Origin of the sequence: Pseudomonas sp., from assembly GCF_046581935.1 — a bacterium.
Classification (GTDB): domain Bacteria; phylum Pseudomonadota; class Gammaproteobacteria; order Pseudomonadales; family Pseudomonadaceae; genus Aquipseudomonas.
Genome location: NZ_JAYGFK010000012.1, coordinates 115343 through 172213 on the forward strand (window position 1 = coordinate 115343; position 56871 = coordinate 172213).

The 56871-nt window shown below is 58.5% G+C and carries 60 protein-coding genes, 1 tRNA gene and 2 riboswitches (2 of these 63 only partly in view); of the genes, 29 read left to right on the plus strand and 32 right to left on the minus strand.

The features are described from left to right. From fliF to VCA57_RS08395, 10 genes are all read right to left on the minus strand, one after another. On the minus strand, window positions 1-465 hold the 5' portion of the coding sequence (gene fliF, locus VCA57_RS08350) for a flagellar basal-body MS-ring/collar protein FliF (protein ID WP_411184510.1). The gene continues 1329 nt to the left of window position 1, outside the view; only the first 465 of its 1794 coding nucleotides appear in the window; the start codon lies at window positions 463-465; the stop codon falls past the left edge of the window. 15 nt (window positions 466-480) lie between these two features. After that, entirely contained in the window at window positions 481-810 is a 330-nt protein-coding gene (gene fliE / locus VCA57_RS08355) for a flagellar hook-basal body complex protein FliE (RefSeq protein WP_411184511.1), read from the minus strand. 109 nt (window positions 811-919) lie between these two features. Then, the gene (locus VCA57_RS08360; protein ID WP_411184512.1) at window positions 920-1138 is read right to left on the minus strand and encodes a VF530 family DNA-binding protein; all 219 of its coding nucleotides are present in this window, start codon (window positions 1136-1138) and stop codon (window positions 920-922) included. Between the two features lie 288 nt (window positions 1139-1426). Beyond that, window positions 1427-2914, minus strand: a complete 1488-nt coding sequence (gene putP, locus VCA57_RS08365; protein WP_411184513.1) for a sodium/proline symporter PutP — start codon at window positions 2912-2914, stop codon at window positions 1427-1429. A gap of 169 nt (window positions 2915-3083) precedes the next feature. Further along, window positions 3084-3233, minus strand: a complete 150-nt coding sequence (locus VCA57_RS08370) for a hypothetical protein (protein WP_411184514.1) — start codon at window positions 3231-3233, stop codon at window positions 3084-3086. 382 nt (window positions 3234-3615) lie between these two features. Next, window positions 3616-4035 (minus strand): group I truncated hemoglobin, encoded by a 420-nt coding sequence (locus VCA57_RS08375; RefSeq protein WP_411184515.1) that lies wholly within the window; start codon window positions 4033-4035, stop codon window positions 3616-3618. 2 nt (window positions 4036-4037) lie between these two features. Next, the gene (locus VCA57_RS08380; RefSeq protein WP_411184516.1) at window positions 4038-4895 is read right to left on the minus strand and encodes a DUF3034 family protein; all 858 of its coding nucleotides are present in this window, start codon (window positions 4893-4895) and stop codon (window positions 4038-4040) included. A 2-nt stretch (window positions 4896-4897) separates the two neighbouring features. Further along, entirely contained in the window at window positions 4898-7237 is a 2340-nt protein-coding gene (locus VCA57_RS08385) for a putative bifunctional diguanylate cyclase/phosphodiesterase (RefSeq protein ID WP_411184517.1), read from the minus strand. Continuing rightward, window positions 7221-7907 (minus strand): methylamine utilization protein, encoded by a 687-nt coding sequence (locus VCA57_RS08390; protein ID WP_411184518.1) that lies wholly within the window; start codon window positions 7905-7907, stop codon window positions 7221-7223. The genes VCA57_RS08385 and VCA57_RS08390 overlap by 17 nt, the downstream gene beginning before the upstream one ends. Before the next feature lie 173 nt (window positions 7908-8080). After that, window positions 8081-8833 carry a helix-turn-helix domain-containing protein gene (locus VCA57_RS08395; RefSeq protein ID WP_411184519.1) on the minus strand — a complete coding sequence of 251 codons (753 nt, stop codon included), beginning with the start codon at window positions 8831-8833 and terminating at the stop codon, window positions 8081-8083. Window positions 8834-9064: 231 nt separating this feature from the next. Between VCA57_RS08395 and VCA57_RS08400 the strand changes: the two genes are divergently transcribed. The 3 genes from VCA57_RS08400 (at window position 9065) to cmoB (ending at window position 11413) form a co-directional block, all read left to right on the plus strand. Then, on the plus strand, window positions 9065-9460 hold the full coding sequence (locus VCA57_RS08400; RefSeq protein WP_411184520.1) for a protease inhibitor I42 family protein: 396 nt from the start codon (window positions 9065-9067) through the stop codon (window positions 9458-9460). Window positions 9461-9671: 211 nt separating this feature from the next. Further along, window positions 9672-10448 carry a carboxy-S-adenosyl-L-methionine synthase CmoA gene (gene cmoA, locus VCA57_RS08405; protein ID WP_411184940.1) on the plus strand — a complete coding sequence of 259 codons (777 nt, stop codon included), beginning with the start codon at window positions 9672-9674 and terminating at the stop codon, window positions 10446-10448. After that, window positions 10445-11413, plus strand: a complete 969-nt coding sequence (gene cmoB, locus VCA57_RS08410) for a tRNA 5-methoxyuridine(34)/uridine 5-oxyacetic acid(34) synthase CmoB (RefSeq protein WP_411184521.1) — start codon at window positions 10445-10447, stop codon at window positions 11411-11413. Before cmoA ends, cmoB begins: the two co-directional genes overlap by 4 nt. Window positions 11414-11500: 87 nt before the next feature. Here the strand turns inward: cmoB and pdxJ are convergent, their stop codons facing one another. The 12 genes from pdxJ to rpoE form a co-directional block, all read right to left on the minus strand. Beyond that, window positions 11501-12247, minus strand: coding sequence for a pyridoxine 5'-phosphate synthase (gene pdxJ / locus VCA57_RS08415; protein ID WP_411184522.1), 747 nt, complete (start codon window positions 12245-12247; stop codon window positions 11501-11503). Further along, entirely contained in the window at window positions 12240-12938 is a 699-nt protein-coding gene (gene recO, locus VCA57_RS08420) for a DNA repair protein RecO (protein ID WP_411184523.1), read from the minus strand. The genes pdxJ and recO overlap by 8 nt, the downstream gene beginning before the upstream one ends. 47 nt (window positions 12939-12985) lie before the next feature. After that, complete coding sequence (gene era / locus VCA57_RS08425; RefSeq protein WP_411184524.1) at window positions 12986-13888, minus strand: GTPase Era; 903 nt, start codon at window positions 13886-13888, stop codon at window positions 12986-12988. Further along, on the minus strand, window positions 13881-14570 hold the full coding sequence (gene rnc / locus VCA57_RS08430; RefSeq protein WP_411184525.1) for a ribonuclease III: 690 nt from the start codon (window positions 14568-14570) through the stop codon (window positions 13881-13883). Before rnc ends, era begins: the two co-directional genes overlap by 8 nt. After that, the gene (locus VCA57_RS08435) at window positions 14567-14944 is read right to left on the minus strand and encodes a DUF4845 domain-containing protein (protein WP_411184526.1); all 378 of its coding nucleotides are present in this window, start codon (window positions 14942-14944) and stop codon (window positions 14567-14569) included. The genes rnc and VCA57_RS08435 overlap by 4 nt, the downstream gene beginning before the upstream one ends. 104 nt (window positions 14945-15048) lie before the next feature. Beyond that, complete coding sequence (gene lepB / locus VCA57_RS08440; RefSeq protein WP_411184527.1) at window positions 15049-15903, minus strand: signal peptidase I; 855 nt, start codon at window positions 15901-15903, stop codon at window positions 15049-15051. A gap of 5 nt (window positions 15904-15908) precedes the next feature. Continuing rightward, window positions 15909-17708: a translation elongation factor 4 gene (gene lepA, locus VCA57_RS08445; RefSeq protein ID WP_411184528.1), complete on the minus strand. Its 1800-nt coding sequence runs from the start codon at window positions 17706-17708 to the stop codon at window positions 15909-15911. 146 nt (window positions 17709-17854) lie between these two features. Next, a complete protein-coding gene (locus VCA57_RS08450; protein WP_411184529.1) occupies window positions 17855-19288 on the minus strand; it encodes a DegQ family serine endoprotease in 1434 nt (477 codons plus the stop codon). A gap of 28 nt (window positions 19289-19316) precedes the next feature. Then, on the minus strand, window positions 19317-19772 hold the full coding sequence (locus VCA57_RS08455; RefSeq protein ID WP_411184530.1) for a SoxR reducing system RseC family protein: 456 nt from the start codon (window positions 19770-19772) through the stop codon (window positions 19317-19319). Beyond that, the gene (locus VCA57_RS08460; protein ID WP_411184531.1) at window positions 19769-20716 is read right to left on the minus strand and encodes a MucB/RseB C-terminal domain-containing protein; all 948 of its coding nucleotides are present in this window, start codon (window positions 20714-20716) and stop codon (window positions 19769-19771) included. The genes VCA57_RS08455 and VCA57_RS08460 overlap by 4 nt, the downstream gene beginning before the upstream one ends. Window positions 20717-20724: 8 nt before the next feature. Beyond that, the gene (locus tag VCA57_RS08465; protein WP_411184532.1) at window positions 20725-21318 is read right to left on the minus strand and encodes a sigma-E factor negative regulatory protein; all 594 of its coding nucleotides are present in this window, start codon (window positions 21316-21318) and stop codon (window positions 20725-20727) included. A 36-nt stretch (window positions 21319-21354) separates the two neighbouring features. Continuing rightward, complete coding sequence (gene rpoE / locus VCA57_RS08470) at window positions 21355-21930, minus strand: RNA polymerase sigma factor RpoE (protein WP_233686203.1); 576 nt, start codon at window positions 21928-21930, stop codon at window positions 21355-21357. Window positions 21931-22298: 368 nt separating this feature from the next. On the opposite strand from rpoE, the gene nadB reads away from it, so the two are divergent. After that, window positions 22299-23915: an L-aspartate oxidase gene (gene nadB, locus VCA57_RS08475; RefSeq protein ID WP_411184533.1), complete on the plus strand. Its 1617-nt coding sequence runs from the start codon at window positions 22299-22301 to the stop codon at window positions 23913-23915. Here the strand turns inward: nadB and VCA57_RS08480 are convergent. Both VCA57_RS08480 and VCA57_RS08485 read right to left on the minus strand, forming a co-directional pair. Continuing rightward, window positions 23884-24336: a protein YgfX gene (locus VCA57_RS08480; protein WP_411184534.1), complete on the minus strand. Its 453-nt coding sequence runs from the start codon at window positions 24334-24336 to the stop codon at window positions 23884-23886. The two genes, nadB and VCA57_RS08480, sit on opposite strands and share 32 nt — an antisense overlap. Further along, window positions 24320-24574, minus strand: a complete 255-nt coding sequence (locus VCA57_RS08485; protein WP_411184535.1) for a succinate dehydrogenase assembly factor 2 — start codon at window positions 24572-24574, stop codon at window positions 24320-24322. Before VCA57_RS08485 ends, VCA57_RS08480 begins: the two co-directional genes overlap by 17 nt. A gap of 172 nt (window positions 24575-24746) precedes the next feature. On the opposite strand from VCA57_RS08485, the gene VCA57_RS08490 reads away from it, so the two are divergent. From VCA57_RS08490 to VCA57_RS08500, 3 genes are all read left to right on the plus strand, one after another. Continuing rightward, on the plus strand, window positions 24747-25688 hold the full coding sequence (locus VCA57_RS08490) for a YgfZ/GcvT domain-containing protein (protein WP_411184536.1): 942 nt from the start codon (window positions 24747-24749) through the stop codon (window positions 25686-25688). Window positions 25689-25742: 54 nt separating this feature from the next. After that, a complete protein-coding gene (locus tag VCA57_RS08495) occupies window positions 25743-26579 on the plus strand; it encodes an HDOD domain-containing protein (protein ID WP_411184537.1) in 837 nt (278 codons plus the stop codon). Between the two features lie 62 nt (window positions 26580-26641). Next, the gene (locus VCA57_RS08500) at window positions 26642-27403 is read left to right on the plus strand and encodes a substrate-binding periplasmic protein (RefSeq protein ID WP_411184538.1); all 762 of its coding nucleotides are present in this window, start codon (window positions 26642-26644) and stop codon (window positions 27401-27403) included. Between the two features lies 1 nt (window position 27404). On the opposite strand, the gene VCA57_RS08505 is transcribed toward VCA57_RS08500, so the two are convergent. Both VCA57_RS08505 and VCA57_RS08510 read right to left on the minus strand, forming a co-directional pair. Next, window positions 27405-28814 (minus strand): sensor histidine kinase, encoded by a 1410-nt coding sequence (locus VCA57_RS08505; RefSeq protein ID WP_411184539.1) that lies wholly within the window; start codon window positions 28812-28814, stop codon window positions 27405-27407. Further along, entirely contained in the window at window positions 28807-29478 is a 672-nt protein-coding gene (locus tag VCA57_RS08510; RefSeq protein ID WP_411184540.1) for a response regulator, read from the minus strand. Before VCA57_RS08510 ends, VCA57_RS08505 begins: the two co-directional genes overlap by 8 nt. Before the next feature lie 267 nt (window positions 29479-29745). Between VCA57_RS08510 and VCA57_RS08515 the strand changes: the two genes are divergently transcribed. From VCA57_RS08515 to VCA57_RS08540, 6 genes are all read left to right on the plus strand, one after another. After that, window positions 29746-31005, plus strand: coding sequence for an OprD family porin (locus VCA57_RS08515; protein WP_411184541.1), 1260 nt, complete (start codon window positions 29746-29748; stop codon window positions 31003-31005). A gap of 29 nt (window positions 31006-31034) precedes the next feature. After that, on the plus strand, window positions 31035-32012 hold the full coding sequence (locus tag VCA57_RS08520; RefSeq protein WP_411184542.1) for a Bug family tripartite tricarboxylate transporter substrate binding protein: 978 nt from the start codon (window positions 31035-31037) through the stop codon (window positions 32010-32012). Between the two features lie 84 nt (window positions 32013-32096). After that, window positions 32097-32540, plus strand: coding sequence for a tripartite tricarboxylate transporter TctB family protein (locus tag VCA57_RS08525; protein ID WP_411184543.1), 444 nt, complete (start codon window positions 32097-32099; stop codon window positions 32538-32540). Window position 32541: 1 nt separating this feature from the next. Beyond that, window positions 32542-34050: a tripartite tricarboxylate transporter permease gene (locus VCA57_RS08530; RefSeq protein WP_411184544.1), complete on the plus strand. Its 1509-nt coding sequence runs from the start codon at window positions 32542-32544 to the stop codon at window positions 34048-34050. After that, a complete protein-coding gene (locus tag VCA57_RS08535; RefSeq protein WP_411184545.1) occupies window positions 34043-35080 on the plus strand; it encodes an AbrB family transcriptional regulator in 1038 nt (345 codons plus the stop codon). The genes VCA57_RS08530 and VCA57_RS08535 overlap by 8 nt, the downstream gene beginning before the upstream one ends. Before the next feature lie 135 nt (window positions 35081-35215). After that, window positions 35216-36082, plus strand: coding sequence for a DUF6279 family lipoprotein (locus VCA57_RS08540; protein ID WP_411184546.1), 867 nt, complete (start codon window positions 35216-35218; stop codon window positions 36080-36082). Here the strand turns inward: VCA57_RS08540 and ung are convergent. Further along, a complete protein-coding gene (ung, locus tag VCA57_RS08545) occupies window positions 36079-36771 on the minus strand; it encodes a uracil-DNA glycosylase (protein WP_411184547.1) in 693 nt (230 codons plus the stop codon). The two genes, VCA57_RS08540 and ung, sit on opposite strands and share 4 nt — an antisense overlap. Before the next feature lie 426 nt (window positions 36772-37197). Between ung and VCA57_RS08550 the strand changes: the two genes are divergently transcribed. From VCA57_RS08550 to VCA57_RS08570, 5 genes are all read left to right on the plus strand, one after another. Continuing rightward, the gene (locus tag VCA57_RS08550) at window positions 37198-38445 is read left to right on the plus strand and encodes a substrate-binding protein (RefSeq protein ID WP_411184548.1); all 1248 of its coding nucleotides are present in this window, start codon (window positions 37198-37200) and stop codon (window positions 38443-38445) included. Window positions 38446-38575: 130 nt separating this feature from the next. After that, on the plus strand, window positions 38576-39394 hold the full coding sequence (locus tag VCA57_RS08555) for an enoyl-CoA hydratase (RefSeq protein ID WP_411184549.1): 819 nt from the start codon (window positions 38576-38578) through the stop codon (window positions 39392-39394). A gap of 149 nt (window positions 39395-39543) precedes the next feature. After that, window positions 39544-40647 (plus strand): enoyl-CoA hydratase/isomerase family protein, encoded by a 1104-nt coding sequence (locus VCA57_RS08560; protein WP_411184550.1) that lies wholly within the window; start codon window positions 39544-39546, stop codon window positions 40645-40647. A gap of 15 nt (window positions 40648-40662) precedes the next feature. After that, window positions 40663-41499 (plus strand): oxaloacetate decarboxylase, encoded by an 837-nt coding sequence (locus VCA57_RS08565; RefSeq protein WP_411184551.1) that lies wholly within the window; start codon window positions 40663-40665, stop codon window positions 41497-41499. A 174-nt stretch (window positions 41500-41673) separates the two neighbouring features. Further along, window positions 41674-42012, plus strand: coding sequence for a tryptophan synthase subunit beta (locus tag VCA57_RS08570; protein WP_411184552.1), 339 nt, complete (start codon window positions 41674-41676; stop codon window positions 42010-42012). Window positions 42013-42084: 72 nt separating this feature from the next. Here the strand turns inward: VCA57_RS08570 and VCA57_RS08575 are convergent, their stop codons facing one another. Both VCA57_RS08575 and VCA57_RS08580 read right to left on the minus strand, forming a co-directional pair. Beyond that, window positions 42085-42342 (minus strand): DUF1145 domain-containing protein, encoded by a 258-nt coding sequence (locus VCA57_RS08575; protein WP_411184553.1) that lies wholly within the window; start codon window positions 42340-42342, stop codon window positions 42085-42087. A gap of 131 nt (window positions 42343-42473) precedes the next feature. Further along, on the minus strand, window positions 42474-42881 hold the full coding sequence (locus VCA57_RS08580; protein ID WP_411184554.1) for a hypothetical protein: 408 nt from the start codon (window positions 42879-42881) through the stop codon (window positions 42474-42476). Between the two features lie 247 nt (window positions 42882-43128). Then, window positions 43129-43253, plus strand: a riboswitch (guanidine-I (ykkC/yxkD leader). A gap of 54 nt (window positions 43254-43307) precedes the next feature. Between VCA57_RS08580 and VCA57_RS08585 the strand changes: the two genes are divergently transcribed. The 7 genes from VCA57_RS08585 (at window position 43308) to uca (ending at window position 52726) form a co-directional block, all read left to right on the plus strand. Beyond that, window positions 43308-44384 carry a putative urea ABC transporter substrate-binding protein gene (locus VCA57_RS08585; RefSeq protein WP_411184555.1) on the plus strand — a complete coding sequence of 359 codons (1077 nt, stop codon included), beginning with the start codon at window positions 43308-43310 and terminating at the stop codon, window positions 44382-44384. A 177-nt stretch (window positions 44385-44561) separates the two neighbouring features. Further along, a riboswitch (guanidine-I (ykkC/yxkD leader) is annotated at window positions 44562-44669 on the plus strand. A 64-nt stretch (window positions 44670-44733) separates the two neighbouring features. Beyond that, window positions 44734-45801 (plus strand): putative urea ABC transporter substrate-binding protein, encoded by a 1068-nt coding sequence (locus tag VCA57_RS08590; protein WP_411184556.1) that lies wholly within the window; start codon window positions 44734-44736, stop codon window positions 45799-45801. 100 nt (window positions 45802-45901) lie between these two features. Further along, window positions 45902-46717 carry an ABC transporter permease gene (locus VCA57_RS08595; RefSeq protein WP_411184557.1) on the plus strand — a complete coding sequence of 272 codons (816 nt, stop codon included), beginning with the start codon at window positions 45902-45904 and terminating at the stop codon, window positions 46715-46717. Next, on the plus strand, window positions 46714-47508 hold the full coding sequence (locus tag VCA57_RS08600; RefSeq protein ID WP_411184558.1) for an ABC transporter ATP-binding protein: 795 nt from the start codon (window positions 46714-46716) through the stop codon (window positions 47506-47508). The genes VCA57_RS08595 and VCA57_RS08600 overlap by 4 nt, the downstream gene beginning before the upstream one ends. 27 nt (window positions 47509-47535) lie before the next feature. Beyond that, window positions 47536-48264 (plus strand): urea amidolyase associated protein UAAP1, encoded by a 729-nt coding sequence (locus VCA57_RS08605; protein ID WP_411184559.1) that lies wholly within the window; start codon window positions 47536-47538, stop codon window positions 48262-48264. An 11-nt stretch (window positions 48265-48275) separates the two neighbouring features. Beyond that, the gene (locus VCA57_RS08610) at window positions 48276-48911 is read left to right on the plus strand and encodes an urea amidolyase associated protein UAAP2 (RefSeq protein ID WP_411184560.1); all 636 of its coding nucleotides are present in this window, start codon (window positions 48276-48278) and stop codon (window positions 48909-48911) included. Between the two features lie 191 nt (window positions 48912-49102). Next, complete coding sequence (gene uca, locus VCA57_RS08615; protein ID WP_411184561.1) at window positions 49103-52726, plus strand: urea carboxylase; 3624 nt, start codon at window positions 49103-49105, stop codon at window positions 52724-52726. A gap of 85 nt (window positions 52727-52811) precedes the next feature. On the opposite strand, the gene VCA57_RS08620 is transcribed toward uca, so the two are convergent. Next, the gene (locus VCA57_RS08620) at window positions 52812-53474 is read right to left on the minus strand and encodes a class I SAM-dependent methyltransferase (protein WP_411184562.1); all 663 of its coding nucleotides are present in this window, start codon (window positions 53472-53474) and stop codon (window positions 52812-52814) included. A gap of 301 nt (window positions 53475-53775) precedes the next feature. On the opposite strand from VCA57_RS08620, the gene VCA57_RS08625 reads away from it, so the two are divergent. The 4 genes from VCA57_RS08625 to VCA57_RS08640 all read left to right on the plus strand — a co-directional run bounded on the left by VCA57_RS08625 (window position 53776) and on the right by VCA57_RS08640 (window position 56121). Next, entirely contained in the window at window positions 53776-53991 is a 216-nt protein-coding gene (locus VCA57_RS08625) for a cysteine-rich CWC family protein (protein ID WP_411184563.1), read from the plus strand. A 6-nt stretch (window positions 53992-53997) separates the two neighbouring features. Beyond that, entirely contained in the window at window positions 53998-54690 is a 693-nt protein-coding gene (locus VCA57_RS08630; RefSeq protein WP_411184564.1) for a pseudouridine synthase, read from the plus strand. A gap of 377 nt (window positions 54691-55067) precedes the next feature. After that, complete coding sequence (locus VCA57_RS08635; RefSeq protein ID WP_411184565.1) at window positions 55068-55952, plus strand: alpha/beta fold hydrolase; 885 nt, start codon at window positions 55068-55070, stop codon at window positions 55950-55952. 95 nt (window positions 55953-56047) lie between these two features. Beyond that, window positions 56048-56121 (plus strand) — tRNA-Gly (locus tag VCA57_RS08640). Between the two features lie 262 nt (window positions 56122-56383). Here VCA57_RS08640 and VCA57_RS08645 read toward each other — a convergent pair. Continuing rightward, the gene (locus VCA57_RS08645; RefSeq protein ID WP_411184566.1) at window positions 56384-56698 is read right to left on the minus strand and encodes a ComEA family DNA-binding protein; all 315 of its coding nucleotides are present in this window, start codon (window positions 56696-56698) and stop codon (window positions 56384-56386) included. Window positions 56699-56836: 138 nt separating this feature from the next. Continuing rightward, window positions 56837-56871, minus strand: the 3' end of a protein-coding gene (locus VCA57_RS08650; RefSeq protein ID WP_411184567.1) for a polysaccharide biosynthesis protein. 1939 nt of this gene lie beyond the right edge of the window; only the last 35 of its 1974 coding nucleotides appear in the window; its start codon lies beyond the right edge, outside the window; its stop codon occupies window positions 56837-56839.

Genomic DNA, 56871 nt, shown 5'->3' on the forward strand with positions numbered 1-56871 from the left:
CAGCTCGCCTTCCAGGCCGCGACGGTAACGCGTGGCCTCCATGAACTGGCTAGTACCTAAGCCTTGTTCCTGATCGAGAATCTCAAAGCCCATGTTGTTATCGCGTGGCGCTACGCCGGCTGCCGCCAAGCGCATACGCGCCCGAGCTAGATCATCACTCTTGACCAGCAAGGCGCCGGAGCTCGGCTCAACGGTGTATTGGATATCAGCAGCGGCCAGGGTCTCCATCACCTGGGACGCATCCATGCCTTCAAGGCTGCCATAGAGCGGACGGTAATCCGGCTGCTGCGACCACAACACCACAGCAAAGCCAATCGCCACACTCGCGGCCAGACCAACCAGCAAACCGATCTGCCGCAGCATCGACATATCGGAGAGGTTTTCCAAAAAAGTCAGGCCGAACAGTGGTTTTTTCGGCTCACCACCCGTGGTGGCAGGTACGTTTGCAGCGACGGCTTCAGCCATGATTCAGACCTACCCTTAAACCGGCATCTGCATGATGTCTTGATAAGCCTGAACCAGCTTGTTACGGACCTGGGTCATGGCTTGAAAGGAAACGCTGGCTTTCTGCGAGGCAATCATCACGTCCGTCAAATCTACGCCGCTATTACCCATTTCAAAGGCAGTCGACAATTGACTGGAGGCTTGCTGGGTTTCGTGGACCTTGCCCACCGCCTGCCCGAGCATTTCGGAAAAGCTTGGCGCGCCGGCTTCCTGCGTACTCGCCGCAGGCTTCGGACGCGCCATAGCGTCGGCCTGCATGGAACGCATTTCCAGCATCAAGCGATTGAATTCAACACCCTGGCTCATCATTACCTCCACTGGCCGCGGTTTTTTGACGCTTCGCGGCGTTTGCAGAGGTATTGCAACAAGGGTGCCAGATTACCGAACAGCGTATGAGGCGATGTGCAGAGCGCAATCAGCCTTTGTGCGAGCGGATATACAGCGCCTCAACCTTCTCCCGCGCCCAAGGCGTCTTGCGCAAGAAGGTCAGACTGGACTTGATGCTCGGGTCACTCTTAAAGCAACGAATATCGATACGTTGCGCCAGGCCATCCCAGCCGTATTGAGCAACCAACGCGGTGAGGATTGCTTCAAGGGTCACGCCATGCAACGGATCTTTCGCTGATTGAGTCATGCAAAACCTGTAGAAACAGCTCGATTAAGGCAAACCCCGCCACCTTAGCCAAACCAGCGGCCAATCGAAAGCACCGATAGCGGCCTAAAGCTTTGCAGCGGCTATAAAAATGACCGGGAGCCATTCTAAACGTCACGCCGCGACGGCCCGAAGGGTGGTGGCCATGGATGGCCAGCCATAAAAAAGCCGGCCCAACAGCAACGTGTGGGCCGGCGAAACACTATCGGGTCGCACGTACGCTTTAGCACGACAACTGAGCGACCAGCCAGCTGCCGTGTTTAATCACAGTCAGACCGACTGGTATTCCTTCTCAGCCTCATCAAAGCGCTGAATCATGCTGGCCGAAGGACCATTGCCGACCTTGCTAAATACCAGGATGGCGATGGTAGCAAAGATAAAGCCTGGAATGATTTCGTACAGGCCCAGATGGCCGAGGAAGTTCTTCCACAGAATCACGGTCAAGGCACCAACCAGCATGCCGGCCAACGCGCCGTTGCGGGTCATCTGCTTCCATACCAGCGATAGGATAACCACAGGGCCGAAGGCCGCACCGAAGCCAGCCCAGGCGTATGACACTAGGCCCAGCACACGGTTATTCGGGTTGGCGGCCAGCATAATGGCGACGATTGCGATCAGCAGCACCATGCCACGACCGACCCACACTAGCTCAGTCTGTGATGCATCTTTACGCAGGAAAGCTTTGTAGAAGTCTTCAGTCAGGGCGCTGGAACACACCAGCAACTGGCAGCTCAGGGTGCTCATGACTGCAGCCAGAATGGCAGACAACAAAATGCCAGCGATCCATGGATTGAACAGCAGCTTGGCCAGCTCGATAAATACCCGCTCAGGGTTCTCAGTAACCGCGCCAGCTAAATCCGGGTGAGCGGAGAAGTAAGCGATACCGAAGAAGCCGACAGCAACTGCGCCTGCCAGGGTCAGGATCATCCAGGTCATGGAGATACGACGGGCTGCCGGGATCGATTTCACCGAATCAGCCGCCATAAAGCGCGCCAGAATATGCGGTTGGCCGAAGTAGCCAAGACCCCAGGCCATCAAGGAGATCACGCCAACAAACGTCGCGCCCTTGAGCATGTCGAAGTTGGTGGCATCCTGTAGCTCGATGGCAGCAAAGGTGGCATCAGCACCACCTGTGGCAATCATCACCACAACCGGGGTGAGGATCAGCGCAAAGATCATCAGCGTAGCCTGCACGGTGTCAGTCCAGCTCACCGCCAGGAAGCCACCGATAAAGGTGTAAGCAATGGTCGCCAAAGCACCGGCCCACAGCGCCGTCTCATAGGACATGCCGAAGGTGCTTTCGAACAGACGCGCACCTGCAACAACACCCGAGGCGCAGTAGATGGTGAAGAACACCAGAATCACCAGCGCCGAGAAAATGCGCAGCACGCGGCTGCCGTCTTCAAAGCGATGAGTGAAGTAATCCGGCAGAGTCAAAGCGTTGCCGTTGTGCTCGGTCTGCACGCGCAGACGGCCAGCAACGAACAACCAGTTCAGGTAAGCCCCCACAATCAGGCCGATGGCGATCCAACCTTCGGACAGACCGGACATGTACACAGCGCCCGGTAGGCCCATCAGCAGCCAGCCACTCATATCCGATGCACCTGCCGACAAGGCAGTGACAAAACTACCCAGGCTACGCCCGCCCAGGATGTAATCGGAAAGGTTCTTGGTGCGCATGTAAGCGATCAGGCCGATCAGCACCATCAGCGCGATGTACACCACAAAGGTGACGAGCATCGGAGTATTTGCAGTCATTGGGGGGTTCCCCTCTTGATTGTTGTTATTCCAGCAACAGGGTTAGCCCCATTGCCAACGTGGCATGTACACCTACCTAGGTAGGTGAAGCCGGTTACCGCAGCAGAGGCACAAAGGCCCCAATACAAAAACAGGCGAATGCCGCAAGGCAGTCGCCCATGAGAATCCGTTAATTGCCGGCCAACGCCTTACACCCGGTCAGGCCCTGCGCACATTCAACATCGAGATAGATGCGGCACACCGGTAAACACTCAACATCACTCACAACAGTCTGCGCCGACGCAACTTTAAGCAAGGTAAGACGGGCTATCAGGGTCACGTCTTATCCTTTATTTGAGCACTTTATATATTAGCTCTAGCCCAACTGTACCGGCTTGCCGGGGCACCCTGCGCCTAGAAAGCTACACAACGCCTTAAGTGAGGACGGAATTTAGTGCCAGATGCATGACAGCTTCTTACAAAAAACTATGGAGTTTTTGCAAAAAACTCCAAGCAGGGAACTTCCGGCACACACGCTTTAAGCGCCACACCAAAGAGCTGTGGCAAAGACAGTCGGGCGCTCACAATAACGATCTCGATTGCCCAGATAGACTGTGTACTGCAAAGCGAAGCGCCTGTTTACGCGAGCTACCGTCAGGTGGTCGCACAACTAATCCAAGACGAAGAATAATCACCCAGCAGGTTGACCACTCCCTAACACGTTAGCGATCGATTACCTGCGCACGCATCGGCGCAAGCCGCGCCAGCAAGCGGTTCTGCGCGGGCATGGGGACTCCCTGGGCGCTCATTGCATCTTGCAGATTTTCCACCAGGGCATTGAAGTCGCTCGGGGTGAGGTGTTGGCCTTTGTGGCTTTCTTCCATGCTGTCACCGGTGTAGGTGCATGGGCCGCCGGCTTCGACGCAAATCTGCTCCACCAGCTTGTCGCGCAGCCGCACGATATCGATATTCTCGAAGTGCCGGACGATTCGTGGGTCGCCGGCAATATTCAGCAGCATGCCCTCAACGATCCGGGTGATACCGCCCTGCTCGCCCAAGTCACGGTAGAGGCTATCGTCTTGGTGCGGTTGTTGAACACAGGCCGACAGGGTCAGCACAACGGCGAGCAACAGGCAGCGCATGCTTAGAAACTCCCCTGCACAGACAGGTAAACGCCGTCTTGGTTATCCAGCGTGGCAATTTCCCCGAGGCGTGCATAGGCCAGCACCACAGCCAGATGCTTGTTGGGGAAATAGCCGAGAAACAGGTCGGCCCAGTCACTCTCACCGGCAAAGCTCAGGTTGTCCGGTTTCTCACGGTACTCAACCCCTAAAGCCCAGCGAGGGTTGAACAACACGGCAACGGAGCCTTCCTTGAGCACCGAGCGGCGATCACGCCGATCACCACCAAAGCCCAACAGGCCCAGCTCATTGGCCCGGCTGTAGCGAACACCGCCGTTAAGCAGCAGGTTGTAACCAAAAGCACCACCAAGGATCAGCCGACTGGCAGCTATATAGCCTTCGGTGTCTGCGCTACGTTGCGCTCCAACCAGACTGGGGATAAGAAAGTCCTTCTGCCGCTTGTGTTGAATACCCAATGACACCTGCGGCAACTGGTCATAGATCAGGTCGCCAAACAGGCGCACCTTGAGGCCGAAGATATCCTGACTCAGGCTGTTCTCCGGCAAGTTCAAGTTGCGCGCCAGGTTGCCTAGGTCAAAGCGCTGGCGAGCGTAGGACAGCTCGATGCGGTTATCGAACGCCACCCCAACCCCGGCCACATCGAGGCGGTAATCGCCGGTTTCCACCCGCGTGGCAAATACATCCGCGCCCCACTCGCCGCGTTCGCCATAGCCGGAAAGCACCGCCCAAGGAGTAATCCCGCCGCCAGCCGCACCTTCGATACTGCTGGCACCACCCGTCGCCAACAAACGACCATCGGCCCAGGCCAGGTTAGCCAGCGACGCAAACAGCAGCAGTGCGCAGCGAGACAGTTTAATCATGGTCAATGCACCAAGGCCGATGATGTTGGGGAACGTTGCGCCATCCAGGTTTCAAAGGCTTTGGCTGCCAACGGCCTGCTGATTAGGTAGCCCTGGGCAATATCGCAATGCCAGCGTCCGAGCAGCAGCAGGCTGTGCTCAAACTCGACACCCTCGGCAACCACCTTGAGACCCAGGCTATGGCTCATCTCGATGGTTGAGCGCACGATTACCGCGTCTTCACTGGCATCGTCCAGGTCACGAATAAACGACTGATCAATCTTCAACTCCTGTACCGGCATGCGCTTGAGCTGGGCCAGAGACGAGTAACCGGTACCAAAGTCATCCACCGACAAGCTGATGCCGCAGTCACGTAAACCATGCAGCACTTGCAGGGCAACTTCGGGGTTGAGCATCACACCACTTTCGGTGATTTCAAAAATCAGCTGCTCGGCCGGCACTTGGTATTCGGCTAGAAGTTTGCTGACCCGCTCCGGCAACTGCGGATCGATCAGGTCTTCGGTAGAAATGTTCAACGACACTTGAACGTACAGCCCCCGCTCAGCCCACTCACGCAACTGACGCATGACCTCTTCGATCACCCAAGTGGTCAACAGCTGGATGCTGCCAGTGCGTTCGGCCAACGGAATAAACTCGCCTGGCGAGACCATACCTAACGCAGGGTGCTGCCAACGCAGCAGCGCTTCAGCCTGGCGCACTTGGCCATCGGCAATATCCAGTTTCGGCTGATAGTGCAGCAGCAACTCGGCCTTGCCTGGGGCATGGCGCAGATCGCGAATCAGACGGATCTGCCGTTGCTGGGCATCATCCCGACCACGCTGATAAACCTGCAGATGGCTGGCCATGTCAGCAGCATCCTGCATGGCGATGCCAGCGCGGCGCAGCAGCTCCTCCGGGGCATTGCCATCCACGGGGTAGCAAGCAATACCGATGCGGCAGTCCAGGGCGAAATCATGAGTGGCAACGTGTAAAGGCTTGAGCAGCAGTTGCTGAACCTTGTCGGCCATGCCCACGGCACTTTCGGTGTCGGTGTTTTCCAGCAGCAGAAGAAATTCATCGCCGATAAGCCGCGCGACGCTATCGCCGGGTCGCAAAATCTCCTGTAAGCGCTGACTAAGCTGCTGCAATGCCAAGTCGCCACCTTCCGGCCCCAGGCTCTCATTAACCGCACGAAAGTTCGCAACGCCCAAGTACAGCAACGCCATGGGCCGCCCCGACGTAACGGCGCTGCCCAGACGCTCCAACGCCAGGGTCCGGTTGGGCAAACCGGTGAGTGCGTCGTGCAGGGCGTTATGCGCTAGCTGCCGTTCACGCTCTGCAATGCCTTGCTGCATAGCCTTGAAAGCTGTAGCCAAACGGCCCAGCTCGTCACTGCGATGCAAGTCCAGACTGGCTTGATAATCGCCCTGGCGCACCCGCTCGGCGACGGCGGCCAGTTGCTCCACCGGCTTCGAAACCGAACGCGCCAGCAATAGAGCACCGCCCAGGGATGCGCTCAGCGCCACCAGGGCAATCAGCAGAATATTCTGATCAAGCGGCGCAAATGCTTGCTGCGCCTGACTCAGGGATTTGTGCAGCAATGCGCGCACTTCAAAGCCATCACCACTGGCCAGTACCAACGCTTGGTTAAGGTAGCGTTCGCTGCCAATCAAGCTCACCGCATCATTTGCCAGGTTCGCCATTCCGCCCTGCACATGCTCGCGCTCTGTCGACGGCAAGGTGCTGATCCAGATATCGGCCACTCCTTTCTGAGTCGCCAGCAGGGTCAAATCCAGGTGAGTCAACTCGCGCAGTTCGGCGGCAAACGCATCGTCAACCTGGAAGCCCATCATCACCCGGGCAATTGGCAGAGGAGCAGTGACCGTAGCCTGCACCAGCAGGTAAATCTTGTCGGCAATCGGCATCAGGAAGATCTTCACGCCCTCACGCTGACGCTGCATCACCTGAGCACTCAAGCGCTGCGCCGTGTCGCCACTGATCTGGCGATCACTACTGACTTCCAGGTTGCCATCCAGGCTCAGCATCATCACAACGCTGGCATTGATCCGTGCGCCGTGATTGGTCAGTGCCGAGCGAATAGTTTCAGTGTCGCCACTGGCCACGGCCTCCTTGAAGCCAAAATCGGCGACCAACACCTGCACCGCATCGTGCAACTGCCGGCCGCGCACTTCGAGTAGCTGTTGAAATACCAAGCTACCCACATCCAGTTGTTCGCGCGCCTGGCTGCGCACAGCTGCATTGGTGGCGGCCTGCACGGCCACATAGAGCGCGCCCACCACCACCAGCAGCAGTAGGACCAGTACACCGGCAATCCGCGCCTGAAAGCTATTGCGCAGCATCACGAGCCTTCTTGAATGCGTCGCCAAAGGCACTAACTGGCTCACTCGGCGCAGCCTGGATAGCAGGCCCCTGCACAGCCAAGGTAAACCGCTGCTGGCTGTCGCCCTCACTCAACACTAACGAGCCAGCTGCCTGCGGCAACATATCGGGGGTTTGTGGGTGCCAGAGGCTCACCGTATAGCTGCCAGCAGGTAACGAGTCGAGGCTCAATCGCCCCTGCTCATCGCTCACAGCAAACCAAGGATCGTCGGTCACATAGATATAACCCAACATCCAATCGTGGATATTGCAGCCGAGTACCACTACACCTGGCTTGTCGAAGATCACCGGCTCACTTGGGGTGCCCTCATACAAGCGCAATTCGAAACGCTTGGCCAACGAGAACGAATAAACATGATGGCGAATATTGTCGCTATTGGGGAACGACACCGAAGTACCGCTGCGCACCGCTAGCACACTAGGCGCAAATTGCCGCGAGCGCTGATCCATGATCGCGGTAGCCGGTACAGGCTTCGGATTAGATGAGGTACGCAAGCTGAGCACAGCATTAGCCAATGGCTGGCCCTGACTATCCACTACTTCAGCGTGCAGACTTGCAGCGTGCAATGACACACTGAACAACCACACACTCAGCAGAGAAAGTGCGAACGAAAGATGCAGATGCTTGTTCATCAAGACTACTCGGACTCTAGGGGCACTCGATTATGGACAGCATCCTTGCCCGGGCACAGTGAATGCCTCTAAAGCGCACAGCTTAGCTGGCCACGTGATGATGTTCACGTTTTCTTGGCAACAGCCTCCCGCTAATTGCAGAAAGCAAAACGCCGCAGTGACCAGCGAGGGGTTTACTCAGCGCTACGCAAACGCTTGGGGGTCAAACCAAGGTAGCGACGCATAGCTGTGGTCAGCGCACTCTGACTGGAGAAACCGCATTCTTCAGCGATGCGAATCAACGGCAGGCCGCTCTCTCGCAGTAATCGCACCGCGCGGTCGAGACGGGTTTTCAGGAGGTACTGGTGCGGTGTCAGGCCGACACTGTCCTTGAACTGCGCATGGAAATGGCTGGGGCTTAGGCAAGCCACCTGCGCCAGTTCGGCAACACTGATGCGCCGAGCTAGATGCTCGACGATATAACTGTCGAGCCGCTCCAGATTCAGCCCACCCACGGCACGCACATGTGGCTCGCCGAACAGACGCAGGTGCAAGGCACGCAGCAACACGCCACCCAGCGCACGGCTCAACAGCGGATCAGAACCGTAACGTTCAAGCTCAGCACCGGCATAGCTCAGCAAGTTTTGGAAGTCAGCGTCCAACTGCGGATAACGCGGCGTTTCAAACAGGCGCGTCAGCAGTTGCAGATCTTCACTGGAGATGCCCTGCTCATTCAGGTCAACGATCAGCATGCGGTTATCGCCCATACCGGCGAACTGGTGATCGGCATCCCCCGGCACCAGGCACGCACGCATGCGGCATACCTCACCACCGCGGCCATTCACTTCAAACTCTGCGCGCCCAGCCAGCGACAACACCAACTGGTGATGATCGTGAGTGTGTTCATGAGCCTGGTCATCAAGACGTATCAAGCGCGCGTTGAGCATTAAAAGGTGCAACCCTGGATAGCAAAGGTGCAACTTTAACCCTTTACCCGGTAAAACTGCAGCTTGCTCGACAAATGGGTAGCGCAAAACCCACCACTGACCCTGCAATCCAGTTCACCTGCGCAGCATGGCTGACGTTATGGCTGATCACACTCAAGTACGATGTAGCGATTCCCGCCGGCAAGCCGTAGCGGCTATGCTGGCAGCCTCGACTTTCGCTAGGAGCGCACCATGCTTGCCCCACGCCTAATCGTGGTACTCAGCCTCGCACTGCTCGCAGCCTGCGCGCAAACCCCCAGCAGCGTGACGCTGGAGCAAGATCAGCAGAGCAAGTGCCCACTGTCGCTCCACGTCGGCCAGCAATTTATCCTGCGCCTACCCAGCAACCCCACCACCGGTTTCCGCTGGCTGCTACGCGACTCGGCCCCGCAGGTACTGAAAAGCCTCGGACCCGAGGTCTACAGCAACCCGGAAGACGCCGGCCTGGTTGGCAGTGCAGGAATATCCACCTGGCGTTTCGAGGTGGCCAAAGCCGGCGAAGGCCAATTGGCCCTGAGCTATGAACGCCCCTGGGAAGTGGGCGTAGTGCCGGCCCAACGCTTCGACTGCACGCTCAAAGCCCGCTAAAACGCGGATACCTAGGGCGTAGCCCGTTAATACCTGAAACGCCTGCGAGACCGCGCCGCTGGCGATCATGCTGAGCTACTGGCTAGGTCTTGCATCGGCTTTAAAACAAGCCAGCAAGACCGCGTACTAACGCCCCCGTATAGCGACGGCCGCGTAGATTTGCGACCAATAGCTGCAATCAACATTTGGCTATGGGCGTTACTTGGCTAAAATGCCCGGCTTTATCGATCAGTGCGCAGCCAACGTGAGCAAACAACCCGACCGTCTATTCGCCCAACCCCTGGCCCAGGTGCCGGACTTCGTGTTCAACGAAGATGTGGTGCGGGTCTTCCCCGACATGATCAAACGCTCGGTACCGGGTTACCCGACCATTGTCGAAAACATCGGCGTGCTCGCTGGCCAGTTTGCCCAGCCGCACAGCGTGCTCTATGACCTCGGCAGCTCATTAGGCGCGGTTACTCAGGCGTTGCGCCGGCATGTACAGATCGCCGACTGCCGAGTGATCGCCGTGGACAACTCCACGGCCATGGTCGAGCGCTGTCGCGAATACCTGCATGCGCAGGACTCAATGTTTCAGGAGCTGTTGCCCGTAGAGGTGATCGAAGCCGATATTCTCAGCCTCAACTTCCAGCCAACCTCATTGGTAGCGCTGAACTTCACCCTGCAATTTATCCAGCCCGAACAGCGCCTCGAATTGCTCACGCGGATTCGCCAAGCCCTGCTACCCGGCGGCGCACTGATTCTCTCGGAAAAGCTGCAATTCGAGGACGCCGAACAACACAACCTGCTCGGTGACTTGCATATCGCCTTCAAACGCGCCAACGGCTACAGCGAGCTGGAAATCGCCCAGAAGCGTAGCGCCATCGAGAAAGTCATGCTGCCCGACAGCCTGGAGCAGCACCGCGAGCGCTTGCTCGCCGCCGGTTTCAGCCAGGTGGTGCCGTGGTTTCAGTGCCTCAATTTTGCCTCGATGATTGCCCTGCCATGATTAACCGTCTCGACCTCGACGCCCTGCAAGCAACGCTTGCCGGCACCCCGCTACAGGACTGGTCCGCCGATCTGCCCGGGCAAATCGATAAAAAACTGGCGATTGGCCACGGTGACCTAGAGCGCTGGTACGGCGCGGTACAGGCGCTGCCTGAACTGAACGTTGAACAGCTGGAGCTGCTACACAGTTTCAGCCTCAACGGCAGTTGCGATGAGCCTACACGCGCCGCGCTAAAAACCGCCTTACAAGGGCTGATTCCCTGGCGAAAAGGCCCGTTCCATCTATTTGATGTGCATGTCGACACCGAATGGCGTTCGGACTGGAAGTGGCAGCGGGTTGCACCCTACCTCGACCTCAAGGGCAAACGCGTGCTGGATGTTGGCTGTGGCAACGGCTACTACATGTGGCGCATGCTCGGCGCAGGCGCCGGCAGCGTGGTCGGCATTGACCCTAACTGGTTATTCCTCTGCCAGTTCCTGGCGATGAAAAACTACCTACCCGACCTACCCGCCTGGCATCTGCCGTTGGCCTTCGAAGAGCTGCCCGGCAAGCTGCACGGCTTCGACACGGTATTTTCCATGGGCGTGCTGTATCACCGCCGCTCGCCCATCGATCACTTGCTCGACCTCAAGGACTGCTTAGTCAAAGATGGTGAACTGGTGCTGGAAACCTTGGTGGTGGAAGGCGACGTCCAGCAAGTGCTGGTACCCGAGGATCGCTACGCGCAGATGCGTAACGTCTGGTTCCTGCCGTCGGTGCCGGCGTTGGAACTGTGGCTACGCCGAGCCGGCTTCGTCGATATCCGCTGCGTCGATGTCAGCACCACCAGTGTCGACGAACAACGCTCAACCGAGTGGATGCGCTTCCAATCGCTGCCCGAGTTCCTCGACCCCGCCGACCACAGCCGTACGGTCGAAGGTCTGCCGGCACCCAACCGCGCCGTACTGGTGGCGCGTAAGCCGTAGGATGGGTTGAGCCCAGCGATACCCATCAGCAAATTGATGGGTTACGTCGCTACGCGGCTAACCCATCCTACGACTGAGCTCGGCTCCTCAGCCGCGCCCTGACGCCGCAACAATCAACTGCTTCATTTCCACCACCGCCTGTTTAAAGCCAACAAACAGTGCGTGGGCCACCAGCGCATGACCAATATTCAGCTCGTTGATCCCGGCAATCGCGGCCACGGGTTCAACGTTGTGGTAATGCAGGCCGTGGCCGGCATTGACGATCAGGCCGTGCTGCAGACCGCAGGCCACACCGTCGCGAATCCGCGCCAACTCATGCGCCGCCTCTTCTGGCGTATGGGCATCGGCATAACGGCCGGTGTGCAGCTCGACAGCGGGGGCGCCGACGCGTTTTGACGCCTCAATCTGGCGCGGTTCTGGATCGATAAATAGAGACACTTCACAGCCGATCTTGCTCAGACGTTGCACCGCCGCGCGAATGCGTTCTTCTTGACCTGCTACGTCCAGGCCGCCTTCAGTGGTGAGTTCCTGACGAGTTTCCGGCACCAAGCAGACGTGCTCAGGGCATATGCTCTCGGCAAACGCGAGCATTTCCTCGGTCACTCCCATCTCGAAGTTCATCCGCGTCTGCATGACTTCCTTGAGCAGGCGTACATCGCGCTCCTGGATATGCCGACGGTCTTCTCGCAGGTGCACAGTAATGCCATCGGCCCCGGCTTCTTCAGCATCCAGCGCCGCTTTGACTGGGTCTGGATAACGCGTGCCACGGGCCTGGCGCAAGGTGGCCACATGGTCAATATTCACACCCAATAGAATACGATTGGCATCAGTCACGACTTGGCTCCTTGAGCGTCATGAAAAGTTCGCGGCTAACCAGTGGTCGTCCGCCTAAATGAGGGGCCAAGGCTTGGCGCATCAGGCGCTTGGCAGCCGCCAGGGCACCTGGCACAAGCCAGTCGGCCTCGGCCATAGCCAGTAACTCAGCCCCCTGAAAAACCCCAGGCTGCAAATGCCCAACCGGCACCAGCCCCGTTTCGGTATGCAGACGATACAGGCCACTCTCGACAATGGGCTGACCTTCGCTGTCCAAATCCAGGGCGAAACCATAGCCCAGGTCATCCAACAGGCGCCATTCAAAAGAGCGCAGCAGCGGTTCCAGCGCACGCCCTTCGGCAAGCGCTAAAACAGTCATGGCGTAATGTTCGAAGACCACTGGATGCGGATCTTCGGCGGGCAGTAGGCGAATCAACAGCTCGTTAAGGTAGAGGCCACTAAACAGCGCCTCACCTACCAGAAGATTGGGAATGCCTGCGGGATCTAGGCGGCCGACATTCTTCAGCTCGCCGCGTCCACGAAACTCGGCTTCCAACGGAATAAATGGCCGCGCCAGGGTTCCTGCCTTGCCCCGCGCCCCACGCAATACAGCACGCAGTCTACCTTGTGGAGTCAGAAAATCCACCAGCGCACTGCTTTCGCGGTAAGCACGGCTGTGCAGCACATAGGCCGGCTGGCTAAGGGCAAGCATGAGGGCTTACTCGAGATGACGGGCGCAGAGGTACGCCCGCAGAAACATCAAATATTGTCGTAACCAAGCGAACGCAAAGCGCGCTCATCATCAGACCAGCCACCTTTGACCTTGACCCAAAGATTGAGCATGACCTTGGAGTCGAACATAACCTCCATGTCCTTGCGCGCTTCCTGGCCAATGCGCTTGATGCGCTCGCCCTTGTCGCCAATGATGATTTTCTTTTGCCCGTCACGCTCAACCAGAATCAGCGCATGGATATGCAGGATGCGCCCGTCGCGCTTGAACTCCTCGATTTCCACAGTGATCTGATACGGCAGCTCAGCGCCAAGCTGACGCATGATCTTCTCACGCACCAGTTCAGCGGCGAAAAAGCGGCTGGAGCGATCGGTAACCTGATCTTCCGGGAAGAAGTGCACACCCTCAGGCAAACGCTCACCGACCAATTTTTCCAGAGTATCGAGGTTATGCCCGTGCTGGGCCGATACCGGTACGATCTCGGCATTCGGCAGCTGAGTAGCTAGCCACTCCAAGTGCGGCATCAACTCGGCTTTGTCTTCGACGCGATCGGTTTTATTGATAGCCAGAATCACCGGGCCTTCGACGTACTGAATACGCTCCAGCACCATCTGGTCCTCATCGGTCCAGCGGGTACGGTCCACGACAAAGATCACCACGTCAACATCCTTCAGCGCCGACGAAGCGTTCTTGTTCATATAACGATTGAGCGCTTTCTCGTTGTTCTTGTGCAGACCGGGGGTATCAACGTAGATCGCCTGCACTTCACCCTCGGTTTTGATGCCGAGCATGTTGTGCCGCGTGGTCTGTGGCTTGCGCGAGGTGATCGCCAGCTTCTGCCCGAGGATGTGGTTCAGCAGCGTCGACTTGCCCACGTTGGGCCGGCCAACAATGGCGACATAGCCACAGCGTGTAACAGGTACATCAGTCATTGCCGTTCTCCACACCCAGGGCGATCAGCGCTGCCGCAGCGGCAACCTGCTCGGCGATACGCCGGCTGGCACCCTGCCCCAGGGTTTTATCATTCAATAGGGTGACCTGGCATTCCACGACAAATGTCCGGCAATGCGGCTCACCCTGGATATCCACCACGTCATAACGTGGCAGCTCACAACCGCGCGACTGCAAAAATTCCTGCAAGCGGGTTTTCGGATCTTTATTGGTATCAACCAGGGTCAAGCCACTTATTTCGGTGGTCAACCAGGCCAGCACGCGGTCACGTGCTGCCTCCATACCGGCGTCCAGGTAAATGGCGCCAATCAGCGCTTCCAGCGCATCCGCGAGGATCGACTCACGACGAAAGCCGCCGCTCTTCAACTCCCCAGAGCCCAAACGCAGGTATTCACCGAGATCAAAGCCACGCGCCAACACCGCTAAGGTTTCACCCTTGACCAAGCGCGCACGCAGCCGCGACAACTGGCCTTCACGAGCCAGTGGAAAACGCTCAAAAAGCGCCTCACCGGCAACAAAGTTGAGGATGGCGTCACCAAGAAACTCCAGACGCTCATTGTTGCGCCCGGCGAAACTGCGGTGAGTTAACGCCAGAATCATCAGGTCCTGGTCTTTGAAGGTATATCCGAGCTGACGCTCAAGACGGGCTAATGAAACACTCACGGCATGCGCACACGAAATTCTTTGTCGAAGCGTACGACCAGGTCGATATTCTCAATCAACGGCTCGCGCTTCTCGTATTTTAGGTGCGCATGAAACTCGTTGTTTTCCAGCTTCACCTTCAATGCTTCTTGCATATTAAGGTCACGAATACTGTTGACCTGCATGCCCTTGCTGACATGGCTGTAAAACTCACCGACGCTGCGCACTTCGGCAGCCCTATCAGTCTCGACAGAGGTAACAATTTTCTCCAACGCCATATAGTCCAAGTAATGCGGCAGCAACTTGAATGCAGCGCTGGCAAAAAACGCCACAATGCTGAGCACAACCAGCCAGCTCAGCACCGACATGCCCTTTTGCGAATGCGCAGATTTCATATACGTTCCCAAATCCGGATGAATAAAAAAGCCTTTAAGGCTTGAGACAAAACTATATATAGCCTGCAACTCTGTATTTGACAGGCCGCAGGCTTATCAGCAGATCAGTGAATCAGCCCCACACGGGAGATGTTCGGCAAGTTACGAGACTTTGGATCAGGCCAGCTCATCCAAATGGCAAACGCCTTACCGACAATATTCTCATCAGGCACCATGCCCAGCAGTTGTTTAGGAATAGCAGGATCATTCCAGTAACGACTGTCATTGGAGTTGTCACGGTTGTCACCCATCATGAAATAGTGACCTTCCGGGACCAGCCATTCACGACCCGGCTCAATCCGGTAGCGCTGCATTTCCTTGCGAATCAGGTGCTCAGCTTCACCGAGTTTCTCGTTGTACAGCACCGCACTGCCCAAGCTGCCAGGCTCGTCGCCAATCAGCTGCTGAGCCACCAACTCACCGTTGATCGTCAGGCGCTTATCTGTGCTGTAAGCAATTCGATCACCGGGCAAACCCACCACACGCTTGATGTAGTTGATATTCGGATCGCTTGGATAACGAAACACCATCACGTCACCGCGCTGCGGGTCACCGACCTCAATCACCTTGGTATCCAACACTGGCAAGCGAATGCCATAGGCAAACTTGTTGACCAGGATGAAATCCCCCACTTCCAGAGTCGGCTTCATCGAGCCGGATGGAATCTGGAAGGGTTCGACCAGAAAGGAGCGCAGCACCAACACAATCGCCAATACCGGGAAGAACGATTTACCGTACTCCACCAGCATTGGCTCTTTATTCAGACGCGCCACTATCGCCTCATCGGGCGCGCTGACCTGATCATGATAGGTAGCAATGGCAGCCCGCCGGCGCGGGGCCAGGAAGACCAGATCGAACAACGCCAGAACGCCACATACGGCGACTGCGATAACCAGCAACAGCGGGAAATTTAGAGACATAGGACCTAACTATCCAACCTGAGCACAGCAAGGAAGGCTTCCTGTGGAATTTCCACGTTACCGACCTGCTTCATGCGTTTCTTACCGGCTTTCTGCTTTTCCAGCAGCTTGCGTTTACGGCTAACGTCACCGCCATAGCATTTCGCCAATACGTTCTTGCGCAGCGCCTTGACCGTAGTCCGCGCCACAATCTGCCCACCGATAGCTGCCTGAATAGCAACATCAAACATCTGCCGCGGGATCAGCTCTTTCATCTTCTCGGTCAACGCCCGCCCTTTGTAGTGAGCGTTGTCACGGTGCACGATCAACGCCAGGGCATCGACTTTCTCACCGTTGATCAGCACATCCAGCTTGACCAGATTAGCTGATTGGTAACGATCGAAGTGGTAGTCCAGCGAAGCATAGCCACGGCTGGTGGACTTCAGACGATCGAAGAAGTCCAGCACCACCTCGTTCATCGGCAAGTCATAAGTCACCTGCACCTGCGAACCGAGGAACAGCATGTCGTGCTGCACACCACGCTTCTCGATGCACAGGGTTATGACGTTACCCAGGTGCTCTTGTGGCACGAGAATATTGGCCCGCACGATTGGTTCGCGCATGTCTTCGATGGCCGACAGATCCGGCAACTTGGACGGGTTATCGACGTAAATCGTTTCGCCCGTCTTCAGCAACAGCTCGAAAATTACCGTCGGCGCCGTGGTAATCAGGTCCAGGTCGTACTCGCGTTCCAAACGCTCCTGGATGATCTCCATGTGCAGCATGCCGAGGAAGCCGCAACGGAAGCCGAAGCCCAGCGCATCGGAGCTTTCCGGGGTGTACTGCAGCGACGAGTCGTTCAGGGTGAGCTTCTGCAGGGCCTCACGGAAGTCTTCGAAATCGTCGGAGCTGACCGGGAACAGGCCGGCGTAAACCTGCGGCTGAATGCGCTTGAAGCCCGGAAGCACTTCAACATCAGGCGTGGCCGCCAAGGTCAGCGTATCGCCAACCGGCGCACCATGAATATCCTTGATGCCGGCGATGATGAAACCCACTTCACCGGCCTTGAGGTCGACGGTTGCCGTGTGCTTCGGGTTGAACACACCGACACTGTCGACCAAGTGAATCTTGCCGGTGGACTTAACCAGCACCTTGTCGCCTTTCTTGATCCGGCCATGGCGCACACGTACCAGAGAGACAACCCCAAGGTAGTTGTCAAACCAGGAGTCAATAATCAGCGCTTGCAGCGGATCTTCAATATTGCCGGTTGGTGCAGGAATGGTATGAACCAAGCGTTCAAGCACATCATCCACGCCCATGCCGGTCTTGGCGCTACAGGCAACGGCGTCAGTGGCGTCGATGCCGATGATCTTCTCGATCTCTTCCTTGACCCGCTCCGGATCGGCCTGCGGCAGATCAATCTTGTTCAGAACAGGCATCACTTCGAGGCCTTGCTCGATAGCGGTGTAGCAGTTAGCAACTGACTGTGCTTCAACGCCTTGGCCAGCATCAACCACCAGCAGCGCACCTTCACAGGCCGCCAGAGAACGGCTGACTTCGTAGGTAAAGTCAACGTGGCCTGGGGTATCAATGAAGTTCAGCTGATAGGTCACACCATCTTTAGCTTTGTAATAGAGGGTGACGCTGTGCGCTTTGATAGTGATCCCGCGCTCGCGCTCAAGATCCATGGAGTCCAGTACCTGGGCCTCCATTTCACGGTCAGCCAGGCCGCCACACATCTGGATAAAACGGTCAGCCAAGGTCGACTTGCCGTGGTCAATGTGGGCGATGATGGAGAAATTGCGGATATGACTCAAATCACTCACGGATCAACACTCAAAAAGGTCGCAGGCGACTGCCCGCCGAAAATAGCCGCGAAGTGTACCTGAAAGCCGCCTAATGCGTCATCAATACAGCCGGCTGCACCACGTAAAAGGGCGACCGAAGTCGCCCTTTTACAGTGCTGAATGCCTTATTCAGCCAGCTTAAAAGTAATGAAGCTGGCACGCCCCTGACGCAACACTCGCATAGAAACCGAACGATTCTTCGGTAACGCCTGAGCAACCTCGGTAAAGGTCTTCGCCGAATTAATTGCCTGATTATTCAGGTGAGTAATCACATCACCCGGACGCAGGCCAATCAGCGCAGCCGGTCCATCCTGAACTTCGGAAATGGCCACACCACCCTTCAGATCAAGATTTTTCAATTGCACGGCGGTCAGCTCAACCACTTTGACACCCAGACGGTTGCTGCTGCGCTCAACCCCAGGGTTTTCACCGCCAGCCAACACCTCACCGTCTTCCGGCAACGAACCTATGCTCATCTTCAGTTTCTTGCGCGCACCTTCACGCACCACATCCAGCTCAGCAGTAGAGCCAGGCTTGAGCGCGCCAACCAGGTGCGGCAGATCGGCAGACATGATGATTGGCTTGCCATCCAGACTGAGAATCACATCACCGACTTGCAGGCCGCCCTTGGCAGCAGGACCATCCTCCAGCACTTGCGCAACCAGCGCACCCGCCGGTTTTTCCAGGCCAAACGACTCAGCCAGATCTTTGTTCACTTCCTGAATAACCACACCCAGCCAGCCGCGATTGACCTTACCACCGGACTTGAGTTGATCAGCCACATCCATAGCTACGCTCATCGGAATGGCGAACGACAAACCCATGAAGCCGCCAGAGCGGGTGAAGATCTGCGAGTTGATACCCACCACCTCACCAGCCAGGTTGAACAACGGGCCACCGGAGTTACCCGGATTGATGGCCACGTCAGTCTGAATGAACGGCACATAGCTCTCGTTCGGCAGGCTACGGCCCTTGGCACTGACGATACCGGCAGTTACCGAGTGATCGAAGCCAAATGGCGAGCCGATGGCCAGCACCCACTCACCTACTTTCAGGTCTTCAGACTTACCCAGCTTGACCGTCGGCAAGCCCGTCGCCTCAACCTTGAGCAGCGCCACATCGCTACGCGGGTCAGTGCCTACCAGCTTGGCCTCCAACTCACTGCGATCAGACAAGCGCACAATGATCTCATCGGCATCGGCAATCACATGGTTGTTAGTCAGGATGTAACCATCGGCAGAAATGATAAACCCTGAGCCCAGCGACTGAGCCTCGCGCTGCCGGCCTTTGCCAGGCGCCCGCGGCGTTTGCGGCATGTTGCGCTCGAAGAACTCACGAAACATCGGCGGCAAGCCTTCCAGATCCGGCGCATTAAGCTGCCCACCACTGGCAACCGCACGCTCCGGTATTTTCTGCCGGGTACTGATGTTCACCACAGCAGGCGAGGCCTGCTCAACTAGATCAGTGAAATCAGGCAAGCTCGCCTGGGCGACTAGCGCCTGCCCAAAGAGCAGCACGGCAAACAGCGCGGAAAATGAAGATTTCAGACCAAGCTTCATAAAACTCCCCATCAGGACAGCAAAAGTCTCAAAAGGCGACTGCAGCACCCGCAAGCAGGGCGCGCAACACCACGGGTTGCAAAAAAGGATCAGTCGCTGTTTGGCGACTACGCCAACGCACACCAGCGCACGCCACAACAAAACCTGATAGCGCACTGAGAATCACCCAAGGCTCACTCAGCGCCAATTGCTCAGCCGCTATCGCGCCAGCAAACAAACCCAGCAACGGCAGCAAATAGACCAGCAGCGAACCACGCACCAGTAATTCCTCGCGCACGCCGATCACCACAGCATCCCCCACACTAAGATGCAGATCAGACAGCGCACGCACATAGCCGCGACGTCCACCCGCACCTAGCTGATCAAGCAATCCCTGGCCACATCCGGCCTTGACCGAACAGCTCGAACAGGTGCTTTTGCGCAACGTTTCGACCCATACCGCACCGGCCTCAACGGCAACTACTCGCCCCTGCTCCTCTATCACTGAGCTACCTCGCCCGCCGAACGCATCGACAACGCCACCCGCTCAGCAGTACCCAGAGGAATTTCACCAACGACTGTAACCATGACATCGCCATCAGCGGTTTTCAGCCTCCGCGAGACCGCGGCAGTAGGGCCTAACTGAATGCGTACATCCTCAGCTGCAGCACCGCGCAAAGGCTCCATGAAAACGGAAAAACGCGCCAGACCATCGTCATACAACTGACAGGCAACCAACTCATCCGAAGCCGGACTACGCCGCTGGGTAACAGAGGTCAGACTAAAACCTGGCGGCAACCAATCCGAATGCCACGCTTCGACAGTCTCAGCCTGCGCTGACGGCAAGCGAATGGGCCGACAACTTACACTGGGTTCCAAAACTGCAGATGCAGGGATATCTGTTTGCAGTTGGGTGAACTGGAAGCGCTCCAGCAATTGCCCTTTGTCGTTGACCAAAAGAGACTTAAGTGGCAAGCCTGTTTGCTGATCGAGATACAGCTCAACACCAAAGCGATGTTGGTCCCGCGGCACCAGCGCCAGGACAGTGGTAGCACGGCCAGCCACACGCGAGTCACCCAAAACACGCAACTCATACCACTCACTGAGTTGCGCCTCATTCAGCTCGCGAGCGGGCCACAGCTGACTATTTACCAACTGATCTGCAAGCACGCCACTGGCACATTGCACGCGCCCATCAACACGCAGTACCTCTTGCACAGAATCATCAAGCTGCAACAGACGCTCGCGCAATACGCCGTCATCGCCTACCTGATGCCAGACTTTGTGCGTGGAGAAACTCCCATTGCGCTCGTAAACAAAAGTGCCGCTAAAACTCTGCGTGCGCTCTGCCTCGACCAACCGCTGGAGCAATTGCGCTCCATCATCGGCCTCTGCAGGCAGCACCAGACAGCTGCCCAACAGTAGAACGCTTAAAGGAATAAAACGCATGCGCCTCCTTAACGATTTTCCAGACTCGCCGCACGCGCATAAGGCAGCGCACCTTCGCTAGTACCCATAGCCGCCTGCTGTGCATGCTGACGCAGATAAGCGGGTAGACGCTGTTCATGCCAACCAGGCTGGCCTTCACCCACCGCACTAATGGCAGGAGCAGCTTGCTCTTCAGAGGTATTGAAGCCGGCCAACATCGCTGGACCGCTAACCTGGGGAATATTCAACGCAGGCTGAGTAGCCTGCTGAGCCAGTTGAGCGCCAGTAATGTCATCCTGATTGTAAAAACGTACGCCAGCCAGGACAGCAACGGTGACCGAAGCCGCTACAGCAAGCCGCCCGACGGTCACCCACAAACCACGCTGCGGCTTACTAGCAGCTGGCATAGGTTCATCAGCCAAGGCAGCGGACACTGCAGCGGCGATATCCAGATGCGGCACCAACAATTCCTTGTGCATAACTGCACGAGCAACCTGATAGCGCGACCACGACGCGCGTAACTCAGGGTCATCACTGGCCGCCAGCACTCGTCTCAGTTCCAGTTCATCCGCTTGGTTATCCATCACCGCGGACAGTGATTCCTGCAGGGTTTCACGACTCATGGCGGTTCCTCTCTTGGCTGACGCCGCTACCTTGGACTACTGCAACAATGGCTGCAGCGATTTATCAATGGCCTCACGTGCCCGGAAAATCCGCGAACGCACAGTGCCTACTGGACACTGCATGACACTCGCAATGTCCTCGTAACTCAGACCATCAAACTCACGCAAGGTTAGCGCTGTGCGTAAATCTTCCGGCAATTGCTCAATACTGCGGTGCACCGTTGCTTCAATCTCATCACGCAGTAACGCACGCTCTGGTGACTCGATATCCTTGAGGGCGTGATCGCCATCATAGAACTCAGCATCCTCAGCACTTACATCACTGTCTGGCGGCCGCCTACCACGCGATACCAAGTGGTTCTTGGCCGTATTGATAGCGATGCGATACAGCCAGGTATAAAACGCACTATCACCGCGAAAATTACCCAACGCACGGTACGCCTTAACAAAGGCTTCCTGCGCCACGTCCTGCGCCTCATGGGTGTCATGCACAAAACGCACGATCAACCCGAGAATCTTGTGCTGATACTTCAGCACCAACAGATCAAAAGCGCGCTTATCGCCGCGCTGCACGCGCTCGACCAGCTGCTGATCTTCTTCCTGGGTTAGCATGAAATCTCCTCATTAGGTTTTAAGGAGTGCAACGCCAACCCTTGAATCGGTCTGCCAAAGTAGACTTGGGCATTGCGCAAAAGTTCTCTCCTTCAAACAAGCTTCCTGCAAAATCTTATAAATCCTGCACGGAACAGCGCAGCAAAGGGACTCCACTGCTGCGTCGGTAGCCTGGATAACCCGCGCTCAGGCAACAAAATGCGGGTACGTTATAAAAACGCCTGACAATGGCGAATTTCCACCTAAACAACCGCCTATGGAACCCGGAACACTTAAAAAGTTCCCGAGTAACACCCTTGGTCATAAGGCGGCTATTGTGCCGTTCGGCCCCTCTATATACTAGGGGCCGCCTTTCGCGGAATTCAGATATGAGCCAACATTACCAACACGACGTTCTGGTCATCGGTAGCGGTGCTGCAGGCCTGACCCTAGCCCTGACACTGCCGACGCATATGCGCATTGCCGTACTGAGCAAAGGCAACCTGTCCAACGGCTCAACCTACTGGGCACAAGGTGGTGTGGCAGCCGTACTAGACGACACTGACACCATAGAGTCGCACGTCGCCGACACCCTCGACGCTGGCGGCGGCCTATGCCGCGAGGACGCTGTGCGCTTTACCGTGGAGCACAGCCGTGAGGCCATCCAGTGGTTGATTGATCAGGGCGTGCCCTTTACTCGCGACGACCAGACCGCTCGCGAAGATGGCGGCTTTGAATTCCACCTAACCCGTGAAGGCGGCCACAGCCACAGGCGCATCATTCATGCCGCTGACGCCACCGGCGCAGCGATTTTCAATACGCTCTTGGAACAAACTAAACGTCACAGCAACATCGAATTGCTGGAGCAACGTGTCGCCGTCGACCTCATCACCGAGCGCAAACTCGGCCTGGATGGCCAGCGCTGCCTAGGCGCCTACGTACTCAACCGCGCCAGCGGCGAAGTCGACACCTACAGCGCCCGCTTCGTGATCCTCGCCACCGGCGGCGCCGCTAAGGTTTACCTCTACACCAGCAACCCGGATGGTGCTTGTGGCGATGGCATCGCCATGGCCTGGCGCGCAGGTTGCCGAGTCGGCAATTTGGAGTTCAACCAATTCCACCCAACCTGCCTTTATCATCCACAAGCCAAGAGCTTTCTAGTCACCGAAGCTCTACGCGGCGAAGGAGCCCTACTCAAGCTGCCCAACGGCGAACGCTTTATGCCGCGCTTCGATGAGCGCGCCGAGCTGGCTCCGCGAGATATTGTTGCCCGCGCCATCGACCATGAAATGAAACGCTTAGGTATCGACTGCGTATTCTTAGACATCAGCCATAAACCCGCTGAATTCATCAAAACGCACTTCCCCACCGTATACGAGCGCTGCCTCGACTTCGGCATCGACATCACCCGCGAACCAATCCCCGTAGTTCCGGCAGCGCATTACACCTGCGGCGGCGTATTAGTCGATGAAAACGGACACACTGACGTGCCCGGCCTGTATGCCATCGGTGAAACCAGTTTCACCGGCCTGCACGGGGCAAACCGCATGGCCAGCAATTCGCTACTAGAATGTTTTGTTTACGCGCGCTCAGCAGCGGCTGACATCGTGGCCCAGCTGGACCAGGTAAAAGCCCCACCACCATTGCCAGAGTGGGATGCCAGCCAGGTAACCGACTCTGACGAAGACGTGATCATTGCGCATAACTGGGACGAACTACGGCGCTTTATGTGGGACTACGTTGGCATCGTGCGGACCAATAAGCGCCTGCAACGCGCTGAGCACCGCGTACGCCTGCTACTCGATGAAATCGACGAGTTCTACAGCAACTACAAGGTAAGCAGAGACCTGATTGAGCTGCGCAACCTGGCACAAGTAGCCGAGCTGATGATCCGTTCAGCCATGCAGCGTCACGAAAGCCGGGGCCTGCATTACACCTTGGACTACCCGCTGCAGCTGGCCGAAGCAAAAGACACTATTTTGCGGCCGGCCACCTATGGCGACTGAATTTCAAGCGCACCCGTAAGCGCCGATGCTGGTCGCGACTCAGGCTGTCCCGTGCAACGCACAGTGCACGCACGGGGCGCTGCCCCACCAGCCGGAAACGCAGCAGCACAATCAACGGCAGAGCCAGGCTATCAACATGCAGCTCAATCGCCTGCCAGCCCTGTGCGGCGCTATATACCTGCCAGCCATCAGCGTTGCAGCGCAGCGCTCGATAGGCCGTAGGGACGCTAAGCATTAGATGCCGAGGCACCACCCACGCCGCGTGCAACACGCAAAACAGCCCACCGAGCAGACGTGCCCACATTGGCATATCCACTAACACCAGGCTAAGCAGCGCCAACCCTTGGATCAGGGCATAAGCGCCAAGCAGCAGACGCGATGGCCGCCACTGGCACTCAAAAACCTCACTTGGGCTGGACACGATCCAGAATCATCCGAACCATGCGTTTGAGGTCCGCATCGTCTGGCTCGCCGCGCTGCATAAACCAGCCGAACATATCCTGATCCTCGCACTCAAGCAGCTTGCGATAACGCTCGCGATCAGCCTCATCAAGGTGCGGATAAACTTCACGGACAAATGGCACCAGCAACACATCCAGCTCCAACATACCCCGGCGGCTGTGCCAAAAAAGACGATTGAGTTCAGTCGCGTCAACCATGGATTTGCTCCTTGAATAAGGCGCGCAGTATACGGCGAAAAGCCAGGTCTGTTGACCGCCCCATCAGCCAACCCGGCATTTGCCAGCAACGAGACATGCTCAAGCGCTGACAAGGTGCGAGGCGCGCTCTATGATGAGCCCCTAACTTTTATCCAGTGATACCCAACTCACCATGGCCGACACCGCGTTCTATTGCCCTCTCAGCCACGAAGGTATCCTCGCCGTACGCGGCCCGGATGCCAGCAAATTTCTCCAGGGCCAAGTCACCTGCAACCTCAACTACCTCAGTGATGACCACTGCAGCTTAGGCGCGCGCTGCACGCCAAAGGGTCGAATGCTGTCGAGCTTCCGGATTGTCAGTGTAAATGACGGCTACCTGCTAGCCATGGCCAGCGAACTGCTTGAAACACAACTCACTGATCTGAAGAAATATGCCGTATTCAGCAAATCCAAGCTCAGCGACGAAAGTAGCGATTGGTTGCGTATCGGCCTGAGCGCTGGTGATGAGGTGCTGCACAGCCTCGGCCTGGACCTGCCGGTAACCGCCGACAGCGTGGTGCGTAACGATCAGTTGCTAGCCCTGCGCCTAACTGATGGTCGTGCCGAGCTCTGGGTACCAACCAGCCAGGCCGCCACCGTGCGCAGCCAGTTGGCCGCGCAACTACGCGAAGCACCCCTCAATGAATGGCTGCTGGGCCAAGTGCGCGCGGGCGTCGGCCAGGTGATGGGCAGCACCCGTGAGCTGTTTATCCCGCAGATGATCAACCTGCAGGCGTTAGACGGCGTCAGCTTCAAAAAGGGCTGCTACACCGGCCAGGAAATCGTTGCGCGCATGCAGTACTTAGGCAAGCTCAAACGCCGCCTGTATCGCCTTACACTGCCTGCCACTCAACTGCCCGAGCCGGGCACACCGCTGTTTTCGCCGACACACAATTCCAGCGTCGGCGAAGTGGTGCTGGCCGCCCATACTGAGCACGCGGTGGAGTTGCTCGCCGTGCTGCAAGACGAAGCCGCACAGGATGGGCGCATCCACCTAGGTTCTGCGGATGGCAGCACGCTGAGCGTGCTCGATTTGCCGTATAAACTGGACTCAAATCGCGAGATACAGCGCTGATCAACACGCGCTACTAACTACACTCATTAAGCCGACCGCCACAGAGAATTACCCATGAGCAAGCTTGCCGAGAAAGTGCAAAAGGAACTGATTCAGGCCATCGACAGCGATGAACTGGTCCTGCCAACGCTTCCTGAAGTCGCACTGAAAGTTCGCGAAGCTGCAGAAGACCCCGACATCGGCATCCCGCAGCTGAGCAAGGTAATCGGTAATGACGCTGCCCTGACCGCACGCATCATTAAAGTGGTAAACAGCCCGTTACTGCGCACCAACAAAGAAATCACTGACTTACAGATGGCCGTCAGCCGCCTCGGTATTAACTACACCTGCAACCTGGCCACGGGCCTCGCCATGGAACAAATGTTCCAGGCCACCAGCGACGTGGTCGACCGCAAAATGCGTGAAGTCTGGAACAAAAGCACAGAAATCGCCGGCATCTGCCACGTCCTGTGCAAGCACTACACGCGCCTGTTACCCGATCAAGCGACCCTGGCCGGCCTGGTGCATCAGATCGGCGTGCTGCCAATCCTCACCTACGCAGAGGAGAATAATGAGCTACTCACCGACTCGATCAGCCTCAATCATGTAATTGAGCAGATTCACCCGATAATCGGTGACAAAATTCTGCGCACTTGGGAGTTCCCCGAACTAATAGCCATGGTGCCCGGCCAATACCTGGATTTCACCCGCGACAGCACCAAGGTCGACTATGTCGATATCGTTCAGGTCGCGACCCTGCAAAGCTACCTAGGCAGCGAACACCCCTACACCAAACTCGACTGGAGCCAGATTCCCGCCTTCCGCAAACTCGGCCTAGACCCGAACCAGAATCTGAATGACGACGAAGACCTCTCCGCCGCGATGGAAGCGGCTATGAGCATGTTGCAGTAAACCTGCTCACGCGCATGCAACTGACTGCCACGGACCGGCCCAAACCTCACCGCACACAGCCTATGTGTGCCTGGTTATTGTCCGTTTTGCTCACCCTGATCAGTTGCAGCGCTGCTGCAGCTGAAGCAGTACGCCTCACCAACGGTGAATGGCCGCCTTACTTGGGCGAACAACTACCTTACAAAGGCGTGGCCTCACGTATCGTGAGCGAAGCCTTTGCTCTGCAAGGCATAGACGTGGCATGGGACTTCTATCCCTGGGCGCGCTCACTGCAGATGGCCGAGCGCGGGAAACGAATCGGCAGCGCCATATGGCTTCGCAGCAAAGAACGCGAGCGCAAATTCTTTATTAGCGATGCCGTGGTGGAAAGCAGCTACTACCTGTTCTACCGCAAGGGTTATAACTTTAACTGGAAGCAGATTGACGACCTGCAGAGTGCGCGAATTGTTGGCACGCGCGGCTATAACTATGGCGAAGCCTTTCAGCAGGCCGAAGCCAGTGGGAAATTGCGCGTGAACCGGGTAACCAGCGACGAAACGGCCTTTCGCCAATTACTCGCAGGGCGAGTGGATCTGTTTCCCGTGGATAAGGTGGTCGGCTTCGACATCCTCCACAAAAACTTCAGCCCTGCTGAGCGCTCACAGTTAAGCTTTCATTCCAAACCACTGCGGACCGACAGCCTGCATTTGTTACTATCGCGCAAAGTGCCTGGCAACGCCGAGCTGATGGTACGTTTTAACCGAGGCCTGCAGGAGCTGCGGGAAAGCGGCAAGATCACCCAGTACCTGTTGGAAATCCAGCAACCGCTCAGCCACACCCCATGACTCACACCTCAGCAAAGGCCACCCGCACCAACAAACCCTGAGGCTGCGCCTGATGCAGGCTGATCTGCGCCTGATGGGCACGACAAATTTCACCGACAATCGCCAAGCCCAAACCCGCTCCAGCCCCCTTGTTGCTGCGTCGATAGAAGCGGGCAAACACCCGCTGATACTCCTCCGGCGGAATTCCTGGACCGTCGTCCTCAACCTCCAGCACCCCAGCCGGCAATATCCGCAGAATTACATTGCCACCGGGGGCGGTGTGCGCCAGAGCGTTATCCAGCAGATTACACAGCAGTTCATTGAGCAAAGTAGGCTCACCATTGACCCATACCGCCTGCTCGGCCTCCAACGCCAAAGCGATACCCCGCGCGTGAGCCAATGGCGCCAGTGCCATGCCTAGCTCACGCGCCAACTGGCTTAGATCCAAACGCTGCGCGCCGCCCTCGGCAATAGCCCGTGCGCCGCTTTCGATTCGCGCCAAGGAAAGTAGCTGATTGGCTAAATGAGTCAGCTTGTCGGTATTTTGTGCCGCCTCTTCCAGGGTGCTACGCCATATTGTCGGCTCTTGCGCGCGCAAACCCAGCTCGACCCGCGCCTTGAGCGCCGCCAGCGGTGTGCGTAGCTCATGCGATGCATCGGCAATAAACTGCGACTGACGCTCGAACAAATTGCGTAAGCGTTCATTGAACTGATTCAGCGCATCGATCAGTGGGCGCAGCTCACGGGGCATCCCGGTGGCTGGCAGAGGCTGTAGGTCATCACTGGCGCGCGTCGCTACACTTCGACGCAATACATCCAGCGGGCGCAGTGCGGCGCTTACTGCTAACCACACCAGCAGCAAAGCACTCAACGACAACAACCCCATGCGTAACAACGTGCCAAATAACAACTCGCGGGCCATGCGCTCACGCGCGCCCTGGGTTTCCGCCACGCGAATTTCCGCCACACCGTTAAGCCCTGGCTCACTCACTGGCTGCAGCAGACTGACCACCCGCACGCCCTGCTTGCGAAACTCGGCATCGTAGAAACGCGCCAGCGCCGGATAGTCCTCAGTGCGTTTGGTTCCGACAGGGGGCGCGGGCAGATCCTCATAACCGGAAACCAGCGCACCCTGCACATCAAGCACCTGATAGTAGATACGCCCGGCGCTGTCATAAGCGAAAGTATCCAGCGCCACATAGGGCACATTGGCGTTCAGGCGCTCCGCAGTGGTGTATAAACCATCAGCAATCGCCCGGGCCGACGCCAGTAGCGTACGGTCATAGGCGGTGTCAGCCGCATGACGCGCACTCCAGTAGGCGCTTAGGCTGCTGGCCAGCAGGATCAGCGCCAGCAGTACCGCCAGCCGGCGGATCAACCGGCCGCGCAGGCTGCCCGGCTCAGTCGAAGCGGCCCGCCAATACTCAGTCACCCAGCGCCTCCAACAGGTAGCCTAGGCCACGGAAGGTGACAATTCTGACCCCGCCGCCTTCGAGCTTCTTGCGCAGGCGATGCACGTAAATCTCGATGGCATCGCTGCTAGCTTCCTCATCGAGACCAAAAACCAGAGCCGCCAACTGCTCTTTGCTCATGACGCGCCCAGGCCGAGCAATCATCGCCTCCAGCACCGCCTGCTCCCGGGAAGTCAACGTCAGCAGCGTGTCGGCCAGACTAAAGCGCCGGGTATCCAGGTCATACAGCAGGTTACCGCAGCGCTGCTGGCGCTCGCCGCCAAGCACGCTACGCCGCAGCAGCGCCTTGACCCGTGCCTCCAGCTCGCTCAGTTCGAAGGGCTTGGCCAGGTAGTCGTCGGCCCCCAGATTGAGACCATGCACCCGGTCCTTAACCTCGCTACGTGCAGTGAGCATCAGTACGGGCAGCGTCTTGCCGCGTTCGCGCAAACGCGCCAATACCTGAAAGCCATCCAGGCGCGGCAGGCCAATATCGAGAATCGCCAGGGCGTAGTCCTCACTATTCAGGGCCAGATCGGCGGCCACGCCGTCATGCAGCACGTCCACCGTCCAGCCGGCGTTTTTCAGCGCCTGGGCCACGCTGGCGGCCAGCTGCACATGGTCTTCGACCAGCAAAATACGCACACAACCTCCTACCAACCCCAGCCAAGCCCCGCCCTGCGCTGCCTACAACGCGCTGACCGGGACTACTCGAAGGCTGGAGTTTACAGACGCGCCAGCCGTTGTGAATCGCCCAAATGCCGTTTGCCACCTGCCATAGAAAACTTTCAGCACTGAAAGGCTGGTGAAAGCTTGCCACCCTACGATCGGCGACGGTGGCTCGATCCACCAACCTGAACGACTGATGCAGTGGTGCGCAGTCGTGACAAAAACAACAATGGAGACCACAGGATGCTGAATGCATCACATCGGGCCTTGTCGCCTGCTCACCTGCTTAGCCTGGCCATCAGCACGGCCCTACTCGCGCCCTCTGCCTACGCCGACTTCGTCGCTGACAGTTCTGCCAACCTGAAAGCTACCAACATCTACCTGCACCGTGATTATCGCGAAGACCCGGGCCAGAATAAGCGCGAGGAGTGGGGCCAAAGCTTCTGGCTCAACGTACAGTCCGGTTACACCGAAGGCCCTGTCGGCTTCGGTCTCGACGCGCAGGGTTTAGTCGGCATCAAACTGGACTCCAGTGCCGACCGCACCAGAACAGGCCTACTACCGAGGCAGGACGATGGCAAGGCACCGGACGAATTTGGCCGCCTGGGCCTGACCGCCAAGGTCAAGGTCTCTGCCACCGAGCTGCGCTACGGCTCACACAGCCCAGTCCTGCCGGTGGTAGTCGCCAACGACAGCCGCCTGCTGCCTCAGGTATTCGAGGGTAGCCTACTGACCTCCTCCGAGGTGAAGGGCCTAACCTTCACTGGCGGGCGCTTGAATAAGGCCATCGACCGCGCCTCGACCAACGCTGAGGATCTGCAGCTCGAAAGCAAGAATGGACGCTACGCAGGGGTAACCGCCGACCACCTTGACCTGTTGGGTGTCGACTACCAGTTCAACCAGAACCTCAAAGGCCGCTACTTCCATGGCAAACTTGAGGATGTCTACCGGCAGAACTTCTTCAATCTGCTGGCCACCTACCCCTTGGCCGGCGGCACCATGGCTGCAGATATGCGCCTGATGCTCAGCGACGAAAGTGGCGCAGCCAAGGCCGGCGAAGTGGATAACCGTGCATTGAACGGTGTTATCAGCTACGCCCATAGCGGCCACAAGCTGAGCTTTGCCTATCAGGACATGAGCGGCAAAACCGGCTATGCCTATATCGCAGGCAGCGACCCCTATCTGGTCAACGACTCAGCCAACGACTACGCCAACCCTGACGAAAAATCCTGGTCTGTCCGCTACGACTACGACTTCACCTCCCTCGGCATGCCAGGCCTGACAGCCTACGCCCGGTATATCAAAGGCAGTGACGCGCGAGTCATCGGCAGTAACGAACGCGGCAACGAAAAAGAAACCAATTTCGAGGTCAAGTACGTGGTGCAAAGCGGCCCAGCAAAGAACCTCTTCGTTCGCCTGCGTAACGCCAATTTTCGCTCCGATTTTGCCCGTGACTCGGACGAATACCGCGTAGTCATCGGTTACACACTGCCTATTTTCTGATCAAAAATAACAAGCCAGAGGATTCAATAATGAAAACCACCCTCACCCGCATCGCCCTAGCTACCGCCTGTATTGCCTTCGCCGGCCAATTGCTGGCGGCTGAGCCAAAGCGCCCAGAATGTATCGCCCCAGCCAAACCAGGCGGCGGCTTCGACCTGACCTGCAAACTGGCGCAAAGCGGCCTGAAAGACAGCGGCCTGCTGAAAGCGCCGATGCGCGTTACCTACATGCCCGGCGGCGTCGGTGCAGTTGCCTACAACGCCGTAATCGCTCAGCGTGCGGCAGACCCTGGCACCATCACCGCATTCTCCAGCGGCTCCCTGCTCAACCTGGCACAGGGCAAATTCGGCCGTTATGACGAAACCGGCGTGCGCTGGCTAGCGGCTGTCGGCACGGACTACGGTGCCATTACCGTACGTGCTGATTCGCCTTATCAGAACCTTGATGACCTGGTCCAAGCCCTGAAAAAAGACCCAGGTAGCATCGTCTTCGGCGCGGGTGCCACCATCGGCGGCCAGGACTGGATGCAAACGGCTCTGATCGCCCGTCTGGCCGGTATTGACCCGAAAAACCTGCGCTATGTAGCCTTTGAGGGTGGCGGTGAAACCCTTACCGCGATGCTCGGCGGTCACGTGCAAGTCACCAGCAGCGGCCTTGGCGAGGTTACCCCGCAGCTAGAAGCGAAAAAAGTACGCATCCTCGCCGTACTGTCCGATGAACGTCTGCCCGGCAAACTGGCTGACATCCCCACCGCCAAAGAACAAGGCTACGACATCAGCTGGCCGGTAATCCGTGGTTTCTACATGGGTCCAGAGGTTACTGACGAGCAGTTCAACTGGTGGAAACAGCAATTCGACACCCTGCTGGCCAGCGAAGACTTCGCCAAGCTGCGCGCCCAACGCGACTTGCTGCCACTGTCCGTTACTGGCGATGAGCTGAAAGCCTTGGTCTTCAAGCAAGTTGAAGAATACAAGGCGCTGGCCGGCGAATTCGGCTTGATGCAGTAAGCGCCTGCACTATCACTCGCGGGATGGGCTAGCCCATCCCGCGTTTCTTCGGTCTTTTTCTGGCCTTCAACTAGGTAATTCACCATGTACGTTCGCCTGTTTGCCGCGACCTGGCTGCTTTTTTGCGCCGTGCTCGCTGTCGTTGCCTGGGGCTTCCAGGCACCCTTCGCTTACGACCCTGTGGGTCCACGCGCCTATCCTTTGCTGCTGCTGGCGCTGATGTCTGCCGGTAGCCTATGGCTGCTGTTCAAACCCGGCCTATCCGAGCAAAAGCTTAATAGCCGCGCAGCCCTGCGCGCCACGCTGTGCGTCCTGACACTGCTGGCCTATGCCGTAACCTTCGAAACCCTAGGTTTTGTCATCAGCACCTCCTTGGCTGCCTTTGCCCTTGGTTTGCTGTTTACCGGCCGCCTAATCCCCTGCGCCATCAGTGCAGTGCTGATGGGCGTGCTGCTGTTTGTCTTGTTTGACTACCTGCTGGATGTGCCGCTGCCCCTCGGCCTGTTCGAAGCCTTTGTGGAGAGCTGAAATGGATACCCTGTACTTCTTGATGCAAGGCTTTGATGTCGCCACCCGGCCGACCAACCTGCTCATGGCGCTGTTCGGTGCCTTTGTCGGCACCATCGTCGGCATGCTGCCAGGCCTGGGCCCAATCAACGGCGTGGCCTTGCTGCTGCCGCTGGCCTTTGCCCTTGGCCTGCCGCCAGAAACCGCACTGATCCTGCTGGCTGCCGTGTACCTGGGCTGCGAATACGGCGGACGCATTTCTGCCATCCTGCTGAACGTGCCAGGTGACGCAGCGGCGGTGATGACCACCCTCGACGGCTACCCATTGGCGCGCCAGGGCAAGGCTGGTATCGCCTTGTCACTATCGGCCGTCAGCTCGTTTATCGGCAGCATCATTGCCACCTGCGGTGTGGTGTTGTTTGCACCGCTGCTGGCGAAATGGGCGGTGGCCTTTGGCCCGGCCGAGTACTTCGTACTGATGATTTTCGCCATCGCTTGCCTCGGCGGCATGGTCGGCGAGAAACCAGTGAAAACCCTGATGGCTGCATTGATCGGCCTGGCCCTGGCCACAGTCGGCGTGGACTCGACCACCGGGGTATATCGCTTCACCTTTGGCAGCGTCAGCCTGTCTGACGGCATCCAGTTCGTCATCGTGGTCATCGGTTTCTTCAGCGTCAGTGAAGTGCTGTTGATGCTGGAAAACACCCACAACGGCCAGAAAGCCGTTAAAGCCAGCGGCCGCCTGCTGTTCAACTTTAAAGAGTTCACTTTCACCTTCTGGACCATGGTGCGCAGCGCCGTGGCAGGCTTCGTCATCGGCACTCTGCCCGGTGCCGGTGCAACCATCGCCAGCGCCATGACCTACATGAGCGAAAAACGCATGGCCGGTGCAAATGGCAAATTCGGCGAAGGTGACTTGCGCGGTCTGGCTGCTCCAGAAGCAGCCAACAACGCTTCCGCCTGCGGTTCGCTGATCCCCATGCTGACCCTCGGCGTACCGGGCTCCGGCACTACCGCCGTGATGATCGGCGCACTGACCCTGTACAACATCACCCCCGGCCCGCTGTTGTTTGAACAGCAACCGGACGTGGTCTGGGGCTTGATCGCCTCGCTGTTTATCGGCAACGTGATCCTGCTAGTGATGAACATTCCGCTGGTTGGCTTGTTCTCACGCATGCTCAGCGTACCGAACTGGGTGCTGGTGCCGGCGATCACTGTGATCAGCATGGTCGGTGTCTATGCGGTGCACAGCACCACCTTTGACCTGGTAATGATGATCGGCCTGGGCGTCTTTGGTTACATCCTGCGCAAGCTGGACTTCCCGCTATCGGCCTTGATCCTCGGTTTCGTTCTGGGTGAGTTGATGGAGGACAACCTGCGCCGTGCGCTGTCGATCTCCGCCGGCGACCTGAATATCCTCTGGCATAGTTCGATCAGTCTGTGCCTGTGGGCACTCACCGCCCTGATGCTCGGCCTGCCTGGCCTGCGCTGGTGGCGTGCGCGTCGTGCAGCGCGACTGGCCAATGCCTAAGCTGCTCAATAGCTGGCAAGACTGGTGGGCAACCCCACTGGTCGGCCTAGCCGGCGGTTACCTGGCCAGCCTGATCGGCTGGCCTTTGCCGTGGATCATCGGTTCTTTGCTCGCGGTAATCATCGCGCGCTGCAGCGGTTGGCTGATCAGCGAACTACCAGGCGGACGGAAAACCGGCCAGTGGCTGGTTTCCAGCGCCATCGGCCTGCATTTCACCAGCGAAGTACTGAGCCAACTACTCAGCCACTTTGTCGTGGTGCTGATCGGTGCATTTATCACCCTACTGCTGGGATTGATCGGTATTTTGCTGCTGCGCCGCAGCGGTGAAGATCAGGCTACAGCGTTCTTCGCCAGCATGCCTGGTGGGGCTACTGAGATGGTCAATCTGGCGCAACGACACAACGCCGATGCCGCCAAGGTAGCTGCAGCGCATAGCTTGCGCTTGCTGCTCGTGGTGCTACTGATTCCAGCGATCTTTACTTGGAGCCTGCCGCCTCTTGCACCGCCAGTACCGGCACCAACAAGCTGGCCGTGGCTCGCCGTGCTGTTGCCGGGTGGCGCGTTGCTCGCCTGGCTATGGGGCAAGCTAAAACAGCCCAACCCATGGATGCTGGGCCCCATGACAGCTTGCGCGGTGGCCAGCGTTAGTTTTGACCTGCACCTGGGGTTACCTAACGGCGCAGGCCAGGTTGGTCAATGGCTGATCGGCTGCGCTCTTGGTTGTCACTTCGACCGTAACTTCTTTCGCAGCGCACCGGGCTTTCTCGCACGCATTCTGCTGTTTTGCTTGCTTGCCATGCTCGCTGCCGCAGGGCTCGGCCAAGGCCTTGGCTGGCTGGCTGGGGAAAACCAAAATTCGCTGATGCTGGGCATGATGCCCGGCGGAATCACCGAACTGTGCCTGACGGCCGAAGCCTTGCAACTTTCGGTGGCGCTGGTCACGGCTCTACAAGTGTTACGGCTGTTCTTGGTGATGTTTCTCGCCGAGCCGTTGTTCCGGCTCTGGCAACGCCCCAGACCCGCACGTTAACGACCACATTTAGCCCGCTTTTCGCGGGCTCTTTTTTGCCCGTGCGCAGCTGGTTTTGTTTAACAGATATGTCAGCGGCCACGCAGACGCATGCCACAGAGGTACCCTCAGGCCTGGCTTAACGAGGCATTGTCTATGAGCGTACTGCGCTGGAGCACCGTAAAACCCCTGCTGCTATTGCTCTGCCTGAGCCTGCTGGTAACGGCCTGCAGCCGCCTGGGCCTGGCCTACCGTAACCTGGACTGGCTCCTACCTTGGCGCATAAACGACTACCTGAACCTCACCAACCAGCAGCAAGCCTGGCTCAAACCGCGCCTGCAGAAGCACCTGCAATGGCACTGCAGCACCGAGTTGCCGCGTTATATCGACTGGCTGCACAACACAGAGAGCATTCTCGCCGAGCCGCAACCGAACAGCAGCCAACTGCTTGAGCAGTTCACCCAGTTCGATGCCGCCCTACAACGCATCAGTATCGAGATCACGCCTACCGCCGTCACGCTGCTGCAGGGGCTCAACGAGCAACAAATCAGCGAACTCTATGCCGCGCTCGATGAGGACAATCTGGAAGATCGCCAGGACTTCCTCGAACCACCGCTGAGCGTGCAAATCAGCGAACGCCGTGAACGTATGCAAGAACGATTACGGCCATGGCTTGGCCGCCTGAACACCGCACAAACCGAACATATTGCCGAGTGGGCCAACAGTCTCGGCGAACAGAATCGTCTATGGCTGGAGAATCGCCTGCTCTGGCAGACGCAGCTAAGGCGCATTGTTGCCGAGCGCAACAGCGCTGACTTTGCCCAGCAACTGACGCGCTTGCTGCAACAACGTCAGGCGCTCTACAGCGAGGAATACCGCACCAGCTATGCGCGCTCGCGCCAGGCCTTAGCCGCGCTGTTCAGCCAGTTACTGAGCAGTGCCGATGCAGCGCAACGCGAGCGCTTGAGTCATCGCCTGCTCGACCTCAGCAGAGACCTCAGCGAGCAGCAGTGCGCGGCTTAAACCTCGGGCAAGCGCCAATCAATCGGGCTCAGTTCATGTTGCTGCAAAAACTTGTTGCAGCGACTGAAGTGGCCATTACCGATAAAACCACGGTGCGCTGACAGCGGCGAAGGGTGCACGGACTTCAACACCAGATGCTTGCTGACATCAATCAGTTTTTCCTTGCTCTGTGCATGCGCCCCCCAGAGCAGAAACACCAGGCGTGGCTGCTGCTGGCTGACCACCTCAATCACCTTGTCGGTAAACGCCTGCCAACCGATCTTCGCATGGGAGCCGGCGATGCCATGCTCAACGGTTAAAGAGGTATTGAGCAGCAACACGCCCTGCTCCGCCCAGTGCTGCAGATTGCCGTGACTGGGAATATCGATATTCAGATCACGCTTGAGCTCTTTATAGATATTCACCAGCGACGGCGGCGTTTTAACCCCTGGCTGCACGGAGAAGCACAAGCCATGGGCCTGACCGGGGCCGTGGTAAGGGTCCTGACCGATCACCACCACTTTGACCGCCGCCAGCGGCGTGGAATTGAGCGCATTGAAGATCAATGCGCCAGGTGGATAAATCTCTTTACCCGCCGCCTTTTCCGCCCGCAGAAAGTCGCCCAGCTCACGCATATAGGGCTTTTCGAACTCCTCGCGCAGCGCTTGCTTCCAGCCCGCTTCAAGTTTGACGTTATCTGCAGCGCTCATGCCTGTGTCCTGCGTGTGCCAACGGAGTCGGCACGCTAAGGAAGCCTCCCAAGCAAGTCAAGGCAGCGGCGCAAGTCGGTACAGCAACCATGCCCAATCAACCTGCCAGCAGCTCGGTCAGGCGGCTATCAATACACCTCTCGGTTGCTCTACTTTACCGGCTGGAAAGACTCGTTCTAAGGTGGCGCATCCTTGCTTACGGCAAACAGCGGCATGCCTTCAGCGAACCCACAGAGCTCATCCGCTGTTAGTTAAATGAAGACGGCCTGGCCGCTGGCTAGCCAACGCCAACAACCATTTATTTAAAATGAGAAGCTGTCACCACATTGACCCACTGCAATACGCTGCCACTTAGACCAAAAGACAATGCCTCTCAGATCGCCAGAACCGCACAGTGTTCTGACATAACAAAAAACAGAGAACGCAATGAAAAAACTGACTGCCACCCTGGCCCTTTGGGCCGGTATTACTGCCCTTGCCCATGCGGCTGAACCAATCACCCTTGGCCTCAATTACCCCCGCACCGGCCCCTACAAAGAAGAGGGCTTGGCCCAGATGCGTGGCGCTTTGCTGGCCATTGACGAGCTGAATGAGCACGGCGGTGTGCTCGGGCGGCCACTGCGTCTATCTACCAAGGACAGCGCCTCACGCCCGCAAAAGGCCGAGCGCAATGTCGACAAACTGGCGGCTGAAGGTGCCAGCATGCTCTTCGGCGGCTCATCCAGCGCCGTCGCCATCGCCGCCGGCAAACGTGCAGCCAAACACGGCCTGCTGTACTTCGGCACGCTGACCTACTCCAACGACACCACCGGTAAAGACGGCCACCGCTACATGTTCCGCGAGTGCAATAACGCCTGGATGAGTGCTCGCGCGCTCGGTCAATACCTGAACAAAAACATGCCGGACCAGGACTATTTCTACATCACCGCCGACTACACCTGGGGGCATACCACGGAAAGTTCGCTGCGCCAGACCACCAACACCCTCGACACCAGCAAACACCTGGGGCTCAAAGTGCCGTTCCCTGGCGCGCGCCAAGCCGACTATCAAAACGCGCTGAACCAAGCTGCAGCAAGCAAAGCAAAAATGCTGGTTCTGGTGCTGTTTGGTGAAGATCTAGTGCGCGCCATGCGCATCGCCAAGGATCTCGGCCTGACCGAGCGGATGCAGATTGTTGCCCCCAACCTGACCCAGCATATGGTTGAACAAGCCGGCCCCGGCATCATGCAGGGTGTCCTGGGTACCGAACCGTGGACCTGGCGCGTACCGGCGCTGGAGAAATCCGAACGTGGTCAGGCGTTCGTCAGGCAATTCAGCGAGCGCTATCAGATGTACCCGTCCAGCTCCGCAGCCTCGGCCTATAGCATCGTTTACCAATGGGCCGATGCCGCGAAGCGAGCCAACAGCCTGGACAGTGAAGCGCTGATCAAAGCATTGGAAAATCACAGTTACCAACTGCTCAAAGACCGTCAACAATGGCGCACCTTTGATCACCAGAACGCTCAGACCGTCTATGTTGTGCAGGTCAAAAAGCGCGCCGAGGTGATGCTCGACCCATTCAAGCAGGACTACTTCGCCATCGTCGATCGTCTCGACGCCTCCCAGGCAGCCCCCGACCTTACCGAGTGGCAAGCCGAGCGCCAGGCAGCCGGGCAACCCCTGACTCTGCAATGAGAACATATGAACGGTAAACAACGCCTGCTGAAGTAATCATCGCCCGCCGCCTGTGTGACCAAAGCGGTATGCTTGATGATTTGCTATAGCCCTTCCGCCCTCGCAGAGGGCACAACATATGAGGACGCTTATGAGCACTGCCGTAGAACCCTACAAGCCCGGCGTATTCGACCTGACCCACAAGCTCACTGTGGAGAAACATGGCCACACCGCGCTGATCATCATCAACCAGCCACCGGCCAATACCTGGGACCGCGACTCGCTGATCGGCCTTAAGCAGTTGGTCGAGCATCTCAACCATGACGATGACATCTACGCCTTGGTCATCACCGGGCAAGGCAGCAAATTCTTCAGCGCCGGGGCCGACCTCAAACTGTTTGCCGATGGTGACAAAGCCCGCGCGCGGGAAATGGCCCGGCGTTTTGGCGAGGCCTTTGAGGCCCTGCGGGACTTCCGTGGGGTGTCGATTGCCGCGATCAACGGCTACGCCATGGGCGGCGGCCTGGAGTGTGCCTTGGCTTGCGACATCCGCATCGCCGAACGCCAGGCGCAACTAGCCCTGCCCGAAGCCACGGTTGGCCTGCTGCCCTGCGCCGGCGGCACCCAGCACCTGAGCTGGCTGGTTGGCGAAGGCTGGGCCAAACGCATGATCCTTTGCGGTGAGCGGGTGGATGCCGACACGGCCCTGCGCATCGGTTTGGTCGAGCAAGTGGTCGACACCGGCGAAGCACGCGATCACGCCTTGCTGCTCGCGGCCAAGGTGGCCCAACAAAGCCCGGTGGCCGTGCGCACGATCAAACCGCTGATCCAGGGCTCACGCGAACGCAGCCCAAACACCTGGCTGGCCGAGGAGCGCGAGCGTTTTGTCGACCTGTTCGACGCCGATGACACCCGCGAAGGGGTTAATGCCTTCCTGGAAAAACGCGATCCGCAGTGGCGCAATAAGTGATAAAACCGGTGGAAAGCCCTGCGCGGTTTTCCACGTAGGCAACGCAAATCCGGAGGGTGGATCGGGGCGCTTAGCTGGCGTTTTTACATCCACCCTGGCCTCACTCGGTGGATGGATAAAACGTCATCCACCCTACGCTGGAAACGCAGATGAACGTGCAATTCGAAGAATGCCCCGCCCAGCATGGCTACCGCATCGGTATCGCCAGCCTGGATGCCGAGAAAAGCCTGAATGCCCTGTCGCTGCCGATGATCGAAGCGCTCGACGCCAAGCTCAAGGCCTGGGCCGATGACCCAGCCATCGCCTGCGTAGTGCTACGCGGTAATGGCCCTAAAGCGTTTTGTGCCGGCGGCGACGTGGTGCAGCTGGTGCACCAGTGCCGGGAACATCCCGGTGAAGTACCGCCATTAGCCCGACGCTTCTTTGCCGACGAATACCGTCTCGACCATCGCATCCATACCTACCCGAAACCCTTTATCTGCTGGGCTCATGGCCATGTGCTGGGTGGCGGTATGGGTCTGATGCAAGGTGCTGACATCCGTATCGTTACCCCTGGCAGTCGCCTGGGTATGCCGGAGGTGAACATTGGCCTTTACCCGGATGTCGGCGGTAGCTGGTTCCTCGGCCGCCTGCCCGGCAAGCTCGGCCTGTTCCTCGGCCTCACCGCTAGCAGCATCAACGCCAGGGATGCGCTGGACCTCAACCTGGCCGACCGCGTACTGCTCGACAGCCAGCAGGAAGACCTAATCAATGGATTAAGCCAACTCAACTGGCAGGAACAAAGCCAGCAGCAGCTGCATAGCTTGCTCAAGGCTCTGGAAAACCAAGCCCTTGCTGAGCTGCCGCAAGCGCAGTGGCTGCCACGCCGGACGCGTATTGATGAATTGCTCGATAGCGCCGACCTGCCTCAGGCCTGGCACGCCATCAGTGCCTTGCATAGCGACAGTGACCCGCTGTTGGCACGCGCCGCCAAGACCCTGGCTGGCGGCTGCCCGCTAACCGGGCATCTGGTCTGGGAGCAAATCAAGCGCGCCCGGCTATTGTCCTTGGCCGAGGTATTTCGCATGGAGTACGCCATGAGCCTGAACGGCTGCCGCCATCCGGAATTCCCCGAAGGCGTGCGCGCTCGCCTAATCGACAAGGACCAAGCGCCCAAGTGGCACTGGCCAGACGTCGCGGCGATCCCCCAAGCAGTGATCGATGCACACTTTGACGAGGTCTGGGACGGCCCTCACCCGTTGGCGGACCTGTAAAGCAGGAGGCACGCAATGCACAACCAGCAACAACGGGCTGAGGCCTTCAAACAGCTGCATGAGCGCACTGGCTGCTTCGTCATCCCCAACCCGTGGGATGCCGGCTCAGCCAAAGCCCTCGCCGCACTTGGTTTCGAGGCCTTGGCCACCACCAGCGCCGGCTTGGCCTTCAGCTTGGGCCGGTGCGACGGCGAAGGTCTGCTCAGCCGCGACGAGACCTTGGACAACGCCCGCGCCATCATCGACGCGACCGCCCTGCCCGTCGCCGCCGACCTGGAAAACGGCTTCGGCGACAGCCCGCAAGACTGCGCTGAGACCATCCTGCTCGCAGCAAGGGCCGGACTGGTTGGCGGCTCCATCGAAGATGCCAGCGGTCAACCAAACGCACCGATCTACCCACTCGAATTGGCCGTAGAACGCATCCAGGCAGCAGCCCAAGTCGCCCGTGCGCAGCCTTTCCCCTTCACCCTTTGCGCCAGAGCAGAGAACTTTTTGCATGGGCGCCACGACCTGGCCGACACCATCCGCCGCCTGCAAGCCTATGCTGAAGCGGGTGCAGACGTGCTCTACGCGCCAGGTCTGCGCAGCCTTGAGGAGATTGCCGCGGTGGTCCGCGCAGTCGCGCCAAAGCCGGTCAACGTGGTGATGGGGCTCGGCTCAGGCAACTTTACCGTCAGCGAGCTGGCAGCGTTGGGCGTCAAACGTATCAGCCTGGGCTCGTCCCTGGCCCGCGCGGCATTTGGCGCGTTCCTGCGCGCGGCCGAAGAAATTCGCGACCAAGGCAGTTTCAGTTTTAGCCAACAGGCCGAACCATTCACCCGCATCAATGCCCTATTCAAACCGCAGCAGTGAAGTCACCTCGGTAGTGCAGCAACTGTTTGTCGGCCAATAAACCAAGGGGCTAACGCGCAAGATTGCTAACGCAAAAGCAATCAACCAAGCCTGCGCCGACTGAAAGCCATAACCCCCGCTACCATTAGCAGGCAGGCTATTAATTCAGCACGGCCACAAGGCCAGGAGCGGTCGATGTTATATGTGAAGCGCGATGCACAGGGCCATCTACAACAGGTCGAAGATACCCCCTTCGAAGGCATGGACGGCGAACTGCAGGACGACAGCCAAGAGGCTCAAGCCTGGTATGCCAACCAAACCGTAGAGAGCAGCCTGCTGCAACTTGAGCAGAGCGACTTGGACATGATCCGGGTACTGGAAGACTTGATCACCGTGCTAATCCGCAAAGGCGTAGTACGCATTACCGACCTGCCGCAAGCGGCTCAAAGCAAGCTGGTAGGCCGCAGTAAAGCGCGGGATGCCTTGGGTGGTTTGCACCAACTGATCAACAATGACGAGTCGGGGCTCATCTAGAACCCCAGCTCAGGACATGTTCCGCATCAATGCACAACGTCCAGCTAATACTGGTTAACCGGGCGGTTCAGCTCACCGACCGGCAATCGTCAAACTACGCAGATGGATAAAGCCAAACAGCAGCACCTGCAGCCGATGCCACCAGAGCTGTGGCCGACCAGCCAAGCGGGTATTGAACAACAGCATCTCGCCTGCGTGCGCCAGCAGCAAAACACCAGCAATCACGTTGAGCGCCAAGTACCAGCCCTCGCCCATCGGATACAGCAGGTTGAGCAGCGCCAATAGCCAGAACGCTGCAAGCGAGCCTTTGGCGAACATCAAAAAATGCATGAAACACTCCTTCGTCAGGTGAATAACCGCTGGCTAGTCTGCACCGAACCCGGCCGGTATATGTCCGCACTTTGGTCGGGTCCGGAAGCCTCACGGCACCCAATACAGTACCGGGACGCTAAAGGCTTAGCTCACCGCTGGCGCTCCCACCCGCGCCGATTATCGTCACGGCTATTTGCCCCTCGCAGCACATCATTACGGCTCGGACGCGACTGTTGCTGACCACCAGAGTCATGCCGTTGGTTGTGCGCGCGAGGCGGCGCTACACGGTAATCGGCACGCCCCTGCGGCTTGTATGACTGGTAATGGCGCGGTGGTGGAGCCGGCACATAATGACGCGGGGGGGCGTAGCGCCGCTCGTCATAGCGATAAGCCGGGTAGCGTTGCTGCGGCACCACATACACCGGATACGGCTGCGTTTGGTAATACGTCGTCGAGTAGTAACGGTCATAACCGGGGTGCCCATAACCGCCGCCATAGACGGCGCAACCGCTTAAAGACACCAGCAACACCGCCAATATTATGGATTTGTAAGACATGGTGCCTCCTTCAAGCGCTAATGCGACAGCAACTGCTGCCTCTGCCAGAGATCGTTCTCACAGCATCAGACAGCGGCTCAGTCCAATCAGTGCGGCGAGCAATAAAGCCACTTTCGTGACAAGCCATTTCACCCCTGACGCATAAGCGCGGCGTGATGGCGCAGACAAACCTGGCACAGTCCTCGCTTAGGTTTGCCTGATTCAAGGAAATGCGTACGGCAGCAAGTCGCTTGCAGCCAGACAATCGGCAATAGTCGACTAGGGTTCCGGTTCGCTGATCAGACCATCAGCGAACGACTGGTCCGAGAGTCGACGACCTCAAGCAGTGGCTACGGTCACGGGGTTACACGGCGGGATAAAAGCCCGGGAGAACGCACAGCACTGCTGCTCGCTTTCCTGCACCCGTTGACTAACCCGAGGCTACCCATGCTGCTACGTACCCTACTCGCCCGCCTGACCGCCACCTGCTTACTTGCCAGCCTATTGCTGCAACCGGCACACGCGGCAACTGAACCGAAAACCTTCAAGCTGTGCTGGTCGATCTTCGCTGGCTGGATGCCCTGGGGATATGCCGCCAGTGAAGGCGTGATGCAGAAGTGGGCCGACAAGTACGGCATCCGCGTTGAAATCAGCGAGGTGCCGGATTATGTCGGCTCCATCGAGCGCTACAGCGCGGGCGAGTTCGATGCCTGCTCAATGACCAACATGGATGCACTGACCATCCCGGCCGCCGCCGGCGTGGACTCCACCGCCCTGATCATCGGTGACTTCTCCAACGGTGCAGATGCCATTCTGCTACGCGGCTCAGGCCTGAGCCTGAAGGACCTCAAGGGCAAAACCGTGCTGCTGGTGGAAAACTCGGTGTCGCATTACCTGCTCAGCCGCGCACTGGAATGGGCACTGCTTAAGCCCGAGGATGTGACCATCCAGAACGTTTCCGATACGCAGATTGCCGAGGCCTTTCTTGCCGGCCAAGGCGATGCGGTGATCACCTGGAACCCGATCTTGGCCAAGATCAAACGGCAGGCCCAGGTTAGCCAGGTATTCAGCTCCAACCTGCTCCCCGGCGAGATCGTCGACCTTACCGTGGTCAACAGTAAAGTCCTGGCCGCCCACCCAGAACTGGGTAAAGCGTTGACCGGTGCCTGGTTCGAAACCCAGCGCCTGATGGGCATGCCCACCGACGCCGGGCGCGCGGCACGGGCCAAGATGGCGAGCGCCGCCGGCACCACGCCAGAGGACTTCGACCAGCAACTCAACACCTTGCGCTCGTTCTACTCACCGCGTTACGCCCTGGCCTTCGCCCGCGCCAACAAGATGCCGGAGCTGATGCTGCGCGTCGCCCACTTCGCCGATCAGCAGAAGCTACTGGGTAACGATGGCAAAGGCCTGGATAAACTGGGCATCGCCTTCAGTGATGAGCGCAGCCTGGGTAATGCTGACAACATCATGCTGCGCTTCAACGGCAGCTTTATGCAGATGGCCGCTGAAAAAAGTCTGTAAGCCAACGCCCCGCCATGCAGCACGCACAAACAGCAGCGCTCCGCCATGGTGCAACCATCTGGCAGGCACTGCGGTAAAAACCGTGCGCTAGCGGGGATCAGCAAGATGGCACGATGTTCGCAATACCTAAATCGTGCAGGAATAACCCGCTTCGGCGGGATCGCGGCACCACAATTTGCAATAGCCGACTAGGGTTCCGATCCGCGATCAGATGATCAGCGGGTGCTGGTCCGAGAGTTGGCGACCTCCTTCGAGGTTACACGGCGGGATAAAAGCCCGGGAGAACGCGCCCCACCAAGGGGAACCGCCGCGCACTCCTGCCCGTACTTCTCGAACTGGAGGCTCCATCATGCGTAAGACCCGTCTGTGTTCAGTACTCACCGCCTGCCTTGCCGCAGCCATCAGCTTCACTAGCCACGCCGCGCCGAAAAGCGATTTCAGCGTCTGCTGGACCATCTATGCCGGCTGGATGCCTTGGGATTACGCTGCTGCTGAAGGCATCGTCGACAAATGGGCGAAAAAGTACGACATCAATATCGATGTGGTGCAGATCAATGACTACGTCGAATCGATCAACCAATACAGCGCTGGCCAGTTCGACGGCTGCACCATGACCAACATGGATGCCCTGACCATTCCAGCCGCTGGCGGCGTCGACAGCACCGCACTGATCGTCGGTGACTTCTCCAACGGCAACGACGGCATCGTGCTCAAGGGCGAGAAGAAAACCCTCGGCGACCTCAAGGGGCAGAACGTCAACCTGGTCGAGCTATCGGTATCCCATTACCTGCTGGCCCGTGGCCTGGAGCGCGCTGGGCTCGCCGAAAAAGACCTGAAAGTAGTCAACACCTCCGACGCCGACATGGTCGCCGCCTTCGCCACCGATGACGTGACCGCGGTAACCACCTGGAACCCGCTGCTGGCCGAGATTGAAGCCACACCGAGCGTGACCAAGGTGTTCGATTCGAGCCAGATCCCCGGCGAGATCATTGACCTGATGGTGGTCAACAGCGACACCCTCAAGGACAACCCAGCGCTCGGCAAAGCACTGACCGGTGCCTGGTACGAAATCATGGCCACCATGAGCGCTGACACCCCAGCCGGCAAAGCTGCCCGCGAACACATGGCCAAGGCCTCCGGCACTGACCTGGCAGGCTACGAAGCGCAGCTGGCGGCAACCAAGATGTTCTACTCGGCTAAGGATGCCGTGGCCTTCGCCAATAGCCCGAAACTGCCGGCCACCATGAGCAAAGTTGCCGAGTTCTCCTTCAGCCACGGCCTGCTCGGTGAAGGCGCGCAAAGCGCTGATGCCATCGGCATGAGCTTCGCCAAAGGTGTCGTCACGGGTGACAAGGGCAACCTCAAGCTGCGCTTTGACCCGAGCTATATGCAGATGGCGGCTGACGGCACGCTGTAAGGGCATGCGTTGCATCTGTGGGAGCGGTTCAACCGCGATCGCGGCTAAAGCGGAATGCCGCCCAGCCGCTCCCACAGTTCACTCCTGACGAGAAACTGCCATGCGCCTGATCAACCGACACCCGGACCGTAGCGGTCGCCTGCTGCTGATCCTGCTGCCCTTCGCCCTGCTGCTGTTTGCCTACTTTGCGGGCTCCACGGCACGCCTAGCGGAAAACCCGAATGACAAGCTGCTGCCGAGCGCGTCGCAGATGGCCGCCGCCGTTGATCGACTGGCGTTTACCGAAGACAAACGCAGCGGCAACTACCTGTTCTGGGAAGACAGCGCCTCCAGCCTCAAACGCCTCGGCATGGGTATCGGCATCGCAGCGCTGGTCGGTCTGTGCCTGGGGATCGCGGCGGGCATCCTGCCGCTGTTCAGTGCGCCGCTGTCGCCGCTGCTTACCGTCCTGTCCATGGTGCCGCCGCTGGCGATCCTGCCGATTCTGTTTATCGTCTTTGGCCTGGGTGAGCTGTCCAAGGTCATGCTGATCGTCATTGGCATTACCCCGGTGCTGGCGCGCGACCTGGAGCAACGGGCGCGGGAAATCCCGCAAGAAATCCTGATCAAGGCGCAAACCCTGGGTGCCAGCACCTGGACCCTGATCCTGCGCGTGGTGCTGCCGCAACTGCTGCCGCGCCTGCTGATCGCCCTGCGTCTGGTGCTCGGCTCGGCTTGGCTATTTCTGATTGCCGCCGAGGCCATCGCCAGTACCGACGGCCTCGGTTATCGGATCTTCCTGGTGCGTCGCTATATGGCCATGGATGTCATCCTGCCCTACGTGGTGTGGATCACCCTGCTCGCCTGGTTGATGGACCTAAGCCTGCGTCAGCTCACCCGCCTGTGCTTCCCCTGGTATGAAGGAGCCAAGGCATGAGCGCCTTTATTGAAGTGAAAAACGTCTGGCAGGAATACGGCGATCAAGTGGTGCTTGAGCGCTTGAACCTGAGCATCAACGAAGGCGAGTTCTGCACCTTGGTCGGCGCATCCGGCTGCGGCAAGTCAACCTTTCTGCGCCTGCTGCTAGGCCAGGAGCGCGCCAGCCGTGGCGAGATACTCTTAGGAGGCCAGCCGCTGGCGGCCGAGCCCGATAGCAGCCGTGGCGTGGTGTTCCAGCGTTACTCGGTATTCCCCCACCTGAGCGTGCTGAATAACGTCGCCATCGGCCTTGAACTGCCGCGTTCAAAACTACTCGGCCGTTTGTTTGGCGCGGCCAAGCGCGATGCCCGCGCGCAGGCCGAGGTCATCCTGCACAAGGTCGGCCTCGGTCACGCCCTGGATAAATACCCCAGCCAGCTCTCAGGTGGCATGCAGCAGCGCCTGGCGATTGCTCAAGCATTGATCATGAAGCCGCGTGTACTGCTGCTTGATGAACCCTTCGGCGCACTTGATCCCGGCATCCGTAAAGACATGCACAGCCTGCTGCTGGAGCTGTGGAACGAAACCAAGCTGACCGTGTTTATGGTCACCCATGACCTCAGCGAGGGCTTCAGCCTCGGCACGCGCCTGCTGGTGTTCGACAAAACCCGCATTGACCCACACGCGCCGAACGCTTTCGGCGCGCGCATTACCTATGACATCCCCCTCAACAGCGACCGCCGCGCCACCCGCGCCGCCGTCGACGGGTTGCCCGCGCCTATCAGCGGCAACCTGCAACCGGCGCTCTGAGCCCCGGCCACTCTAAGGAGCAGCACCATGACCACTGCACTGACCCTGCGCCCCACGCTCTATGAGGAAACACTGCCTGGCGGCGGACACACCTCCTTTATCCTCAAGCGCGGCCAACTGCTGCGTATCACCGACCTGGAAGGCGGTGCCAATGCCAGCCTGCTGCTGCTCAATGGCAATGAGAAAAGCGAACGACTAAACCTGCCGGACTCGCTGAAGTGCCAACACACCGCCAAATTCACCAGTGGCCACTGCCTGTACTCAGACATGGGCCGCGTGCTGGCCGCCATTACTGCCGACACCTGCGGCTGGCACGACAGCTTCGGCGGCGTACTGAATGCCCAAGAGGTGCAGGAAAAATACGGCAACGGCAGCTATCAGCAACTGCGCAACGGCTTCTTCCGTAATGGCGTGGACAACCTGCTGGTGGAAATGGGCAAGTGGAATCTCAACCTGCAAGACCTGCTGATGACCCTCAACCTGTTCAGCAAAGTCACCGTCGACAGCGACGGCTGCTTCCACTTTCAACCCGCTAACTCCGAGGCTGGCGACTACATCGAGCTGTACACGCCGATGGACACCTTGGTGGTGCTCACCGCGCTGCAGCACCCCATGGACCCCAATCCCGAGTACGCGCCCAAGCCGCTGCAACTGTCCTGGCACCAGGTTGCCAGCGACGGCATCAGCGTGCTGTGCCGTACCTCGCGCGCGGAAAACGCCCGCGGCTTCCACAACACCGAACGTCTGTATATCTGAGGCCCGCCAACATGACACTTATCTCCAGCGACAAGCACCCGGAAGCGGCCGTCTACCGCGCCACCATCGGTGCCGGCGAGCCCTTTATGACCGAGATCAAGGCCGGGCAAACCCTGCGCCTGCTCGACCTCGAAGGCAATCAAGCGGTCGACACCCTGTTCTACAGCGCACGCAACCCACGCGAGCGTTATGACGTGCAACGCACTCTGCGCAAACAAAACCGCGTGTACCTGACCACCGGCAGCGTGCTGTATTCCAACCTGGGCAACCCGCTGCTAACCATCAGCGCCGACACCTGCGGGCGTCACGACACCCTCGGCGGCGCCTGCGCGCAAGAGAGCAACACCGTGCGCTATGCCCTCGACACGCGCTATATGCACAGCTGCCGCGATAATTTCCTGCGCGCCAGCCTGCACGACGGCCGCCTGAACAAGGCCGACATCAGCGCCAACATCAACTTCTTTATGAACGTGCCGGTGACGCCTGAGGGCGGCCTGACCTTTGAAGACGGCATCTCCGCTGCCGGCAAGTACGTCGAGCTGATCGCGCACATGGATGTGATCGTACTGATCTCCAACTGCCCGCAACTGAATAACCCCTGTAACGGCTACAACCCGACCCCGGCCGAAGTGTTGGTGTGGGATTGAAGCAGCTACACGCCTCGTAGGATGGGTTGAGCGCAGCGATACCCATCAACCCTGTGACTGCCGATGGGTGACGCCTTCGGCTAACCCATGCGGCCCGACCCATCCTACGGAAAACGAATTTCGCCCCCGGACGACCGGGGTGCAGACCGAATAGCGCGGGACGGCCCGCCTACCCTTTCGAGGGCACACCCATGTTCAATAAGCTGCTGATCGCCAACCGTGGTGCCATTGCCTGCCGCATCCTGCGCACCTTGCGTAGCCTGAATGTAAAAGGCATTGCCGTGTATTCCGAAGCCGACCTCGCCAGCCTGCACCTGCAGCAGGCCGACGAGGCGCACAGCCTGGGCGAAGGCCCGGCAGCCAATACCTATCTGGTGGTCGAGAAGATTCTCGCCATTGCCAAAAAAACCGGGGCCACGGCCATCCACCCTGGTTATGGCTTTCTCTCGGAAAACGCCGCCTTTGCCGAAGCCTGCGAAGCCGCGGGTATCGCCTTCGTCGGCCCAACGCCCGAGCAACTAAGGGTATTCGGTCTCAAGCACACCGCCCGCGCCCTGGCCAAACAGCACGGCGTACCGATGCTCGAAGGCACCGAGCTGCTGGAAAACCTCAATGCCGCGCTGGTGGCCGGCGAGCAAGTCGGCTACCCCGTGATGCTAAAAAGCACTGCCGGCGGTGGCGGCATCGGCATGCGTGTGTGCAACAGCGCCGCCGAGCTTTCCGACGCCTTCGAAGCGGTAAAACGCCTGGGCCAGAACAACTTCAGCGACAATGGCGTGTTTATCGAGAAATACATCCAGCGCGCCCGTCACTTGGAAGTGCAGGTATTCGGCGATGGCCAAGGCGAGGTTCTGGCCCTGGGCGTACGCGACTGCTCGGTGCAGCGGCGTAACCAGAAGGTGCTGGAAGAAACCCCAGCGCCCAACCTGCCCGTCGGCATGGCCGAAGAGCTGTGCGCGGCGGCGATCAAACTAGCCAAGGCGGTTAATTACCGCAGCGCCGGCACCGTGGAATTCGTCTACGACAGTGAGGCTGAGCGCTTCTACTTCCTCGAAGTGAACACCCGCCTGCAGGTCGAGCACGGCGTTACCGAGCAAGTGTGGGGCGTGGACCTGGTGCGCTGGATGATCGAACTCGCCGCTGGCGACCTAGCGCCGCTAAGCGAGCTGGAAAAAAACCTACAGCCCAGCGGCCACGCCATTCAGGCGCGTCTGTATGCCGAAGATCCAGGCCGCGACTTTCAGCCCAGCCCCGGCCTGCTGACTGCCGTGAACTTCCCGGCAGCCGATGGCAAGCATTTGCGTATCGACACGTGGGTAGAAGCTGGCTGCGAAATTCCGCCCTACTTCGACCCCATGATCGCCAAGCTGATTACCTGGGCAGCCACCCGCGAGCAAGCCAGCACCGCGCTGGGTCAGGCACTGACTGACAGCGTGCTGTATGGCGTGGAATGCAACCGTGACTACTTGCGGCAGATCCTGACTTACGCGCCCTTTGCCAGTGGCAATCCCTGGACCCGCTGCCTGGAAGGTCTGAGCTATACCGCCGAGACCTTTGAGGTGCTGTCCGCCGGCACTCAGACCACGGTGCAGGACTACCCCGGACGACTGGGTTACTGGGCGGTTGGCGTGCCACCGTCAGGGCCGATGGACAGCCGCGCGCTGCGTCTGGGCAATCGCCTGCTCGACAATCCCGAGGGCGCTGCCGGCCTGGAAATCACCATGAGCGGCCCGCTGCTGCGCTTTAACACCGCTGCGGTAGTGGCGATTACCGGAGCTGAAATCCCGGTCAGCGTGGATGGCGTCGCACAACCGATGAATAGCGCATTGCTGATCAACGCCGGCAGCTCCCTCAGCCTCGGCACCATTGCCGGCTCGGGTGCGCGCAGCTACCTGAGCCTGCGCGGCGGTCTTCAGGTGCCGGATTATCTGGGCAGCAAAAGCACCTTTACCCTCGGCCAATTCGGCGGTCACGGCGGCCGCGCGTTGCGCGCCGGTGATGTCTTGCATATTCCCGCACTGACTGACCGGAGCGTTGGCGCGCAACTGCCAGCCGAGCTGTGTAGCGCCCTGCCGGCCGTGCGCAAAATCCGCGTGATCTACGGCCCGCACGGTGCACCGGAGTACTTCACCCCAGCCTATATCGACACTTTTTTCAGCACCGACTGGGAAGTGCACTTCAACTCCAGCCGTACCGGCGTGCGCCTGATCGGCCCGAAACCGCAGTGGGTGCGCGACAGCGGCGGCGAAGCCGGCCTGCACCCGTCGAATATCCACGACAACCCCTATGCGATTGGCGCGGTGGACTTTACTGGCGACATGCCGGTGATCCTAGGCCCAGACGGCCCAAGCCTGGGCGGTTTCGTCTGCCCGGTAACGATTATTGAAGCCGACCTGTGGCAGCTCGGCCAGCTCAAGGCCGGAGACAAAGTACGTTTTTCCCCGGTGGATATCGCCACCGCGCGTGAATTGGCCAAGGCGTGCAATGCAGAAGTACAGGATCTCGTAGCCTGGATGAAATCCGGGAGCATCGCGGCGAATAGCCCCCGGATTTCATCCGAGCTACAAAGCCCCATCGTGCTGGATATCGGCGAAGCTGATAAACGCCTGGTCGCGCGCCTGTCCGGCGACACCCACTTGCTGCTGGAAATCGGCGCACCTGAGCTGGATCTGGTGCTGCGTTTCCGCGGCCATGCGCTGATGCAGGCGCTCGAAGGCAAGCAGCTCAACGGCGTAATCGACCTGACACCGGGCATCCGCTCACTGCAAGTTCACTACCAGCCAGAAACCCTCGCGCTGACCGACCTGCTCGACATCGTGGCGGGCGAGTGGGATGCCGTGTGCGCCACCGGCGACCTCAGCGTACCGTCGCGCATCGTCTACCTGCCGCTGTCCTGGGATGACCCGGCCTGCCAACTGGCGATCGACAAATACATGACCACCGTGCGCAAAGACGCGCCCTGGTGCCCGAGCAACCTGGAATTTATCCGGCGGATCAACGACCTGCCCAATCTCGACGAAGTCTACAAAACCGTATTCGACGCCAGTTATTTGGTGATGGGCCTCGGCGACGTCTACCTCGGCGCGCCGGTGGCCACACCGCTGGACCCACGCCATCGCCTGGTCACCACCAAGTACAACCCGGCACGCACCTGGACAGCGGAAAACTCAGTGGGCATCGGCGGCGCCTATATGTGCGTGTACGGCATGGAAGGCCCCGGTGGCTACCAATTCGTCGGGCGCACCCTGCAGATGTGGAACCGCTACCGTGAGGTTGCCGCATTCAACGGCAAGCCCTGGCTGCTGCGCTTCTTCGACCAGATTCGCTTCTACCCCGTGAGTGCGGACGAACTCACGCGCATCCGTCGCGACTTCCCACTGGGCCGCTATGACCTGCGCATCGAAGACAGCGAGCTGAAGCTGGCCGACTACCAGCAGTTCCTCACGGCAGAAGCCGAAGGCATTGCGGCTTTTCGCAACCAGCAGCGAGCCGCCTTTGACGCCGAACGCCAACGCTGGATTGCCTCCGGCCAGGCGCATTTCGAAGCAGAAGAAGTCGCCCCGGATTTAGGCGAAGACGCACCGCTGGAAGCCGGCCTGCACAGTATCGAGAGCCATATCGCGGGCAACCTCTGGCAAGTACAGGTCGAGACCGGCAGCGCAGTGAAGGCCGGTGATGTACTGGTGATTCTGGAGTCGATGAAGATGGAAATCCCCATCCTCGCCCCACGTGACGGCATCGTGCGCGAAGTACGCGTGCAACCCGGCTCAGCGGTACGCTCCGGACAGCGCGTGGTGGTATTGGCAGAGGATTAAGCGCCTGCCTGCTTTGTGAGGGGGGCTTTAGCCGCGACCAGGCTTCATACCTGGCAACGACTGAAGCCCTGCACAGTCGAAAACCCTAGCGCCGATAACTGAGGATGCGCCCTTTGAACGGTGCATCCGGGTTATCCAGCAGGTTCAGGCTATCGGCCAACTGCAGGTAACCATGCTCGAGCATCTGCCGGGTAAACCGTGCGCTGTGGCCACGGCCAGGGTCAACAATCAGCACAGCCGCATGCGCACTGCAGTGACGGTCAATAAAGCCAGCCAACAGACTGGGGTGGTCACGCTCGTAAAGCAGATCGCTACCAATCACCAGATCAAACAGCCCCAATTCAAGGTAATCCTCTGCCCAATCACAGTTCAGATAAGGCACGGGAGCCAATTGATTCAACGCAGCATTGCGCAACAGAAACTCACCCGCCAGCGGATGATAGTCACTGGCGGTGATATCGGCCCCTAAGCGCTGCAACACCAAACTGGTCAGCCCTAGGCCGCAACCCAGCTCGAGAATGCGCAAGCCATCTACCGGCATACCACTGAGGGTCTGCGCTAGCACCTCTCCTGCCGGCCACAATTGACCAAACAACGGCCACGTAGCGGAAGATATGCCGGCCTTTTCAGCCAGGCCATCGCCATCAGCGAACTGCTGTTTGTCACGCAGGGAACACAGATGAAAATCTTCTAGCCCGATGCTTAGGGTGGAATATTTGATCCGATAAGTGGCAGATCGACTCGGCATAGAGGGCTCGGTGTGCTGAAAAGACTGCAAGCAAGGGCAGATCAGCAAGGCGCGATGCCGGCAAGGCACCACGGGTCACCAAGGAGACGTTTGTGTAGCAGCACCATAGTCCTCATGGGTAAGCGCAGCAAGCGGCCATAGCGGCGAATAAGCTAAACGGTGTGGCGGTTTCAACAGCGCGGGCAGGCATCGATCGTTACAATGTGCAGGCCTTGTAGGACATACCAACAGACCACCCCATCGGCAATCAGCACCAACCGTAAGCCATAGCAGCCCCTAACCGCCTCACTAGAGACGCCGCATGCATGATCAAACCACCCGCTGCCCCTGCTGCGGACAACTCAACCAATGCGCCCAAGCCACATCCGCTGCAGCGGTAAATCAATGCTGGTGTTTTACTGTGCAAGTTGATGCCCAGCAGTTGGCCAACCTAGCGCCAGAACAACGCAACCGCCGCTGCCTATGCCCACGCTGCGCCCAGGGCTTACCGCCTGAGCAGCCAGCAGCTACTGACTGACTCCCCATGCGCCTCGACCGATTTCTCAGTAACCTGCCCCTGCTCAATCGCCAGGCGGCTCGCCAACTGCTGGCCAGCGGCCGCGTGCGGGTGGACGGCACGGTAATTGGCGATGGTTTGTACGAGGTCAGCCAGTTCAGCCGTATCGAGACCGATAGCGAGCTGCTGCAAGCCGGCAAACCCGCCCGCTATTTCATGCTGCACAAACCGCCCGGCGTGGTCAGTGCCACCACACACCCGGATCACCGCACCGTACTCGATCTGCTCAACGAGCCAAACAAGGCCGAACTGCATCTGGCTGGCCGACTGGACCTCAACACCAGCGGTCTGCTGATTATCACCAACGACGGCCAGTGGTCACGCCGCCTGACAGAGCCGCGCAATCGCCTGGGCAAGGTCTACCGGGTAGAAACCGAGCAGCCAATCAGCCCTGAATACACTGAGGTGTTCGCCCAAGGGTTGTACTTCGCCTACGAAGACCTCAGCACCCTACCCGCCGAGCTGGTCATCCTCAGCAGCCACAGCGCCCAGCTGACCTTACACGAGGGTCGCTACCATCAGATCAAGCGCATGTTTGGCCACTTCCAGAATAAAGTTACCGCTCTGCACCGCCTGAGCATGGGCGCCATCGAGCTCGACCCACACCTGCAACCCGGCCAATATCGCCCACTCAGCCCTGGCGAAATCGCCAGTTGCTGACCGTCAATCTGAATTGCCCAACAACGCACAAGAAAAAGTAAATTGCTCCTTGCCAGTAGCAAACACGGCTGCTTAAATCGAACCATAAGGTCTTAACGTGACTTAAAAGTCACAAGAGCCATCTAAGCGTTCTTTTGGTTACTTGCGCATCGCGCGAAATGGGTTCCTGCCTGGTTAAAGACACCGCTCCACACCTGCAAAAAGGTCGTGGCCGATGTTCTATTACAGCCCTAACTGATTGAAAATAAATAACTTATAAAATCCTCCAGCCTGACATCTTGCTGTCACGTCCAGGCGCTTTCCTACTGTCATACATTGTTTGGTCCAACGGCACTGCCGTTGTCCATGGTTACTTTTATGCGCCAGGAGGAAACGACATGAAGCCAGCCATCGCTGTCGTCGATATTCACAGGACGTTCAAGGTTCACACGGAGTTCTACGCCAACCCCAGCGCACGCAAAACCATCATTCTGGTCAATGGCTCGCTGGCTACCACTGCCGCCTTCGCGCAAACCCTCAAGTATTTGCGGCCGCAGTTCAACGTGGTGCTCTACGACCAGCCCTACGCCGGCCAGTCCAAACCGCACAACAACCACACTCGACCGATCAGCAAGGAAGATGAAGCGACTATTCTGCTGGAGCTGATTGAACAGTTTCAGGCCGACTACCTCCTGTCATTCTCCTGGGGCGGCGTCGCTGCAATGCTGGCTCTGGCACAGCGCCCAGAACGGATTGAAAAGGCCGTCATCACCTCCTTCTCGCCACTGCTCAACGAGCCCATGCTCGACTACCTGGAAAAGGGTATGACCCACCTGCAGGCTATCGACGGGGAAAATGTCGGCTTGTTGGTTAACAGCACCATTGGCAAATACCTGCCTTCGCTGTTCAAGCGCTATAACCAGCGGCATATCAGCACCCTCGACAGCCACGAGTACCTGCAGATGCACGCGCACATCAACCAGGTGGTGCACATGGATAACCACTGCCAAATGGACTGCCTAACCGCCATCGACATCCCGCTGTTGTTTATCAACGGCGAACACGACGAATACACCTCGCCGACGGATGTGCGCCTGTTTGCCAAGTACCTCGGTGATTGCCAATTCGCCACCATCAACAACGCCGGGCACTTTCTCGACATGGAACACAAAAGTGCATGGCTACAAAGCCAAGCGGCTCTGCTGAACTTCCTGCAGGCCCCGGTCCGCAACAGTTCCAGCTACCACAGCAAGCTCGAGCAGAACCACGCGATTGCCGTATGAAGCAGCCGCTCACCTTGAGTCTGTAGCGCATTGCTAAAGATAGCTGCGCTGCAGGCTTCATTTCGGCCAAGACTTCCGGTATAAAGGCACCCGCTGCGGGTGTCGTATAATGGTAATACCCTAGCTTCCCAAGCTAGAGCCGTGGGTTCGATTCCCATCACCCGCTCCAAAACGCATATTTAAAAGCCCTGAAAACTCACAAGTTTTCGGGGCTTTTTTGTTTACGAGCTAAGACAGTGTCGAAGGCCAAGATTAGCTGCGCTACATCACGGCAAGTGATCTGTAAATAGCAGCGCATGCTCATAGTGACGAACGAGTGACCAAGCACTCTTGCTAGGAGAGGATGCTGTCGCCGACAACTCTCAGGACGATCTGCAGAAATAAAAAGGCCGGCTAATAACCGGCCTCTATCTTTACAGCGGCTGAACGCGTCAGTTAGTGCTCAACTTATCGCGATTCTTTTCCAGCGTTGACTCGCCAATACCCTTGACCTCCAGCAGCTCATCCACCGAAGCAAAGTCACCATGTTCATCACGGTAAGCCACAATGGCCTGCGCCTTAACCTCGCCAATGCCTAGCAACTCACGTTGCAAGGTGGCCGCATCGGCAGTGTTGAGGTTGACCTTGTTTGTGGTGGAGACTTCAGCAGTCGGCGCTTGCGGAGCCGGGGTTTCAGCCGCAAAAGCCGCCGGAGACATGGACACAAGCAGAGCGAGCAACAGCGAGGACAGTTTGATTTTCAGCATAGTACGCATCCTTCCGTGGGTTATCGAACGAGTGGAATAGTCCACACATACTCAAACTTAGACGCGACTCTGCTGCTGTCAAACCACTCCAGTAAAAAATACAGCCGTAGTGCTCAAGCAAACAGGAAAACACGGTGCCTACAGGGGTTTTATCCGCCGCTGCTGGTGCATCC

Coding starts and splice junctions, on each gene's coding strand:
- fliE (WP_411184511.1), bottom strand. CDS start 810: ATGAGCCAGGGTGTTGAATTCAATCGCTTGATGCTGGAAATGCGTTCC.
- VCA57_RS08360 (WP_411184512.1), bottom strand. CDS start 1,138: ATGACTCAATCAGCGAAAGATCCGTTGCATGGCGTGACCCTTGAAGCA.
- putP (WP_411184513.1), bottom strand. CDS start 2,914: ATGACTGCAAATACTCCGATGCTCGTCACCTTTGTGGTGTACATCGCG.
- VCA57_RS08375 (WP_411184515.1), bottom strand. CDS start 4,035: ATGCGCTGCCTGTTGCTCGCCGTTGTGCTGACCCTGTCGGCCTGTGTT.
- VCA57_RS08380 (WP_411184516.1), bottom strand. CDS start 4,895: ATGATTAAACTGTCTCGCTGCGCACTGCTGCTGTTTGCGTCGCTGGCT.
- VCA57_RS08390 (WP_411184518.1), bottom strand. CDS start 7,907: ATGAACAAGCATCTGCATCTTTCGTTCGCACTTTCTCTGCTGAGTGTG.
- VCA57_RS08395 (WP_411184519.1), bottom strand. CDS start 8,833: ATGCTCAACGCGCGCTTGATACGTCTTGATGACCAGGCTCATGAACAC.
- VCA57_RS08400 (WP_411184520.1), top strand. CDS start 9,065: ATGCTTGCCCCACGCCTAATCGTGGTACTCAGCCTCGCACTGCTCGCA.
- cmoA (WP_411184940.1), top strand. CDS start 9,672: ATGCCCGGCTTTATCGATCAGTGCGCAGCCAACGTGAGCAAACAACCC.
- cmoB (WP_411184521.1), top strand. CDS start 10,445: ATGATTAACCGTCTCGACCTCGACGCCCTGCAAGCAACGCTTGCCGGC.
- recO (WP_411184523.1), bottom strand. CDS start 12,938: ATGCTTGCCCTTAGCCAGCCGGCCTATGTGCTGCACAGCCGTGCTTAC.
- era (WP_411184524.1), bottom strand. CDS start 13,888: ATGACTGATGTACCTGTTACACGCTGTGGCTATGTCGCCATTGTTGGC.
- VCA57_RS08435 (WP_411184526.1), bottom strand. CDS start 14,944: ATGAAATCTGCGCATTCGCAAAAGGGCATGTCGGTGCTGAGCTGGCTG.
- lepB (WP_411184527.1), bottom strand. CDS start 15,903: ATGTCTCTAAATTTCCCGCTGTTGCTGGTTATCGCAGTCGCCGTATGT.
- VCA57_RS08450 (WP_411184529.1), bottom strand. CDS start 19,288: ATGAAGCTTGGTCTGAAATCTTCATTTTCCGCGCTGTTTGCCGTGCTG.
- VCA57_RS08460 (WP_411184531.1), bottom strand. CDS start 20,716: ATGCGTTTTATTCCTTTAAGCGTTCTACTGTTGGGCAGCTGTCTGGTG.
- VCA57_RS08465 (WP_411184532.1), bottom strand. CDS start 21,318: ATGAGTCGTGAAACCCTGCAGGAATCACTGTCCGCGGTGATGGATAAC.
- rpoE (WP_233686203.1), bottom strand. CDS start 21,930: ATGCTAACCCAGGAAGAAGATCAGCAGCTGGTCGAGCGCGTGCAGCGC.
- nadB (WP_411184533.1), top strand. CDS start 22,299: ATGAGCCAACATTACCAACACGACGTTCTGGTCATCGGTAGCGGTGCT.
- VCA57_RS08485 (WP_411184535.1), bottom strand. CDS start 24,574: ATGGTTGACGCGACTGAACTCAATCGTCTTTTTTGGCACAGCCGCCGG.
- VCA57_RS08490 (WP_411184536.1), top strand. CDS start 24,747: ATGGCCGACACCGCGTTCTATTGCCCTCTCAGCCACGAAGGTATCCTC.
- VCA57_RS08495 (WP_411184537.1), top strand. CDS start 25,743: ATGAGCAAGCTTGCCGAGAAAGTGCAAAAGGAACTGATTCAGGCCATC.
- VCA57_RS08500 (WP_411184538.1), top strand. CDS start 26,642: ATGTGTGCCTGGTTATTGTCCGTTTTGCTCACCCTGATCAGTTGCAGC.
- VCA57_RS08515 (WP_411184541.1), top strand. CDS start 29,746: ATGCTGAATGCATCACATCGGGCCTTGTCGCCTGCTCACCTGCTTAGC.
- VCA57_RS08520 (WP_411184542.1), top strand. CDS start 31,035: ATGAAAACCACCCTCACCCGCATCGCCCTAGCTACCGCCTGTATTGCC.
- VCA57_RS08525 (WP_411184543.1), top strand. CDS start 32,097: ATGTACGTTCGCCTGTTTGCCGCGACCTGGCTGCTTTTTTGCGCCGTG.
- VCA57_RS08530 (WP_411184544.1), top strand. CDS start 32,542: ATGGATACCCTGTACTTCTTGATGCAAGGCTTTGATGTCGCCACCCGG.
- VCA57_RS08535 (WP_411184545.1), top strand. CDS start 34,043: ATGCCTAAGCTGCTCAATAGCTGGCAAGACTGGTGGGCAACCCCACTG.
- VCA57_RS08540 (WP_411184546.1), top strand. CDS start 35,216: ATGAGCGTACTGCGCTGGAGCACCGTAAAACCCCTGCTGCTATTGCTC.
- ung (WP_411184547.1), bottom strand. CDS start 36,771: ATGAGCGCTGCAGATAACGTCAAACTTGAAGCGGGCTGGAAGCAAGCG.
- VCA57_RS08550 (WP_411184548.1), top strand. CDS start 37,198: ATGAAAAAACTGACTGCCACCCTGGCCCTTTGGGCCGGTATTACTGCC.
- VCA57_RS08555 (WP_411184549.1), top strand. CDS start 38,576: ATGAGCACTGCCGTAGAACCCTACAAGCCCGGCGTATTCGACCTGACC.
- VCA57_RS08560 (WP_411184550.1), top strand. CDS start 39,544: ATGAACGTGCAATTCGAAGAATGCCCCGCCCAGCATGGCTACCGCATC.
- VCA57_RS08565 (WP_411184551.1), top strand. CDS start 40,663: ATGCACAACCAGCAACAACGGGCTGAGGCCTTCAAACAGCTGCATGAG.
- VCA57_RS08570 (WP_411184552.1), top strand. CDS start 41,674: ATGTTATATGTGAAGCGCGATGCACAGGGCCATCTACAACAGGTCGAA.
- VCA57_RS08575 (WP_411184553.1), bottom strand. CDS start 42,342: ATGCATTTTTTGATGTTCGCCAAAGGCTCGCTTGCAGCGTTCTGGCTA.
- VCA57_RS08580 (WP_411184554.1), bottom strand. CDS start 42,881: ATGTCTTACAAATCCATAATATTGGCGGTGTTGCTGGTGTCTTTAAGC.
- VCA57_RS08585 (WP_411184555.1), top strand. CDS start 43,308: ATGCTGCTACGTACCCTACTCGCCCGCCTGACCGCCACCTGCTTACTT.
- VCA57_RS08590 (WP_411184556.1), top strand. CDS start 44,734: ATGCGTAAGACCCGTCTGTGTTCAGTACTCACCGCCTGCCTTGCCGCA.
- VCA57_RS08595 (WP_411184557.1), top strand. CDS start 45,902: ATGCGCCTGATCAACCGACACCCGGACCGTAGCGGTCGCCTGCTGCTG.
- VCA57_RS08600 (WP_411184558.1), top strand. CDS start 46,714: ATGAGCGCCTTTATTGAAGTGAAAAACGTCTGGCAGGAATACGGCGAT.
- VCA57_RS08605 (WP_411184559.1), top strand. CDS start 47,536: ATGACCACTGCACTGACCCTGCGCCCCACGCTCTATGAGGAAACACTG.
- VCA57_RS08610 (WP_411184560.1), top strand. CDS start 48,276: ATGACACTTATCTCCAGCGACAAGCACCCGGAAGCGGCCGTCTACCGC.
- uca (WP_411184561.1), top strand. CDS start 49,103: ATGTTCAATAAGCTGCTGATCGCCAACCGTGGTGCCATTGCCTGCCGC.
- VCA57_RS08620 (WP_411184562.1), bottom strand. CDS start 53,474: ATGCCGAGTCGATCTGCCACTTATCGGATCAAATATTCCACCCTAAGC.
- VCA57_RS08625 (WP_411184563.1), top strand. CDS start 53,776: ATGCATGATCAAACCACCCGCTGCCCCTGCTGCGGACAACTCAACCAA.
- VCA57_RS08630 (WP_411184564.1), top strand. CDS start 53,998: ATGCGCCTCGACCGATTTCTCAGTAACCTGCCCCTGCTCAATCGCCAG.
- VCA57_RS08635 (WP_411184565.1), top strand. CDS start 55,068: ATGAAGCCAGCCATCGCTGTCGTCGATATTCACAGGACGTTCAAGGTT.
- VCA57_RS08645 (WP_411184566.1), bottom strand. CDS start 56,698: ATGCTGAAAATCAAACTGTCCTCGCTGTTGCTCGCTCTGCTTGTGTCC.